29 protein-coding genes and 2 pseudogenes (1 of these 31 running past the window's edge) are annotated in these 45,385 nt (G+C 62.7%); 24 read left to right on the top strand and 7 right to left on the bottom strand.

Annotation, left to right across the window (positions count from 1 at the left end; all coding sequences use genetic code 11):
* The 14 genes and pseudogenes from AC3WLT_RS07995 to AC3WLT_RS07930 form a co-directional block, all read left to right on the top strand.
* Positions 1-4,023 (top strand): YadA family autotransporter adhesin (locus tag AC3WLT_RS07995; protein ID WP_492591347.1); only part of this gene is annotated, 4,023 nt, incomplete at its 5' end.
* Between the two features lie 156 nt (positions 4,024-4,179).
* Entirely contained in the window at positions 4,180-4,905 is a 726-nt protein-coding gene (locus tag AC3WLT_RS07990; RefSeq protein WP_492591346.1) for an OmpA family protein, read from the top strand.
* Between the two features lie 104 nt (positions 4,906-5,009).
* Positions 5,010-5,516, top strand: a pseudogene (locus AC3WLT_RS07985) (Ig-like domain-containing protein); the annotation flags it as partial.
* Between the two features lie 27 nt (positions 5,517-5,543).
* Positions 5,544-7,850, top strand: a complete 2,307-nt coding sequence (locus AC3WLT_RS07980; protein ID WP_492591361.1) for a hypothetical protein — start codon at positions 5,544-5,546, stop codon at positions 7,848-7,850.
* Positions 7,851-8,315: 465 nt separating this feature from the next.
* On the top strand, positions 8,316-10,655 hold the full coding sequence (locus AC3WLT_RS07975) for a type I secretion system permease/ATPase (RefSeq protein WP_492591359.1): 2,340 nt from the start codon (positions 8,316-8,318) through the stop codon (positions 10,653-10,655).
* 65 nt (positions 10,656-10,720) lie between these two features.
* A complete protein-coding gene (locus tag AC3WLT_RS07970; protein WP_492591358.1) occupies positions 10,721-11,899 on the top strand; it encodes an HlyD family type I secretion periplasmic adaptor subunit in 1,179 nt (392 codons plus the stop codon).
* A 1-nt stretch (position 11,900) separates the two neighbouring features.
* A complete protein-coding gene (locus tag AC3WLT_RS07965) occupies positions 11,901-13,379 on the top strand; it encodes a TolC family protein (protein ID WP_492591345.1) in 1,479 nt (492 codons plus the stop codon).
* A gap of 67 nt (positions 13,380-13,446) precedes the next feature.
* Entirely contained in the window at positions 13,447-14,292 is an 846-nt protein-coding gene (locus AC3WLT_RS07960; RefSeq protein WP_492591344.1) for a hypothetical protein, read from the top strand.
* A gap of 523 nt (positions 14,293-14,815) precedes the next feature.
* Positions 14,816-16,384: a ShlB/FhaC/HecB family hemolysin secretion/activation protein gene (locus AC3WLT_RS07955; RefSeq protein WP_492591343.1), complete on the top strand. Its 1,569-nt coding sequence runs from the start codon at positions 14,816-14,818 to the stop codon at positions 16,382-16,384.
* A gap of 66 nt (positions 16,385-16,450) precedes the next feature.
* Entirely contained in the window at positions 16,451-19,861 is a 3,411-nt protein-coding gene (locus AC3WLT_RS07950) for a two-partner secretion domain-containing protein (RefSeq protein WP_492591342.1), read from the top strand.
* 700 nt (positions 19,862-20,561) lie between these two features.
* Positions 20,562-23,576, top strand: a complete 3,015-nt coding sequence (locus AC3WLT_RS07945) for an ATP-binding protein (RefSeq protein WP_492591341.1) — start codon at positions 20,562-20,564, stop codon at positions 23,574-23,576.
* 163 nt (positions 23,577-23,739) lie between these two features.
* Positions 23,740-23,982: a hypothetical protein gene (locus AC3WLT_RS07940; protein ID WP_492591340.1), complete on the top strand. Its 243-nt coding sequence runs from the start codon at positions 23,740-23,742 to the stop codon at positions 23,980-23,982.
* A gap of 333 nt (positions 23,983-24,315) precedes the next feature.
* Entirely contained in the window at positions 24,316-25,011 is a 696-nt protein-coding gene (locus AC3WLT_RS07935) for a response regulator (protein ID WP_492591339.1), read from the top strand.
* A 166-nt stretch (positions 25,012-25,177) separates the two neighbouring features.
* Positions 25,178-28,219, top strand: a complete 3,042-nt coding sequence (locus AC3WLT_RS07930) for an ATP-binding protein (RefSeq protein WP_492591338.1) — start codon at positions 25,178-25,180, stop codon at positions 28,217-28,219.
* A 223-nt stretch (positions 28,220-28,442) separates the two neighbouring features.
* Here AC3WLT_RS07930 and AC3WLT_RS07925 read toward each other — a convergent pair.
* Positions 28,443-28,568: pseudogene (locus tag AC3WLT_RS07925) on the bottom strand (IS110 family transposase); the annotation flags it as partial.
* Positions 28,569-29,175: 607 nt separating this feature from the next.
* On the opposite strand from AC3WLT_RS07925, the gene AC3WLT_RS07920 reads away from it, so the two are divergent.
* From AC3WLT_RS07920 to AC3WLT_RS07900, 5 genes are all read left to right on the top strand, one after another.
* Positions 29,176-29,748 (top strand): fimbrial protein, encoded by a 573-nt coding sequence (locus AC3WLT_RS07920; RefSeq protein ID WP_492591337.1) that lies wholly within the window; start codon positions 29,176-29,178, stop codon positions 29,746-29,748.
* A gap of 118 nt (positions 29,749-29,866) precedes the next feature.
* Positions 29,867-30,601, top strand: a complete 735-nt coding sequence (locus tag AC3WLT_RS07915) for a fimbria/pilus periplasmic chaperone (protein ID WP_492591357.1) — start codon at positions 29,867-29,869, stop codon at positions 30,599-30,601.
* Between the two features lie 94 nt (positions 30,602-30,695).
* Positions 30,696-33,344, top strand: coding sequence for a fimbria/pilus outer membrane usher protein (locus AC3WLT_RS07910; RefSeq protein ID WP_492591336.1), 2,649 nt, complete (start codon positions 30,696-30,698; stop codon positions 33,342-33,344).
* 67 nt (positions 33,345-33,411) lie between these two features.
* Positions 33,412-34,521, top strand: coding sequence for a fimbrial protein (locus AC3WLT_RS07905; protein ID WP_492591335.1), 1,110 nt, complete (start codon positions 33,412-33,414; stop codon positions 34,519-34,521).
* 5 nt (positions 34,522-34,526) lie between these two features.
* Entirely contained in the window at positions 34,527-34,859 is a 333-nt protein-coding gene (locus tag AC3WLT_RS07900) for a fimbrial protein (RefSeq protein ID WP_492591334.1), read from the top strand.
* 321 nt (positions 34,860-35,180) lie between these two features.
* On the opposite strand, the gene AC3WLT_RS07895 is transcribed toward AC3WLT_RS07900, so the two are convergent.
* The gene (locus AC3WLT_RS07895; protein ID WP_492591333.1) at positions 35,181-35,420 is read right to left on the bottom strand and encodes a DUF2442 domain-containing protein; all 240 of its coding nucleotides are present in this window, start codon (positions 35,418-35,420) and stop codon (positions 35,181-35,183) included.
* Between the two features lie 368 nt (positions 35,421-35,788).
* Here AC3WLT_RS07895 and AC3WLT_RS07890 point away from each other — a divergent pair, with 368 nt between their 5' ends.
* Positions 35,789-36,136, top strand: coding sequence for a hypothetical protein (locus AC3WLT_RS07890; protein WP_492591332.1), 348 nt, complete (start codon positions 35,789-35,791; stop codon positions 36,134-36,136).
* The gene (locus tag AC3WLT_RS07885) at positions 36,136-36,354 is read left to right on the top strand and encodes a hypothetical protein (protein ID WP_492591331.1); all 219 of its coding nucleotides are present in this window, start codon (positions 36,136-36,138) and stop codon (positions 36,352-36,354) included. Before AC3WLT_RS07890 ends, AC3WLT_RS07885 begins: the two co-directional genes overlap by 1 nt.
* Positions 36,355-36,414: 60 nt before the next feature.
* On the opposite strand, the gene AC3WLT_RS07880 is transcribed toward AC3WLT_RS07885, so the two are convergent.
* The gene (locus AC3WLT_RS07880) at positions 36,415-36,753 is read right to left on the bottom strand and encodes a hypothetical protein (RefSeq protein WP_492591330.1); all 339 of its coding nucleotides are present in this window, start codon (positions 36,751-36,753) and stop codon (positions 36,415-36,417) included.
* A 230-nt stretch (positions 36,754-36,983) separates the two neighbouring features.
* Here AC3WLT_RS07880 and phaP point away from each other — a divergent pair, with 230 nt between their 5' ends.
* Positions 36,984-37,574 (top strand): TIGR01841 family phasin, encoded by a 591-nt coding sequence (phaP, locus tag AC3WLT_RS07875; RefSeq protein ID WP_492591329.1) that lies wholly within the window; start codon positions 36,984-36,986, stop codon positions 37,572-37,574.
* A 57-nt stretch (positions 37,575-37,631) separates the two neighbouring features.
* Here phaP and AC3WLT_RS07870 read toward each other — a convergent pair whose 3' ends face one another.
* The gene (locus tag AC3WLT_RS07870) at positions 37,632-38,876 is read right to left on the bottom strand and encodes a GGDEF domain-containing protein (RefSeq protein WP_492591328.1); all 1,245 of its coding nucleotides are present in this window, start codon (positions 38,874-38,876) and stop codon (positions 37,632-37,634) included.
* Positions 38,877-39,214: 338 nt separating this feature from the next.
* Between AC3WLT_RS07870 and AC3WLT_RS07865 the strand changes: the two genes are divergently transcribed.
* Positions 39,215-40,138 (top strand): SAM-dependent methyltransferase, encoded by a 924-nt coding sequence (locus tag AC3WLT_RS07865; protein ID WP_492591327.1) that lies wholly within the window; start codon positions 39,215-39,217, stop codon positions 40,136-40,138.
* Positions 40,139-40,609: 471 nt separating this feature from the next.
* On the top strand, positions 40,610-42,418 hold the full coding sequence (locus AC3WLT_RS07860; RefSeq protein WP_492591356.1) for a YopJ family acetyltransferase: 1,809 nt from the start codon (positions 40,610-40,612) through the stop codon (positions 42,416-42,418).
* Between the two features lie 41 nt (positions 42,419-42,459).
* Here the strand turns inward: AC3WLT_RS07860 and AC3WLT_RS07855 are convergent, their stop codons facing one another.
* The 3 genes from AC3WLT_RS07855 to AC3WLT_RS07845 all read right to left on the bottom strand — a co-directional run.
* Positions 42,460-42,648, bottom strand: coding sequence for a hypothetical protein (locus tag AC3WLT_RS07855; RefSeq protein ID WP_492591326.1), 189 nt, complete (start codon positions 42,646-42,648; stop codon positions 42,460-42,462).
* Positions 42,649-42,684: 36 nt separating this feature from the next.
* Complete coding sequence (locus tag AC3WLT_RS07850; RefSeq protein WP_492591325.1) at positions 42,685-43,518, bottom strand: winged helix-turn-helix domain-containing protein; 834 nt, start codon at positions 43,516-43,518, stop codon at positions 42,685-42,687.
* Positions 43,519-44,054: 536 nt separating this feature from the next.
* Positions 44,055-45,385, bottom strand: the final stretch of a protein-coding gene (locus AC3WLT_RS07845) for a hydantoinase B/oxoprolinase family protein (RefSeq protein ID WP_492591324.1). The gene runs 2,335 nt beyond the window's last position; the window shows 1,331 of its 3,666 coding nt (coding positions 2,336-3,666); the start codon falls outside the window, past its right edge; its stop codon occupies positions 44,055-44,057.

Here is a 45,385-nt window from a genome sequence, read left to right as displayed (position 1 = left end):
ACGCTGTCGAACGTGAAGGCCGGCAAGGCCGACATGGATGCGGTGAACGTATCGCAGCTGAAGTCGTCGGGCCTGATCGGTGAGGACGGCAAGACGCTGGCCGCAGTGACGTACGACAAGAACGCCGACGGCACGCCGAACTACACGTCGGCGACGCTGGCGGGTCCAGGCGGCACGATGCTGTCGAACGTGAAGGCCGGCAAGGCCGACATGGATGCGGTGAACGTATCGCAGCTGAAGTCGTCGGGCCTGATCGGCGACGACGGCAAGGAACTGGCTGCAGTGACGTACGACAGGAACGCTGACGGCACGCCGAACTATGGCTCGGTGACGTTGGGCGGTGGCAAGTCCGTGAAGCCCGTGACACTAGCGAACGTCGCGACGGGCGTGATCGGAACTGATGCGGTCAACGTCGACCAGTTGACCGGCGGCCTGAACGATCTGGAGGACAAGCTCGTCAACGGTGCAATCGACTTCAAGTACATCAAGGTCAAGTCGGAAGGGGTAGCGGCGCGTGCGTCGGGCGACCAGACCGTGGCAATCGGCGCGGCGTCCAACGCCACCGCCCAATATGCGATGGCATTGGGGTCGGGCGCGCGGGCGACCAGCAAGAACGCGGTGGCGATCGGCTTCAACTCGGTTGCCGACCAGGAAAACACGGTTTCGGTCGGCAGTTTGGGCGAAGAGCGTCGGATCGTTAATGTGAAGTCTGGTCAAATCGATGCGCTCAGCACCGACGCCGTGAACGGCTCGCAACTTTACGCGGCACTGGATCAGATCAATGCGTCGGTGGTCGCGCAGGAATACAGTCTCCGGACCCTTGCGCAGACGCGTGACGTGACGTCCAAGCCAGGCAGCTTCATGGCAGTCGAAGGGTTCGGCGCGGACGGCAACTTGCCGAACGTCGCGTCGCTCAATGGCCAGGATCCTACGTCCGGAACGGCCGCGGCAATTGGCATATCGAGTCAGGCGGCGGGGGTCAATGCCATCGCAGTCGGTCTGGAGGCCGTCGCCGGGTCGAACAACGCCGTTGCCATCGGCAGCTTCGCTCAGACCGGGATCGATCATCCGTATTCGGTCGCGATCGGCAGCATGGTGACGACGAATGGCCCCGGGGCCGTCGCGATCGGTGCGAAAACGAAGGCAAACGGGGAAAACTCGGTGGCCGTCGGCACTAACGGCGCAGCGGCTGTGGGCAAGAGTTCGGTCGTCGTCGGCGACAACGCGCAGGCATTGGCGGGCAGCGTCAACAGCATCGCAATCGGCGCGAACGCGAACGTGACCAGGGACATCACCAACGCAATCGCCCTCGGGGCGAACGCGAAGGTCCTGCAGGCAGGCAGCATCGCCCTCGGTGCCGGCTCGCTGGCCGATCGTGCGAACGCACTGTCGATCGGTGCGGCCGGTGCGGAACGGCAGATCGTCAACGTCGCGAAGGGTGCGCAGGACACCGACGCGGTCAACGTCAGCCAGCTGAAGGGCGTGACGGCCGCGCTCGGCGGCAAGGCGGGTGTCGCAGCGGACGGTTCGATCACGGCACCGTCCTACGCGATCGGCGGCCAGACGTACAACAACGTTGAGGATGCGCTGAAGGCTGCGGCGCAAAGCGGCGGCGGTGCCTCCGATCCGAATGGCGTGATTTACGACGGTGCCCTGAAGGACAAAGTGACGCTGGCGGGCCAGGACGGTACGACGTTGTCGAACGTGAAGGCGGGCGAGTTGTCGGCGACGAGCACAGATGCCGTGACGGGCGGCCAACTGTTCGCGACGAACGAAAGCCTGGGCGATCTGCAACAGTCGCTGAAGGATGGCGGCGTGATCGACCCGACCACGGGCAAGTCGCTGGCGGTGACGTACGACGGCGCGCAGAAGGACAAGGTGACGCTGGCGGGCCAAGGCGGTACGACGTTGTCGAACGTGAAGGCGGGTTTCGCCGACACGGATGCAGTGAACGTGTCCCAGTTGAAGGGTTCGGGCCTCATTGGCGACGACGGCAAGTCGATTGCCGCGGTGACGTACGACCGCAGCAACGACGGCGCGACGAACTTCGGTTCGGTGACGCTCGGCGGCATGGGCGCCGGGATCCCCGTCGCACTGCAGAACGTGGCGGCCGGCAAGGCGTCGATGGACGCCGTGAACGTATCGCAGCTGACGGGCGTGACGGAGGCGCTTGGCGGCGGAGCAGGTCTCGACTCGGACGGCCGCGTGACAGCACCGTCGTACACAGTGGGCGGAAAGACCTATACCAACGTCAACGATGCGCTGAAGGCCCTGGCCGAAAGCGAGAGCGGTGGCGGCGGTACGGGCACCGATCCGAATGCAGTGGCGTACGACGACACGCAGAAGGACAAGGTGACGCTCGCCGGCGCGAACGGCACGGTCATCAGCAACGTCGCGAACGGCTCGCTCGCCGAGAACAGCACCGACGCGATCAACGGCGCGCAGATGAACGCGCTTGCGCAGGACGTCGCGGCAGGATTCGGCGGTGGTGCATCGTTCGATCCGGGCACGGGCAAGCTGACGGCACCGACGTACGAACTGGCGGATGCGAACGGCGGAACTGCCGCGTATCACAACGTCGGCGATGCGATGAAGAATCTCGACGGACGTGTGTCGGACAACACGACCCGGATCGACTCGCTGCAGCAGGTTGCCGCCAACGCCGTGCAGTACGACGACGCATCGCATGGCGCGGTCACGCTCGGCGGCAAGAGCGCGACGGTTCCCGTGGCGCTGAAGAACGTCGCGGACGGCGCCGCCGATACTGACGCAGTGAACGTCCGGCAGCTTCGGTCAGCCGGGCTCGTCGGCGACGATGGCCAGTTGCAGGCGGCGGTGGTGTACGACAAGCGCAGCGACGGTACGACGGACTACGGTTCGGTGACGCTGGGTGGCGCAGGTGCATCCGTACCGGTCGCACTGCACAACGTCGCGGCCGGCAAGGCCATGACGGATGCCGTGAACGTCAGCCAGGTGAAGGGCGTGACCGATGCGCTGGGAGGCGGGGCAACGATCGATCCGAACACGGGCGATATCGTTGCACCCAATTATCAGGTCGGTGGAAACACGTTCAGCAACGCCGGCGACGCGCTGACGAATATCGACAAGCGTGTCACGACGATCCAGAACGGTATTGGCGAGAGCATGAACCTGGCCGGTGCCGTGGCATACGACAAGCTGTCGGACGGCACGCCGAATTTCGGCAAGGTGACGCTCGGCAATGGTATGACGTCTAGCCCGGTGACGCTGACGAACGTCGCCGACGGCAAGAGCCAGTATGACGCCGTGAACTATGGCCAGTTGTCCGCGTTGCAGGGACAAGTCGACGATCTCGACGGTCGCGTCGGCAATCTGACCGTGCCGGGTGGCGGTTCGGGCGGTAGTGGTACGACCGGCAGCAATTTGATCGCGGGCACCGGCGGCAGCGGTGCGACGAGCGGCGACTTCGTGGCGGCGAAGCCGGGCACCGGTAACGGCAACGTGGCCGCGGGTTCCAACGCGAAGGTCGCGGATGGTGTTAACAACGGCGCGACGTTCGGTGCGGGTTCGACGGTCAACGCGGACAGCGGCACGGCAATCGGCCATGGCGCAAGCGTCGCGGCCGACGCAACCGATTCGGTCGCGATTGGCCACAACTCGACGGCGACCGAGGCCAATACGGTGTCGGTCGGCAAGGAGGGGGCCGAGCGCCGGATCGTCAATGTCGCGGATGGCTTGAAGGCCACCGACGCCGTCAGCAAGGGGCAGTTCGACCGTGCGATGGGCGGGATGCAAGGCCAGATCAACGATGTGTCGCGCAACGCCTACTCCGGTATTGCAGCAGCCACAGCGCTGGCGATGATTCCGAGCATCGATCCCGGCAAGAACATGTCGTTCGGCATCGGCGCCGCGTCCTTCAAGGGATATCAGGCGGTGTCGCTCGGCGGCGAAGCGCGCATCACGGAGAACCTGAAGATGCGTGCCGGTGTCGGCCTCAGCAGTGGCAACAACACGTTCGGCGTGGGCGCTTCCTACCAGTGGTAACGCAGGTGGCGGGCCTTCGGGCCCGCTTTCCCACCCGGTTCGCGCCGGGCCGGCCAGGTCGCTCTTGCCGGCCCGTGCGTGGCGAACCGTTGTGAGCTGATCAATCCATACCCGATCTCATTCATTCAATCGTCCGCTGAAAGCGGGGACAGCATCATGCAAACACTTCATCACTTTTCCCGCGTCGGCTTTGCAGGCGCGCTAGTCGTCATGCTGAGCGCGTGTGCGACGCAGTCCGGGCCCACTTACAGCATCCGCGCGGTTGCCGTACCGAATCAATCGCAACCCGTATTTCGTGCAACCTGCGATGGCTTGCTGTCGAGCGGCAACGCGTGCCGGGCGGCTGCGGAGAAGCTTTGCGCCGGCAAGGGCGTAACGGTTCTGCAGTCCGTCGATCGCGTGCGCGACAATGCCGCGCTCAACGATCCTCGCGAAATCACCTTCATGTGCGGCAAGCCAGTGCCGCCGAGAGTCGAGCAACCGGCCGCACCGCGCCCGCAACCCGCGCCCCAGCCTCGACCGGAGCCCGTCGCGCAACGCCAGGTGCTGCTGCAAGGCAACGCCAACTTCGGGGTCGACAGCGCCACGTTGACGCCGGAGGCGCGACGCCAGCTCGACCGGTTTCTGAACGCGAACACGGGAACCTCGTTCCGCCGCGTGACGATTACCGGATATACGGATTCGACGGGTTCGCTGGCGCATAACCGGCGCCTGTCGGAGGCGCGCGCGCGGTCGGTCGCGACGTATCTGCGAACGAGCGGGCTGCAAACCGGGCAATTCGTGGCGGAGGGCATGGGGCCGTCCGAGCCGGTGGCATCGAATGCGACGCTTGACGGGCGTGCGAAGAATCGGCGCGTCGAGATTCAGGTCGTGCCCGAGTAACCGGTGGGCGGCACCGTCGATGCGGCCGTGCGATGAGTCGCGCGCAGGCCGCATCGCGGGAGCGGGACGACATCCGATAGAACAACGTAATTTCTGGAACAACAATGGAAACAACAAAAGCAGTGACGCGCCCGTCGCGTCCGACGATCGAAGCCGTGATGGACAACGTGCCGCCCTATACCGGCGTCGTCGCGAAGGACGGCCTGACGAACGACCCGCATCCGACGGTGACGGGCCGGGGCGATGCGGGCTCGGTCATTCACCTGCTGGTGGACGGCCGCGAAGTCGGCACGGCGGTGGTGGCGGCGAACGGGACGTGGAGCTTCACGTTGCCGCAATCGCTGGGCGACGGCGAGTATCGGCTGTCGGCGCGCGCGAGCAATGACGCGGGCATAAGCGTGCCGTCGACGTCGTACGGGATCCAGGTGGATACGACGCCGCCGTCGCAGCCGAAGATCGAGGCGGCGACGGAGGGTGCGCAACCGATGCTTTCCGGCCGTGCGGAGGCGTATTCGAAGGTGACGGTGTACGACGGTGCGACGGTGCTCGGTACGACGACAACCGGAGTCGATGGCACGTGGACGTTCCAGTTGCCGTCGGGGCTGTCGAACGGCACGCATTCGCTAACGGTGACGGCGATGGATCCGGCCGGCAATACGAGCGTCGCGTCGGACGGCATCGGCGTGATCGTGGGACCCGTGGCGCCGACGGTGCCGTCGGTGCCGACCGCGCAGGCGATCCTCGAGGAGATGGGGCGCGACAGCGGGAGCTCCAACTTCGACCGGTTGACGAACGACGGCACGGCGGGGCGTCTGTTGACGGGGCGCGTGAGCGCGGCGCTGGCGATCGGCGAGAAGGTACAGGTGTCGTCAGACGGCGGCCGTACGTGGCAGGACGCGCTCATGAAGGCCGACGGTACCTGGATGGTGATCGATTCGATTGCGCATGTGACCAACTGGACGATCCAGACGCGGGTGGTGAATGGCGAAGGCGTTGCGGGTGCGCTGAAGGCGTACGACGTGGAGCTGGACACGATGCCGCCAGATCCGCTCGCATCGGCGACGCGCTCAGGCAACGTGATCGAAGTGCTGTTTTCCGGCGTAGGCATGTCGGTGGGCGACATGGTGAGCGTGATGATCGGCGATTCCCGCATCGTGTATAACCTGACGGCGGTGGATATCGCATCGGGGCGGGCCAGGGTGCAGATCCCGGCGGATATTGCGGCGACGATGGACGAGCACACGAGCTACGGCGCGGCACTGGTGGATCGCAGCGGGAACATCTCGGATTACCTGGTCACGCGGTTTGTGGAGGCCACCACTTCCGGCTCGGGTTCGGGCGTCGGTATCGATTACAGGATTTTCGATTTCAACGGCGAGAAGCCACGGGATCTGGGTGCCAGTGGGATACCGGTCAATTTCGGTATTTTTTCGGTAGCACTCGACGCGACTATTACAGGCCAGGGTATCCGCCTGGCAGGCGGGAGCGCCGTTACGGGGAGCATCAAGCCCGAAGCAGGTGAAACGGGATTGTTGATGAGCACCAGAAAGTCGACGTTTTTCCTCAACGACGGAGCACATGCACAGGCATTGGCCATCGACATAGGCTTTGGTCTTGTGGCTCCGCGGAACTTCGCAATTGATTTTCTGGATGATGCGGGAGCCTTGGTTTATCGGTATCTTTTGAGCAAGGAAGGTTATTTCGTATACGGGGACAAAATCAATTCGTACCATATCGTATTGCCCGACAATCTCCAGTTTTCGTCTTTTGTGTTTAGTAAAAATACTGGGGGAGAAATATATCTTCCTGACAATAACCCGACCATGGTCTGGATCGACAATGTCGGCTTCTCCGGCGGGAGCTTTAGCACGCTTTTGCCTGATATTGCCGTAACGTTCAACAATGAGAAGCCACGAGATCTGGGTGCCAATGGGATACCGGTCAATTTCGGTATTTTTTCGGTAGCACTCGACGCGACTATTACAGGCCAGGGTATCCGCCTGGCAGGCGGGAGCGCCGTTACGGGGAGCATCAAGCCCGAAGCAGGTGAAACGGGATTGTTGATGAGCACCAGAAAGTCGACGTTTTTCCTCAACGACGGAGCACATGCACAGGCATTGGCCATCGACATAGGCTTTGGTCTTGTGGCTGCGCGGAGCTTCGCAATTGATTTTCTGGATGATGCGGGAGCCTTGGTTTATCGGTCTCTTTTGAGCAAAGAAGGTTATTTCGTATACGGGGACAAAATCCATTCGTACCATATCGTATTGCCCGACAATCTCCAGTTTTCGTCTTTTGTGTTTAGTATCAATACTGGGGGATTATTATATGTTCCTGACAAGAACCCGACCATGGTCTGGATCGACAATGTCGGCTTCTCCGGCGGGAGCTTCACCAAGGCGACATGGGAAACGATTACGGAACTCGTGCCGCCAGCCAATGTGCAGCATGTGTCCGACACCGCCGATGCTGCTTACTACGGTGCGGCTGGCGGCAGCGAATTTCAGGTCGACCACGTCTCCTACTTCTCCGGCGCGAACAGCGGCATTCACGGTGGCGCCGGCATCGATACGCTGAAGCTCACGGGCGCGGGCCAGGTGCTGGATCTGTCGAAGCTGCTCAACGTCGACGGTCACGACAAGCTCTCGTCCATCGAAATTGTCGACATCACCGGCACGGGCAACAACACGCTGAAGCTGTCGATGAGCGATGTGCTGACGCTCGGCCACGAAGATCTGTTCCGCACGGACGGCCATACGCAGATGATGGTGAACGGCAATGCGGGCGACCGTGTCGAACTGTCGGGCATGAGCGGTAGCGATGGCGGCCACTGGACGAATCAGGGAACGGTGGCCGTCAACGGCATGGCCTACGTCGTCTACGAGAATACGGCGCTGAACGTCGAATTGCTGGTGCAGTCTGCCGTCTCGACGCAGGTCGTCTGATCCACCCGCGTCGACTGCCCCGCATCGCGCCGAGTGCGCATTGCGGGGCATCGTCTCGCTTCAACCGTCGTGCCGCCACGTTCTTGTGGCGCCACGTTTCATTTCTTTCTCCGGCGCTTGCCGGGTATCCAATCGCGCTCGACGTGCTCAATGGGCGACAAGTCTCCCTCTGGTGACCTATTTTCAGCGATTCGACATTGTCCTAATAGTTTTGAGAATGGTTTAGGACTTTTCATATATCACGCCTTGCGCGCCTTCCGTACAGTCGTTGTCTTTCGACGGAGATACCGGTGCCGCTGTGCCGATTAACCGGCATCGTCGCGCGACCGAACGGAGCGGAGCGTCGCCGCAGGTCCGAAACCAGCACCTGACGAACCGCGAGCGTGCCCGCGCAACGCGTATTCCGGACGCTTCTTCCGCACGAACGCTAACGGCGTCTGACCGGAACCGTCGAGCAACCACATGATGATCGACCCTATGAACACCCGAACCTTCGATAGCGATATCGGGCAGGACAGCGAAACTGTCCTGCCGGAAATTATTGGACGCGACAGCCTGCTGGATGCCGCGTCATGGATCTGCGACTACTACGGATACGGCCGGACGCGTGAAGCACTGACGGCCGGGCTCGCGATGTCCGCATCGCTGACGCCGTCGCTCGCGCTCGAACTGCTCGCGCAGGCCGGTTTGTCGGTGAAGCTGGTCGAGCGGAAACTGTCGCTATTGTCCGAGCATTTGATGCCCGTGCTGTTGCTGCGTCGCAATGGCAGCGCATGCGTGCTGCTCGGACGACGCGTCGAACGATCCGGCGCGAACGATGCCCGCATCGTTTACCGGATCCTGATGCCCGAAATGGGCAGCGGCCCCGTCGAATGCGTCGAAGCCGAAATCGACGACACGTACTCGGGCTACGTGATCCTCGTCAAACCGCGCGCGAAAGCCGACGGCCGCGACGGCGAGCCGCTGCCCGAGCCGGCCGGCCACTGGCTGCTGCGTACGTTGTGGCGCTACCGCAGCTATTACGCGAGTGCGGCGCTCGGCGCTTTTCTCATCAATGTGCTCGGCCTCGCGAGCGTGTTCTTCACGATGAACGTGTACGACCGCGTCGTGCCGAACCAGGCGTACGTCACGCTGTGGTCACTCGCGATCGGCGTCGCGCTGGCGATGCTGCTGGAGGCCGTGTCGCGGCACGTGCGTGCGCACGTGCTCGACACGGCCGGCAAGAAAGCCGATCTCGTGCTCGGCAGTCTGCTGTTCCGTCAGGCGCTGGCGATCCGGATGGAGCGCCGGCCGGCGTCCGCCGGCTCGTTCGCGCACCGGCTGCGCGAGTTCGAGTCGGTGCGCGATTTCGCGACGTCGGCGACGCTTTCCGCGGTCTCGGATCTGCCGTTCGTCCTGCTGTTCGTCGCGGTGATCTTCGCGGTCGCGGGCCCGCTCGGCTGGATTCCGCTGCTGATGATTCCGCTGATCGTCGGCATCGGCCTGATCGTCCAGTGGCCGCTTGCGCGCGCGATGCGCGAGAATCTGCGCGAAGCGTCGCTGAAGCAGGGCGTGCTGATCGAATCGATCGAGGGGCTCGAGACGCTGAAGGCCGTCGGCGGAGAAGGCGCGATGCGGCATCGCTGGGACACGTTCAGTGCGAAGGCCGCCACGTCGTCGATGACGTCGCGCCGGCTCTCGAGTATCGCGACGAGCATCCTTTCCTGGCTGCAGCAGATGCAGACCGTGGTGATCGTGGTCGCAGGCGTCTATCTGATCGGCGCGGGATCGCTCACACAAGGCGCACTGATCGGCGCGGTGATGCTCGCCGGTCGCGCGACAGCGCCGCTCGGTCAGGTCATGGGGCTCGCGCTGCGCTTCCAGCAGGCGAAGGCCGCACTGCGTTCGCTCAACGAACTGATGGCGATGCCGGTCGATCACGACGCGGAGCGGGAATACCTCGCCCGTCCGCCGCTGACCGGCCATGTGAAGCTCGACGACGTTTCGTTTTCCTATCCGTCTTCGAGTCTGCAGCAGAATGCGCCCGTCCTGCAGGCCGTTTCGGTCGAAATCCGGCCCGGCGAGCGCGTCGCGATACTGGGACGGGTCGGCAGCGGCAAGTCGACGCTGCTGCGTCTGATCGCGCGCCTGTACCGGCCGACCGGCGGCAAGGTGCTCGCCGACGGCCTCGATGCCGAGCAGATCACGCCGGCAGACTGGCGGAAGACGTTCGGCTACGTGGGCCAGGACAGCCGTCTGTTCTACGGCTCGCTGCGCGACAACGTGACGATCGGCCGGCCCGACGCGACCACCGAGGAATTGCTGCAAGCGCTGAAGCTGACGGGGCTCGACGAACTCGCCGCCCGCCACCCGCTCGGCGTCGGCCTGCCGGTCGGCGAGAACGGCAGCGAGCTGTCGGGCGGACAGCGCCAGCTCGTCGCGCTCGCGCGCAGCCTGATCGTGCGTCCGAGCGCGTTGCTGCTCGACGAACCGACGAGTGCGATGGACACGCAGACGGAAACGTTGTTCATCGAACACCTGCGGCAGGCGACGGACGGTCAGACGCTCGTCGTCGTCACGCACCGGACCTCGCTGCTGGTGCTCGTCGATCGCATCGTGGTCGTCGATCAGGGCAAGGTCGTGATGGACGGGCCGAAGGCGCGCGTGTTCGCGGCGCTAACGGGACAGTCGGCGCCGGACGCGGGCGCCGCCGCGCACGGCGCGACGCGCACGCCGGTCCGGCCCATACGGGTCACCGAGCGTTCGGTCGCGGCGGCCGGCGACGCGGCCGAGTCAGGCGCGCAGGTCGCGGAGGCCGGGCGATGAGCGATCGATCGATGTTTCGGCGGCGCAGGCGTGAGCCGCGGCTGTTGACGCAGGACGCGGCGTTTATGGGCGACGTCCGCGAAGCGTTGCTGGTGCGTTCGTCGGCTGGCGCGCAAATCGTGCTGTACGTCGTGGCCGTGGTGCTGGTCGCAGGGCTGACGTGGGCGCATTTCGCGCGCGTCGAGGAAGTCACGCGCGGCGAGGCAACGGTGGTGTCGCAGAACCGCGAGCAGGTCATCCAGAGCCTCGAAGGCGGGATCGTCAGGCAGATCGCGGTGCGCGAAGGCGAATTCGTCGAGAAGGCGCAGTTGCTGGCCAAGATCGACCCGACCCGTGCGGAATCCAGCTACCGCGAATTGTGGTCGAAAGTCCTTGGCCTGAAGGCGACGATCGCACGGTTGCGCGCGGAGGCGTACGGTGTGCCGCTCGCGTTTCCAGACGATGTGACGCGCAAGCCAGCGCTCGTCCGGCAGGAGACGGCGGCCTACGAGGCCCGCCGGCGCGTGCTGGACGAAGGGGTTGCCGCGCTGGCGCGAAGCCGGACGCTGGTGTCGCGCGAGATCGCGATGTCGGAACCGCTCGCGGCAAAAGGGCTGATCTCGGAAGTCGAGATCCTGCGCATGCGACGGCAGGCGGCCGACCTCGACGCGCAGATCGTCGAGCGCCGGAATCGCTACCGCGCCGATGCAGGAGCGGAGCTGACGCGGCTGGAACCGGAGCTCGCGCAAACGAACGAATCGCTCGTCGGCCGCGCCGACGTGCTCGCGCGCACCGACGTCGTCGCGCCGATGCGCGGCGTCGTGAAGAACGTGCGGATCCACACGCCCGGCGCGGTCGTGCAGCCCGGCGAACACATCATGGAGATCGCGCCCGTCGACGACAGGCTGCTGGTCGAGGCGCGCATCAAGCCGTCGGACGTCGCGTTCCTGCGTCCCGGGTTGCCGGCGCTCGTGAAGGTCGGCGCGTACGACTACGCGATCTACGGCGGGCTCCACGGGCGCGTCGTCAGCGTCGGGCCCGATACGGTAAAGGACGAGCAGCGTGCGGCATCGGGCCGGCCGGACGCGACGTATTACCGGCTGATGGTCGAAACGGACACGAACGCGCTCGACGTCGCGGGCCGGCGCCTGCCGATCCTTCCGGGCATGCAGGCGACGGTCGACGTCCGGACCGGTGAGAAGACGGTGCTCGACTATCTGCTGAAACCGATTTTCAAGGCCCGCGAGGCCTTCCGGGAGCGCTGACATGAACCGTTATCCAAATATCGCGCACGACACCGGTTGGGCATGTCTGCGTGCGTCGTTGGCGGTCGCGATCGCGGCGGCCATGCCGATCGTCGCGTTCGCTTCGCAATCTGCTGCGGCTGCCAACTTGACGGATGGCGCATCGAAGCTGGTGCGTGCCGAGCCGGCCGGCGAGCCGATGCGCGTAATTTCTCGCGATCACGGCGCCGGGGATGCGCTTGCCGCGCGCGATGGATCGCCGCAGGCGCGGGCCGCGCAATCGCTTGCGAATGAGGCCGACGTGCGGAGATGGCTATACACCGCCGCCGAGGCGGCCGTCGACGTCAGCCCGCAGGTACGGCGCATGTATGCGGAGTATCAGGCCGCACAGTCGGACGTCGATCAGGCGAAGGGTGCGCGCTGGCCGCAACTGCAACTGAGCGCGCGGACGCGTTCGGCGCAGTTCGGCCCGAATGCGGGCAGCGGCTACGATCCCGGCAATTCGGTTAACGCCGATCTGACGACGACGCTGTACGACTGGGGGCACAACGAGAAGCTGATCGGCAGCCGCCGGGAACTCGCGAGCGCGAACCAGGAGAGTTACATCGCGCAGATGGAGGATTCCGCGTACCAGGTGTCGAGCACGCTCGTGGAAATCGCGAAACAGCGCAACGTCGCTGCATTGAGCCAGCAGTTCGTCGACCGGATGATGCGGCTCGTGAGCATGCTCGACGAGATCGTCGCGGTCGACCGAGGCCGAGGCAGCGAGCTGACGCAGGCGAAGGCGCGGCTGCTGCAGGCGCAGGCGAGCCGCGACGCCGCGTTCGCGAAGTGCCGCGACGCCGAGCTAAACCTGCGCAAGCTGGTGGGCGAGCAGCCCATGCCCATCCCGACGGCGCCGAGCTGGCCGCTGTGGCCTGGCAATCTCGAGCGCCTGATGTCTGCGCTCGACGAGAATCCGCGCCTTCAGCAGGCGCGCGCGGAGGCGGCCGCCGCGGATCTCAATCGCGATGCGGTGCGCGCGTCGTCCAGGCCGCGTCTCGACTGGGTCGTCAGCACGAATACGGGACGAGACGCGCTCGGGCGCAGGACGCCGTGGCAGACGATGCTCACGCTGAACTGGAGTGCGTTCACGGGCGGCGCCGCGACGGCGGCGACCAACGCGGCCGCTTACCGAGCGCTGGCCGGCTGGCGGCAAGTCGAGCAGGCGCGCCTCGATCTCGAATATCAGGTGCGCAGCGCCGACCAGGACGCCCGCGCGCTCGGCGAGCGCGCCGACCAGTACCACGATCTGACGGCGGAGTCGGACCGGGTACGCAGCGCGTTCTTTGATCAGTGGTATCACCTCGGGCGGCGCTCGCTGCTCGACGTACTGATCGCAGAGAGCGAGTACTACAACAATCGCGTCAGCGAAGTCGCGTATCGGTTCGACGGGTACGCGGCGACGCTGCGCGGCTACGCATCGGCAGGGATGCTCGTTCGCTGGCTGCGCGAAGGATGACGCTTTGCAGCTCGCGCTGGCCGACTGTCGCGCGGCGCTCGGCGCTGGCTGCGCGACGGAGAAAGCCATGCATGCTGAATCGATCGTGAACTGGTTTGCGCCGCCTGCGCGTCCGCCAGCTTCCTATTTGCCGCCACCGTACGGTTCCAGGCGCGGCGTCGTCGACGCATTCGCGCGTCTGCCGGCGCGCGCGGCGCATTTGCCGGGCGCGCCGGTCGCGTGGACTGCGGTCGAGAGTACCGGCGCGAAGCACAGTGCGGCGCGTGCGGCCGATTTCGGGCACGACAATCTGGCGTGGAGTCGCCCGCGCGTGCGCTACAGCCTTGGCCGGATCGCATGGACCGCGGCGGGCGGTGCCGTGTTCGGCGCGGCTTTGGCGCTGTGGCTCGGCGCGATAGTGGCCGGATCGGGCGCGCGTGCGCCGGCAGTGGCACGTGTGCCGGAACGGGCGCCTGTCGCGGCGTCAGACGGTCGGCCAGGGGCGTCGCCGACGCGCGTGCCGCGTGCGTCGGCACAGGTCGAACATGGGGGGGCGCATGGATTGACCGCCGCAGTCGGGCCAGGCAGGTCCGTCGAACAGGCCGCCCCGACCGTGCCGGCGCTGCCTGCCGTGCGTCAGGACACCTCCGACGTGGGAGCTGTCGAACGTAGCTTCGCGCGAACGGCGCAAGCGCGGCCTGCGCCGCGTGCCGCACGCGATCCGCAGCCGGTTCTCGCACCGGTGGCACCTGCGGCACCTGCGCGGCCGGAAGCCTGCGGCGACGATTGGCCGTGCGGTGAGACGCTGCACTCGATGCGGATCGAACTGGCGAACTGGGAGGCCGAACAGGCGCGGCGCGCCCAGGTATCGCCGCCGAATGCTGGACCGAACGCGTCGGTCCGATTAAGCGAGCACGTGCGGTTGACGGACTGACGAGTTGAGAGTTGGCACGACGAATGTCGTCGCCGGTTGGGGCCGCAGCGAGTTGGATAACAACGGGGATCCTAATGGAATGCTCGAACGGCTAGAGCTAGCGCAATGACGTCTGCCGATCACGCTCGAAACCCGCAATCAGTTGCGTGGAAATGCATCGGAAATCGCTTGTCCAGGCTCACGCGCCATTGGACAGCGCTGAGAAAAAATCCTCCCAATAATTCAGACAAGTTCCATATGCACTGACGAATAGGAACGGTATCCTGGCGGATCCATTCTAGGCGCACAGTCACGTGGTTAAGTTATGAGTATTTATGGTCGGGTTGTCGTGTATGCGGCTCGACTTTCCATCGAGCCTGCTCATCAATTCGCGCAGCCGTTGGTCTTGTCGAAACAGTTTGCCTCCCGCCTCTGGCGTCGCATTCGCGATGTCCGTCTTCCGCGCGGCCTGAGCCTCGGCGCAGGGATATGGCTGCTATTGCCGGGTTTCGCTTTCGCGCAAGTGCCGAACGCCGGCAAGTCAATGCGTGAAATCGAATCCTTGCGCCCGGCGTTGCCGGCTGCACCCGAACCCGAGCTCGAAATCGAGCGCCCCCAGCAGGCCACGCCCGTGCCGGACAACGCCGATGCGGGGCCGCGCGTGATGGTTCGGGGGTTCGCGATCGGCGGCAACCGATTGTTTACGTCCGAGCAGTTGCAGCCGCTCGTCCAGGACCTGACCGGGCGCGAACTGAGTTTCGCGGAGTTGCAGGCGGCAGCGGCACGCATCACGACCTATTACCGCGAGCATGGCTATGTGCTCGCGCGCGCGTATCTGCCGCGCCAGGATATCGAAGACGGCGTGGTCCGGATCGACGTGCTGGAAGGCCGCTACGACCGGATCGAGCTGAACAACCGCTCGCGCGTGCGGGACGCCGTGATACGCCAGCCGCTGTCCGCGCTGCGCCCGGGCGAGGCTGTGCGCAGCGCGGACCTCGAACGCACCTTGCTGTTCGTCGGCGATCTGCCCGGCGTCGACGCGAAGGGCACGTTGCGCCCGGGTCGCGTGCAGGGCACGACCGATCTCGTGCTCGACGCGGAACCCGGGCCGATCGCGACGGGAACGCTCGAGGCGGACAACTACGGCAACGTGTCGACCGGGCGCTACCGTCTCACGGGCGGCATTGCGGTCAACTCGCCGTTGCGCGTCGGCGACCGACTCACGTTGCGCGGCATGACGAGCGATGCACGCCAGCGCTACTACAGCGCGTCCTATCAACTGCCCGTCGGCCCGTGGGCGACGCGTATCGGGGTGGGCTATTCGAATCTGGATTCGAAGGTCGGCAAGGGGTTCGAGGCACTCGACCTGCGCAGCCGGGCGAATATCCAGAGTGTGTTCGTCGCACAGCCGCTGGTGCGCAGCCGCGCGTTCCGCCTGGCCGCGCAGGTCCAGTATGAAAACAAGAACCTGCACGACGACTATCGCGCGTTCGAGCTGCAGGACGACAAGAACGTCGGGCTATGGACCTTCACGCTGAGCGGCAATGGCAATGACGGGTTGCTGGGCGGCGGCACGACCGGCTTCTCCGTCATGTTCGGCGCCGGCCGTCTGCGCACCAACGATGCACTCGAAGCGCAACGGCTCGTCAAGTCGCGCGGCACCTTCAAGAAGCTCAGCGTCAACGTGATGCGTGTGCAGGCGCTCGGCTCGCGTTTCCAGTTCTACACGCAGTTCAGCGGCCAGTTGTCGTCCGGCAACCTTGACTCGTCCGAACAGTTCAGCCTCGGCGGGCCGTACGGCGTGCGTGCCTACACGCTCGGCTCGGGCAGCGGCGACCAGGGGTGGCAGGCCAGCGCTGAATTGCGTTATGCCGTGGCGCCGGGCTGGCAGGTCAGCACGTTTGTCGACGCCGGTCGGGTCCAGATCAACAAATACCGCGTGTTGAAGGACGTCAATTTCATTTCCATGCACGCCGCCGGGGTCGGTGCCGGCTGGTACGGCAAAGGCCGTCAGGTCACGGTGGCGGCGGCATGGCCGTTCGATTCCAGCGCAGGGTTGGCGGCTGCTGCCGGCTCTCCGCGGATTTGGGCCCAGGCGATTCAGTATTTCTGAACGTCTGCAGGCAGTCCCTGCGTAACAACGCAGGGTTGAGTAATTGGTACAACGAGGAAGCCAGAAATGAACAAGACCTACGCATTAGTCTGGAATCACACCAGCGGATGCTGGAGCGTGGCGAGCGAGCAAGCGCGCCGTCGTGGCAAGACGGGCGGCGGCCGCCGCGTGATCGCGGCGGCGGTGACGATGCTCGGCGCAGTGGCGGCGACGTCGGCGTATGCGTTGCCGACGGGGCAGCAGATCGTGTCGGGTTCGGGGTCGGTCACGACGTCGGCCGACGGGAAGGCGATGACGATCGACCAGCAGAGCAACAAGCTGATAACCAACTGGCAGGATTTCAGCGTGAGTAGCGGGGAGCGTGTGCAGTTCAACCAGCCGACGAACCAGTCGCTCGCGCTGAACCGGGTGATCGGTCAGAACGGCAGCCAGATCCACGGGCAGATCGACGCGAACGGCAAGGTGTTCCTGGTGAACCCGAACGGGGTCGTCTTCGGTTCGGGGGCGCAGGTGAACGTCGGCGGGCTGGTGGCGTCGACGCGCGACATCTCGGACAAGGATTTCCTGGCGGGCAATTACCGGTTCACGGGAACGTCGTCCGGCAAGGTGGTGAACAACGGCGCGATTACGGCGGCGGAAGGCGGCGGCGTGGCGCTGCTGGGCGCGCAGGTGTCGAATAACGGCGTGATTCAGGCGCGGATGGGCAGCGTGGCGCTCGGCGCGGGCAACGACATGACGGTGAACTTCGATGGCAGCGGCGTGCTGAGTCTGCAGGTGGACGGCGGCGCGGTCGACGCGCAGGTGCACAACGGCGGCCTGCTGAAGGCGGACGGCGGCGAGGTACTGATGACGGCGCGTGCGGCGGGCGACCTGCTCAGCGCGGTGGTCAACAACAGCGGAACGATCGAGGCGAACGGCCTGAGCGCGCGCAACGGGAAGATCACGCTGGACGGCGGGCGCGTGCAGGTCGCCGGCAAGCTGGATGCGAGCGCACAGGATGCGGACGCGGCCGGTGGCTCGATCACGACGCGCGGCGAGCGGGTGGAAGTGTCGCAGAACGTGCAGGTGGACACGCGCGCGGCTTCGGGACGCACGGGCGAGTGGACGATCGAGGCGGCGAACGCCGACGTGGGCGTGGCCGCGGCACTCGGCAATCCGACCACGCGCGGTATCGTGATCAACGGCGGGATGAATGGCAACACCGGTAACGGCGACGATAGCGTGAACGTCGGTATCGGCGGTAATGCTGGCGACGGCCAAACGGCCGGCAACGGCACGGGCATCGTGGTCGGCGGGGGCGGCAACGGCACGGGCATTGTGGTCGGCGGGAGGGGGAACGGTGCTGCGGGCGGTGCCGCGATCGACGCAGCAACGCTGTCGCGCATCCTGGGCACGACGAACGTCGAGCTGAGCAAGACGGCCGGCGATCTGACGGTCGGCGGCTCCGTGAACTGGGCCAGCGACAATGCGCTGACCTTGACGGCGCGAAACGGCGACGTCGCGCTGGACAAGTCGCTCACGGCGACGGGTGAGCACGCGGGTCTCGCGGTGAACGCAGGCCGCCAGATTCGTGCGAACGACAAAGTCATGCTCACGGGGCAGCATGCAAGCCTCGAGCTCAATTCGGGTTCGGGTCATACGCTGAATGACGACGCGTCGTTCACGCTGTCGGGCGCGAATGCGTCGTACCGCTCGAACGGCGAATCGTATCGCGTGATCCACAGCGTCGATCAGTTGCGCGGGATCGAACAGGACATGGAAGGTCGATACGTTCTGGGCGACGAAATCGACGGCAAGGGCGGATCGTTCCTGAGCATCGGCGACAGCTACTCGTTCGGTGGCCGGTTCGACGGACTGGGTAACACGATCGGCAATCTCGCGGTGTACGGCACCGGGCCGTTCATCGGACTCTTCGGTGCGAATACCGGTTTTATCGGGAACCTGAAGCTGGCATCGATTTCCGTGACAGGCGCCAGGTCGTATTCGGGCCAAGGTCCGGCATTCGTCGGGGGCCTCACGGGCGTGAATCTCGGCACTATTTCGAACGTGCAAGCGAAAGACGTGACCATCAAGGCCGGCACGACGCGGTTGCAGGAACTCGGTGGTCTCGTCGGCCTGAACCTGAGCGGCACCATTGATCGCGCGTCGGTGACGGGGCGCGTTGAAGGGAACCGCTCTACCCTGGCGATGGGCGGCCTCGTCGGCGAACACGTGACTTCTCCCGATCCGAAGTACCGCGTCGCCAGCATCACGAATAGCGCCGCCGATGTGGCAATCACAGGCACGGTCAAGGATCAACGGACGGTCAGCGGCGGTGTGGGCGGCCTTGTCGGCCGCAGCACGAATGCGGTGATCGCGCGATCGACGAGCGCGGGCAGCGTTGAACTGTCGAATGCCGACGGTGCGAAGGTCGGCGGTCTCGTCGGCGTCAACGAAGCGGGCAGCAGCATCGATGCGTCGGATGCGAACGTCACGGTATCGGTGAAAGGCCGCGACACGATGGTCGGCGGATTGGTCGGTCATAACGACGGTGGCAGGATTTCCGCGTCGAATGCCCGCGGCGACGCAACGGGCGGCGACCGCGCGCGCGTTGGTGGACTGGTGGGTCACAACACGGGCGTCATCACGGCGTCGAACGCCGACGGCAAGGCGATCGGCGGCAACGACAGCCTTGTCGGGGGATTGGTCGGCCGGAATGACGGCGGCCAGATTTCCGCGTCGAACGCCAACGGCAGCGCAACCGGCGGCAACGATAGTTATGTCGGCGGATTGGTGGGCTTGAACGACGGTGGCAGGATTTCCGCGTCGAATGCCCGCGGCGACGCAACGGGCGGCGACCGCGCGCGCGTCGGCGGACTGGTGGGTCACAACGCGGGCGTCATCACGGCGTCGAACGCCGACGGCAAGGCGACCGGCGGCAACGACAGTCATGTCGGGGGATTGGTCGGCCGGAATGACGGCGGCACGCTCTCGGCGTCGAATGCGACTGGCGAGGTCAAGGCAGGCGCCCGTTCGAACGCCGGGGGTGTCGTGGGCACCAATGCCGGAACGATCGCCAGCGTCACCGCGCACGGTAACGTGAGTGTTGGCGATGACGGGCTGGCAGGCGGTCTCGTCGGCGAAAATACGTACGGCAAGCAGGCGAGCATCACGAGCAGCTCGACGTCGAGCAACGTGAAGGGCGGAGATCGCTCGCAAGTCGGCGGCATCGTCGGCAACAACGGCGCAACCGTGGCAAGTTCGAGCGCGTCGGGCACTGTGAGCGGCGGTGCCGATGCCCGTCTCGGGGGGCTGGCCGGAATGAATTTCGGCGCGATCCGCCTGTCGTCGACGAGCAGCCGCATCGACTACGTCGCAGCGAACAATCAGCTTTATGGTGGTATGGCCGGGGTGAATTTCGGCACCATCACGCTGAGTTCGGCGACAGGTGACGCCGCGAAGGTGAAGGCGGTCGGCGCCGGGATTGCTCCGCGATAAACGCCGTCGGCGGGGGGGGGGGGGGGGGGGGGGGGGGGGGGGGGGGGGGGGCCGAGTTTTGGCCCGCCGCGCCTCACCATACAACAGCGTGTGCTCGGAATTCGGTCCCGTCCCGTGAATATGCGCCACGGGACGCGAACTTTAGATCGAATTCATCATGAAGGGTCCAGTCAAGCGACTCTCGAAAAGTGCCGGGAATCTAATGTCGAGATTCCGCTGACGGCGAACTGCATACAAGATGAGTCAGGACGTCCAGGCTGGTACCGTGGGCGCATATACGGCATTCACGATGAGTTACCCCTGATCGGGTAAGGTCAGCCGTAAAAAGCGGATGCTGGGCAGAGCGACGCCGACTGCCCTTCGGTGACGGCACAAATACAGGAGTCGACGGCTCCAGCACCGTTCACGGCTCGTTGGCGATTTTTCGCTCTGGCATATACGGCACGACACGACACGATGCGTCGCGTCATCACCGTTGTCAGCTCTTAGACGGACGCCGACGACACGTCAAAGATAGGTCATGTTCGAAATGTTGCGCCGCTATAACTTGTCAAGTCCTAAATACACCGGGCGGCGCAGATTGTTTATTCGACGTTTGGCATGATCGAGGCATATCTCTTTTTGCGGATAAATACCGCGACGGTTGCTTCTGCCAGGTTGCCGCTTCACGCCCTTGCACGAGGCCGCTCCGTCTTGATCCATGCCTCAGAGTCCTCTTCAATCCATTCGACGCTACCAGAGTATTTCCGTGTTCGGCGGCGGCGTTATCGTGACGGTCCTGATCCTGATTGCCTGCGTGCTCGGGATGACGTCGATCGTCTATGGCTATCTCGAGGGCGAGCGGCGCAATTTCCTGAGCGGCATGAAGGAAACTCTCAACGAGATCAAGGTGAGCGAGACGTCCTTTCGCAACGGCGTCGCCAATGCCCAACTGATATGGAGGGAGGACGAACGCGCGGCGGACAGCGTCGTCGACGCGTTTTTCGACGGCGATCAGCGGCTCGAAATCACGCCATATCCGTCGCTCGTGCTCGGTGATCCGGGGAAAACCGGAAACCGTGCCGAGGTCGCGCACTATCTCGCGTTGTCGTTTCTGCTGTCCCGAATTTGTGCGGCCAGTTCGATCAACCGCGGGCGGCTCTTGGAGGGATATCACTACAGCACGCGAACCGGTGTCTTCGCGTTGGTGCCGAATCGAGACAGCCACGATCCGGCGCTGGCCACGCCGGAAGGGCGTGCCCGCATGCTGGATGCATTGCGGATCGATTTCGGCGGCGCCCGGCCGGTGACGTCAAGCGGGCGTCCGCTGGTGCATTGGCTGCCGCCGTTCGTCGATCCGGTGTCCGGGCAGGCTCGCATCAGGATCGCCGCGCAGGCCAGCGCCGACGGTACGCCGTTCGCGGTGCTGGTAACCGAATACGCACCCGAATACCTGCTGTCGTGGCTTCCCGAACATCGGTCGGATGGCACATTCTTCGTGACCACGGCGGATAACCGGCCCGTCGCGATCGATCCTGAGGTGGCGGCGGATCGTGCGCTGAAAGAGCGTCTGCTGCGGCTGAACGTGTCGAAAGACGAAGCGGCTTCCGATGCGCCGGTTTTCCAGAACGGCTTCGTGATATTCCGCGGCACGCTCGATTCGACTGGATGGACGATCGCTTACGCACTGTCATGGACCGACCTTGCGGCAGGCATTGCGCTGCGGGCGGGCACGCTCACAGCGGCGACACTCCTGGCTATCGCCGTCATGTGGATATTGCTGGTGCGGTTTCATCGCCGTGTGCTCGTGCCCGTGTACGCGCGATCGCAACGCGTGTTCGACAGCGAAGCGCTGTGCCGCAGCGTGATCGAGATGGCGCCGGTCGGACTGGGATTGATTGCGCGATCGGACGGACATTTCATGCTCGTCAGTCCGGCGCTGACGGAAATGGTTTCCCGGATCGGCGGCGACTATCGCACGCTGTCGAGCGAGGTGGTAGCGAGGTACCAGGTGCTTGCCGCGAGCGGCGCGTCCCCCGGCCCGCTGCAAGACGATCTCGTCCTGGCCGGTACGGATGCGCACCTGCATCTCGAGTACATGGTCTGCGGCGCTCGCTATCAGGAACATGACGTGCTGATCGTGGCGATCGCCGACGTGACGGCAAAGCGGCAGCTGGTGCAGAAGCTGGAGGAAGCGGTGCGTGCGGCGGATTCGGCGAACGCAGCGAAATCGTCATTCCTCGCGGCAATGAGCCATGAAATCCGCACGCCGCTGAACGTCATCTTGGGCAACCTTGAGCTACTCGATCGTTCGGCGCTCGACGGGTCGCAGCGCAGCCGGGTGCATGCGATGCGCACGTCGTCGACGGGCCTGCTGGCGCTCGTCAGCGACATTCTCGATTTTTCGAAGATCGAAGCCGGGGCGATGTCGGTCGAGTCGATCGAATTCGACGTGGTCGCCATGATCGAGCATGAATTGAGCGCATTCGCACCGATCGCGAAATCGAAAGGACTGCAGTTGTTTTGCGAGATCGACGCCGCCAGCACGCAAGGGATGCGGGGCGATCCGACGCGGTTGGCCCAAGTGTTCCGGAATCTGCTGAACAATGCGCTCAAATTTACCAGCGTAGGCCGTGTCATCGCGCGACTGTCTGTCGTTGCCGCCGCGGATGCGAGACCGGAACTCTTGATCGAGGTCGAGGATACCGGTATCGGCATTGCAGCCGATCACCAGCACAAACTGTTTAAGGCGTTTTCGCAGGTCGATGCGTCAATCGCGCGGCGCTACGGCGGAACGGGCCTCGGGCTCGCGTTGTGCGACCGGCTCGTGACCGCGATGGGGGGAAGCATCGCGGTCACGAGCGCGCCGGGTGTCGGAAGTCGTTTCTCAGTCCGTTTCCCTCTTGGCACGGACGTCGTCGCGATTGGCGAACGGAAGCCGTTCGATGCATGCTCGTTGACGTTGGTCGCCGCACGGGCCGAGTGGCGGAATTTCGCGTTGCCGCATCTGCGGGCGTGGGGGTTCGAGGTCGACGTGTACGACAGTCCGGTGCGCGTGCCAGCGGATCGTTATACATGTCCTTCCGTGGTCGTCGTGTTCGGCGATTCAGATGATTGCTCCGACACGGAACTCGACGATCTGCGCCGAGGAGCGCCAGTCATTCTGGCCACGCGGGACGGGCCGCTCCAACCATACGGCGCGGACGGGATTTCTCGTGTTTCGAGTTATTCGATCAGTGGCCTGCGGGCGGCGCTGACGCAAGCCGGTGCTTTATTCGCTCGGAGAGCCGAGCGACGACGCGTCCCGACGCAACGGTCGGCGGACCCGCCGACCGCTCGTTCGTTGCGCGTGCTGGTGGCCGATGACGAATCGGTCAACCGTTTGATTTTCCGCGACCAACTCGATGCGTTGGGTTGCTCGGTGGAGGTAGTCACGCTTGGGAAGGACGCGCTCGAATCACTAGAAGAAAACCGATGGGATGTGCTCTTGATCGGTGCCGATCTGCCTGACATGGGTGCATGTGCGTTGGCCGGAGAAGTTCGCGATCGCGGGTCGCCGTGTGACGTCGTGGTCGTGACGTCATATCTCATGCCTGGCGACAGGCATGGCTACGTGACGGCAGGCGTACACAAGGTATTGACGAAGCCAGTGACGCTCGCGCACTTGCTAGGCGCCATGGCAAACGCGTCGCGGCGGAGTGGCGCGTCAATACAGGAGCGGGAGATCGAAGTATGACGACTCGGTCGCATGGCGATTCCACAAGAAGGGAGGCCGCCAGTCCTTGTGTAGAGGAATTTGGTATCCGAAATAAAGAAGGCAACGTGCGCGATGCGAGTCGTGCGCGGCTATTTGATTAGATAAAGATAAGGGGGTGGGGGCCGTGCGTTCTTCGAGGAAGGTGTTCGCGCTGTTGCTTAATTTCACGATGCTGGCTGAGAAACCGAGAAGGGAGTTTCTCACGAAGATGAACGAGTTTTTGATGATGTCGCCGATACAGAAAAAGCGAGCAATCAACGAGTGGAGGGATATCGTCGAGGTCGAGCTGCGTGATCTGACCGACGACGAGGCCCGGCGGCAACCGGACGCAAGCGAATTGCGTCTGAAGGCAAAGCGCCGGGTTGTTACGAAAGAGAAACCGTGACGTAACGTATTCGGATCGATGATCCCGATGACAATCGGGCTTTCAGCCTTGCTCACGCTCGTGGAGCGCCGCTTCGCTCCGTAATGCACAGCGTGTTCGCGTGTCGTTCGATCATGCGCGGGTAGCAGCGGGCAACGGCATTCAAGCAGGCAAGCCAGACGGCTCCGGTCGGCTCAAACGGGCATATGCGCCGTGCCCGCGTTTTATCTTAAAATTATGCCGTTTTCAGTCCGATGCAGTGAATTCGAAAATTGGTCTGCCACACGGAGGGCAAATGATCCCCGTTGAGTCGGAAATCGGATGCGCGACGGGGCACTCAAGGAAACAACAACCATGAATGAATATTTTGTAAGTGTGATCGTAGCGGACGATCATCCCTCGTCGGTACTCGGGATGTCCCAGGGGCTGGAGGGCAGCAGCACCATCAAGCTGATGGGTACCGTTACGAATTCCACAGATCTGGTGACGACGCTCAACGAGCGCCCGTGCGATGTTCTTGTGCTCGATTATGTAATGCCCGGCGGCAAGTATGGTGACGGACTTTCGTTGCTGTCGTTTCTTCAGCGCCGTTACCCAACACTGCGCATCGTGACGATTACGATGATTGACAATCCGGTCGTGCTGCGTGCGATCCGGAAGCAGGGCATCGACTGCATCCTCAGCAAGTCGGATGCAATTTCGCATCTGGTCGGTGCCGTGCATGCCGCGTTTGTGGGGGCAAGCTATTTGTCGCCGTACATCAAGGAACTGCTGCATGAGGGGCGAGAGAGCGCTCCGATCGAGCGTTCGCTTAGTCCGCGCGAGATCGAGGTAGTCCGGCTTTTTTGCGGTGGTTATACGGTCGGCGAGATCGCGACGCAGCTTAGTCGTAGCAAGCAGACCATCAGCTCGCAGAAAGCGAGTGCGATGAAGAAGCTGGGCATCACGCGCGCCGCGGATCTGATCCGCTATACCGATGAGGGAAAACTGACGCATTCTCCCGCACCTGATGAGTCGGCAGCTGACGATACGCGAGAAGGCGACGCGTAGCAGCCGCAGGATGCGCTGCATCTAAACGGGTCCGGGATGTGACGCTTCAAGGCAACTGGGTCAACGCGATCGATTGATTCCGGCATGAGCGTTGTTGGAGACATGAGCGGCGCATTGTTCCGGCGGCCTGAACGCTGCAGGCAGGTAGCAATGACAACGAGACGATATGCCAGCAAGACTGAAAAAGCTCATCGAGCGCACTGCGGCGGTCGGCCGTAAGCCCGCCGAGCCCGGCCGGGTACGCCGCCAGCAGAAGGCGATGCTGTACGGCGGCGGCGTGGCAATCACGGCGTTCATTCTGGTCTGTGCGATGTTGGTCGCAAGGCTCGAAGTACAAGATGCCCTAGCGCAAGTACGTTCAACGTTCCTGAAGCGTGAAGCCCAGCTGTACGGCGCAATGCAGGTGACGAAAGTGCTGCTGGGACGATATTCCGCCAATGTGGAGCTGGCATGGCGGTACGACGAACGTGCTTCACCGGAAATGCTCCAGCAGTGGTCTAACGATCGCGGCAGGCTGTCCTGGCGTAATACCACGGGGCAGGTGTCGATTGCCCTATTTTCCGGGACCTCGCCGGCCCAGCCGAACACCCCGTATTCTCAATATCTGGGGATGATTCTCCGGCAATTCCATATAGTGGCGAACCCGTTGAGGACCTCTGTCGCTCCGGATATCGAAGCGTATCTGATCGGTCTGAAAGGCGATTTTCTCGGGGTCTTTGGTTATCCGCTTGCTGCCCAGGCGCTTGCCGATTCGGCCGATTTCGACCTGCAAGCCCTACTTCGTCAGCTCACTCCCCCGAACGACAGCGTTGGACTACAGCAGCTCGACGAGGCCAGCAATCACGGCATCGTGATTGAGACACGCTTCGATCCGCTGACCGGAAAGCCCACGGTGCGGTTTGCGCAACGATTGTATGACGTCAGGGGCGAGCCGTTTGCGTGGCTCATATTCAACGCCGGACCCCGAATCTACAGCGCGATGGCGCCGGAAGCGATCCGCGAAGAACACGCGCTTGTCGACTCTCGCGGAAATGTACTGATCGGTCAGCAGCGCAGCGGCGCGATGATCGCACGTGCGCTCGAATATGCGCGCAATTCCCATGGCGGGCAAGTGACCGTTCAGCGCGTCGGCGCGAATTTCGTGATCAGTGAGCGCTTGCCGGAGTCCACGCTGACGTTGATGACTACCTTCCCGTGGCAAAGCCTGATGTCAGGCAGGGCCAAAAGCATGAGCGTAATGGCGGGCCTGGTGGCATTCAGCATCACGCTGCTCTGGTTTGCGATCGTGATGGTCGACCGGCGCGCGATACGGCTCTTCGAAAGTGAAGCGCTCAACCGGACGCTGATTCGCACTGCGCCAGCAGGTCTCGCGCTCCTGTCGCTAGCCGACGGCCAGACGATGGTGTGCAACGATACGATGCTCGCCTACGACGAGCAGGTGTCTGGCCTCGCGCTCGGCGAGCGGTTATGGCAGGCCTATCGCGACGTTCAACGTGGCGCGGGCGCTTCTCAGCTCGTGACGCACGAACTGGAGATCGACCATGCAGGACATGGGGCGACGTATCTGGCCGCGAACATGGTGCGTGCGAAATACCTCGGCGCCGACGTGCTGCTATGTACCGTGACCGACGTCACGGTCCGCAAGCAGACCGAACAGAAGCTGCGTGAAGCGCGTGAAGCGGCGGAGCATGCGAACAAGGCCAAATCGACTTTTCTGGCGACAATGAGTCATGAGATCCGCACACCGCTCAACGCGATCATCGGCAATCTGGAGCTGATGGAACGGGCGCGGCTGCCGGCGCTTCATCGGCGGCGCCTCGAGACGATCATGTCATCGTCGGATGCGTTGCTGCGCATCATCAATGATGTGCTGGATCTTTCGAAGGCAGAGTCCAACCAGATGGTGCTTGAATGCATCCCTTTCGATCTGCGCGACGTGCTGCGGGATGTCGCGGCGATTTTCCGGCCGCTCGCGGATACGAAGCACCTCACGCTGGCGTGCAGCGTATCGCCTGAATTGGCGGACGGTTACGTGGGGGATCCGGTTCGGTTGCGGCAACTCGTCTCGAACCTCGTCAGCAATGCGATCAAGTTCACGACGCGCGGCGGCGTGACGATCGAAGCGCGGTATGCGCCGGACGGCGCGAGCGGCCGACGCGTCGAAATTGCAGTGAGCGACACGGGCATCGGCATCCCGGAAGACAGCATGCCGACGCTGTTCGACGTCTACCTTCAGGCCGACGCATCGATCTATCGGCGGTTCGGCGGCACCGGGCTCGGTCTGCCTCTGTGCCGGCGTATTGTCGCGTTGATGCAAGGCGAGTTGACCGTCAAAAGCCGCGTCGGCGAGGGAACGAAATTCGTGGCCGCGCTACCACTACCCGATGCGCCGCCCGCCTGGCGGGCCGATCTGCCGGAACCGGAAGCCGGGCAGGACGCGGAACTTGGGTTCGAGGCAGGAGCCGAGCCGGAATCAAACACCGAAGATGAAACGCCGATTCGCGTGCTCGTCGCGGAGGATCATCCGGCAAGCCGCGCATTGCTGCGCGACCAGTTGGAGGTATTGCGGTACGACGCCACGATCGTCGCGAACGGCGTGGAGGCGATGCGATCGTTCTTCGAGGCGCCATATGACGTCATATTGACCGATCTGGGTATGCCGGGACTCGACGGCTACGCGCTCGCGAACTTTCTGCGCGAGCAAGGTGCCCGCGTGCCGGTGATCGCGATGACTGCGCATGCCACCGAGGAAGATTATCGCCGCTGCGCGAATGCGGGAGCCGTCGAGGTCGTCCTCAAGCCCCTGTCGATCGCGGCGCTCGACGCGGCACTGCGTCGGCATGTATCCCGAGGCGCCGCAACAGATAGCGGATATGCGGATCACGACAATCGGCCCGTGATGACGAGCGAAATCCGCCAGACGCTGCGCGAGGCAACGCTGCACTCGATGGCGGTGATCGGCGACGCGCTGTCGAGCGGCGAAGTCGATGCCCTCAAGATCGAGCTTCACTCGATGCGAGGCGGCTTTGCGCTGGCCGGCGATATAGAGGCGCGGGACGCATGCGCCCGCGTCGAGCGGCTCGTGCATGAGGGCGGGGTCGATGCAGTCAAACGCGTTTGGCCGACGTTTCAAGGCGAGATTGGGCAGGCGCTGGAACGGCTGTCGGAAGCCGGAACGAGCGAGGCGGGAGAGTCGGCTTGCAGTTGATGCAGTCGATTGCGGTCGCCGCGCCAGTGGGCGTGGCTGCTATTGCGCGGCACATTACTCGGCCATCAGGTTTCGGTTCGTGGCAGCAGAGCCTCGCCTTCGGGTTGTCGGCAGACACCACTCCATTTTCGCCTGCTTTCAAACGAACGGAGACCTTCTTTTAAGGCTCGACGCAATTCATGCCAGTTCCATGGCTGCTCGCTCAGGGCAGTCAGATGAATTGTTGAATGCGGACGTTGGGCAGCGCTTTGTTGTACACGCGCTTTCCGGTCCGATCGAGCGCGACGGCGTGACGCCGGCCTTTGCCTACATTGACGCCGACGGAGTCATGCCGTTGAGTGTCTTGCATCGAAGTGTGCGCGGCATACGAATTGGCCCTCGATTGCCCCTTTGCGCAACAATATGTCGAGCAGGCGGAAAAATCCGATAATTAGAACTTGTCCTAGTGATATGAGTTTCTATCTCGTACATTTCATATTTACTGATCTGTCGCCAATCGTCAAAATGACTCCTGAAATCTGCTTCGTATTTATGACGTACCGGGAAGCTGTTTGATCGCTTCCGATTGCATGGAGGCAGGTTAGTTCATCTCCGGTCATGGCGTATGCACGGGCGGGTTTCTGGTAATTCGCGGCGTCGGCACCGAGCGCGCTGAGCAAGGACGAGCAGAAAGCTCACGCGATGAAAAATCTCGGTGTAATCGGCGATATAAAGCCGGTCAAATGTGCGATCTGTCTCGACCTGATCGACAGGATAGGCGAGAGTCGCTTCGAAACTCAGTAATTTTCGAGTGAACTTCTTTGGTGCTCGGCTGGCGCGCCGGGTGGGTTGCGATTATTTGAAAATCGGAGAAATGGGAGGACTGTAAATTAATTTTGCGGTAAATGGCGAAGTATATCCGTTCTGTTTAACGAACGAATTTGATGGAAAATCTTTAATCACTGGATGAATCTGAAATGAAAAAAATCACGATGTTGATGTCGGCAGCCGGTCTGGCATTTGTGGCGATGAATGCGGCGCATGCGTCGGACGGCACGATCAACTTTACGGGCGCCGTGGTCGCGTCGACCTGCAAGATCAACGGTGGCACCAACGATCTGACGGTTGCGCTGCCGAAGGCATCGACCAACACGCTGGCACAGGCGGGTGCTACCGCCGGCCGTACGCCGTTCACGCTGTCGCTGACCGGCTGTACGACGGACATGAGCGAAGGCGGGACCGTGATTCCTGCGCCGGTGAGCAAGGTATCGGTGGCCTTCGAACCGGGGCCGAACGTGAACCTCGCGAGCGGCCGCCTGACGCTGACCGGCGCCGATGCGGCAAAGAACGTCGAAATCGGCATCCTGAACGACAAGTACGAGCCGATCAAGGTCGGTGCGGAAAGCACGAGCCAGAATTCGCAGATCGCGAATATCGACACGACGGAAGGCACGGCGACGCTGCAATACGCGGCGCAGTACGTAGCGACTGGCGAGGCGACCGGCGGTTCGGCGAATTCGTTCGTGACGTACTCGCTGATCTATCCCTAAGCACTTGATGTTTTGAGTGACGGTCCGGCCTCCCGATGGCGGTCGGACCTCAAGAAAGACTCGTGAGCGTGCGCTCGTATTTGTTTCGGACTGCAATTTAATGGAGGCGAATATGAAAATGAACAATCCATACCGAATTCTGTTTTTCCTGATGTCCGTCCTGTTCGGCATGAGTGCGCAGGCAAGCGTGACCCTGTCCGGTACGCGTGTCGTTTTTTCCGCGGCCGAGAAGGAAGTCACGGTTCAGCTGACCAACGACGGGAAGTTGCCCGCGCTTGTCCAGACATGGGTCGACAAGGGCGACGAGCAGGCTTCGCCGGACCAGATCGACGTGCCGTTCGTCATCACGCCGACGATCTTTCGCGTCGAGCCGGGCAAGGGGCAGACGTTGCGAATCATCCACACCGGCGAGCCGCTGGCGGCCGACAAGGAGTCGCTGTTCTGGCTGAACGTGCTGGACGTGCCGCCGAAGGCGACGGCCGATGACGACCGGAATCGCTTGCAGATCGCATTTCGCACGCGCGTCAAATTGATGTATCGGCCGGAGGGTTTGCCGGGCAGCGCGTCGGAAGCACCGCGTCAGCTCACGTGGGCGATTGCGGCCGGTGCCGACCGCCGTGCGGTGCTGAAGGCGACGAACCCGACACCCTATGTCGTCAATCTCGGCGGCATCGCGCTGCGAGCGAATGGCTCGACGTTCGACGCGGGCGTGGGTTACGTCCGCCCAGGAGAAACGGCTTCGTTTCCGATCAAGGGTTTGACCGATGCGAACGTGACAGACGGGACGGTTGTGTACAGCAGCTTTGACGATTGGGGCGGAAGCCAGGCCAATCAGGCAACCATCCGCAGATGAAGAAGTAGCGGCCGGAGGGTATGCCGCCATTGCGGCCGACTTCGGTCAACCCGAATCACAAGGTCAAATCGAATTACTTACGGGGAGCGAGTGAATGGTGGGGAAGCAACATACGAGCGTGCAGGTGGAGATCGAGCCCAGGCTGAAGCCGGTCGGCGCGTTGCTTCTCACGATCATTGCAGGATGGCAGGCACAGACGCATGCCGCCGAGGCTGAATCCGGGGTGCCGTTGCAAATCGCGCAGACGGAGTTCGCACAGGTCGAGTTCGAAGGCGGCTTTCTGAATAGCGGTGGCGGCGCGATCGACGTGTCGCGCTACGGGCGCGGCAACGTGGTCCGATCCGGCAGGTACAGTCCGGACATCTACGTCGACGGTCGATGGGTCGGGCGCACCGAAGTGGAATTCAACGCTGCGCCGAACACGGCCGACGCGCAGCCGTGCTTCGACGAAAAGCTGCTACAGCAGATCGGTGTCGATCTCACGAAACTGCCTGTCGAAATCGTCAAGCAGATCGTCACGGATCGCGCATGTCTGCGCCTTGGGCAGGTGATTCCGGAGGCGTCGGTCAGCTTCGACTTCAACGAGCAGCGGCTGGACCTGAGCATCCCGCAGATCTCGATGTTGCGACATGCGCGCGGCTATGTGAGCCCTGATCAGTGGACCGAAGGCGAGACCGTCGGCATGCTTGGGTACAACGTCAACGCGTACCACTCGCGCGTCAGCGGCGGGGCGGCCAGCACGCAGGGCTATGTCGGTGTGGACGGCGGTTTCAACTACCGGCGCTGGCACTTCCGGCACAACGGCTCGTTCAGTTGGGACGACCGCGGGCGCAGGCAATACGACAACGTCGCGACCTATGGGCAGCGCGATCTGGCCAACTTGTCATCCCAGCTTGTCATCGGCGATACGTACACCTCCGGCGACCTGTTCGACTCGACGTCGTTCCGTGGCGTGCGGGTGTTCACCGACGATCGGATGCTGCCGGAGTCGCAGCGCGGCTACGCGCCTGTCGTGCGCGGCATCGCGAACACCAACGCAAAGGTGACGATCTCGCAGAACGGCGTGAAGCTGTACGAGACGACCGTCGCGCCGGGCGCATTCGTGATCGACGACCTGTATCCGACCGGTTACGGCGGTGACCTGAACGTGTCCGTGATGGAAGCGGACGGTTCCGTGCATTCCTTTTCCGTGCCGTATGCAGCAGTGCCGCTGTCGCTGCGCCCCGGCCAGAACCGCTACAGTTTCACCGCCGGCGTGGTGCGCAACCTGAGCAACACGACACCGTACTTCGCACAGGTGACCTGGCAGCGAGGCTTCACGAACCAGGTCACGGGCTACGGCGGTTTGACGATCGCGGAGGGCTACCTGTCGGCGATGGTCGGCGGCGTGCTCAACACGCCGTTGGGCGCGTTCGGCGCAGACGTCACGCATGCGACCACGTCGATCCCGCGGGAGCAGCGATATTCCGGGCAGAGCTTCCGTATCAGCTATGCGAAGAGTATTGCCGCGACGGGCACCAACGTCGCGATCGCCGCATATCGTTACTCGACGAACGGCTTTTTCGCGCTGAACGATGCGATGTACGCACGCGATCAGGCGAAGATCGACGTCGGCTCGACCGGGCTCTACCGGCAGCGCAATCGCGCATCGCTGACGCTGAGCCAGCAGCTCGGCCCGCGAGGCGGCGGTCTCAACATGACCGCGTCGGCGGCGACGTACTGGAACCGTAGCGGATCGGACGTCAACTATACGTTCGGGTACAGCAACACGTTTCGCAACGTCGCGTACAACGTGTCGGCGACACGGCAGCGCGATGCACGGGGTACGTCGAGCACGCTTTACTACGCGGGCCTGTCGATTCCGCTCGGCACGACCCGGCCGGCGACGCTGTCGACGAACTTCAACCGCGACACGCGCGGCTCGACGCAGATGCAAACGAGCCTGTCGGGTTCCGTGGGCGTCGACAACAACCTGTCGTATGGCCTGAACGTGAACCACAGCAATACGTCGGGCACCTCGCAAACGAACGGCGGCGCCAACGTGATGTATCGCGGCTCGTCAGCCGAGCTGACCAGCAGCGTCGGCGCGAGCGCGGACTATCAGCAGTACTCGGTCGGCGCACGGGGCGCGGTCGTCGCGCATGGCGGCGGCGTCACGCTGTCGCAACCGCTGTCGGAGACGTTCGCGATCGTCAAGGCGCCGAATGCAGAAGGCGCGCGGATCACGAATGCGTCGGGCGTGCGCATCGACGGCCGTGGCTACGCGATCGTGCCGTATCTGACGCCGTTCGCGATGAACGACATCGGGCTGGATCCGAAGGGCCTGTCGACAGACGTCGAATTGAAGGAAACGGCACAGCGCGTCGCGCCGCTGGCGGGCGCGGTGCCGATGGTGACTTTCAAGACGGTCTACGGGCGTTCCGCGGTGATCCGCGCGCGACAGGCGGACGGCTCGCCGATTCCGTTCGGTGCTGCCGTCACCGATGGGGACGGCAAGGAAATCGGCGTGGTCGGTCAAGGCGGCAAGGTGCTTGCGCGCGGGCTCCAGGAACGGGGCGAGCTGAAGGTGCAGTGGGAGAAGGAGGACGGCAAGGCCGTCTGCAATCTGTCGTATTCGCTGCCGGTGCGCAAGCGTGCGGCCGGATATCAGCCGCTGCAAAGCCTCGAATTGCCGTGCGTGGCGGGCGGTGCCGCCAGTTATGCGCCGGCCGTAGCGAGTCGGGGCGTGATGCCGGCGGAGTGACGCATTCGGGGCATACGAAATCGGGGCGGCCTGCGGGCCGGCGTCGCGGTGAGGGCGGTCAGCGACAGTGAAATTCGTCGCCGCGGTCGGACGAGAACGGTTGATTGCCCTTTGCGAGTGCGCGATTCTATTTTTAATCGACGATTGCCGTGGAATCGGCTTTGATGGTGAACCGGAGAGATTGGTGAAATTGTTAACTATCGCGACTTGTTTTTTCTCGATTTTTCCGATTGCGGCTTGGTCAGCCTGTACGGCGGATACTAGTGATGGGTTGAATTACTATGTCGCGAGCGTGTCTGGATTCAATCCGCCGCAGTTCGATCCGGGTGCGGTTCCGATCGGCGGTGTAATTTATTCTGCGGACGGATCTCCGACATTCATTAATAAGTCTGGCTCTCAGGCGACCACGAGATGCACTGGCACCACGACTACCTATGTCACGGGAGTCGGCACGCCAGATGCCAGTAAAATTTATCCCACCTCCGTTCCAAATATTGGCTTGCGCTTGTCGTCAGGGACCAACAACAAAGTTCCATATCAAGCGGGTTCGTTTGTAACCGGAACCTGGTCCGAATCATGGTCGTTGAAGATTGAACTGATCAAAACCGGAAACATCACGGCTGGCGGGGTGCTGAGCGGCGGGTACGCGCAATACCGCGCAGATAGCGAGAGCGGACAGGTCCTCGTCGAGTATCGATTCGCGTCGCCCGTCGTGGTCCAGCCCCGGGTTCCGACCTGCAAGGTTGCGACGCCGTTGGTGACGGTGCCGATGGGCACGGTCACCACGTATTCTTTCAATGGCGTCGGCACGACGACAGGTCAGCGCACGTTTGCCATCTCGCTGGCTTGCTCGGGCGGGAATGCGGGGACGTCGACCAATGCTCACGTGACGCTGACCGATGCGACCACATCGGGCAATACGTCGACGACGCTATCCTTGACGAAGGACTCGACAGCATCCGGGATCGGCCTCCAGATTCTGAAGAACGACACGCTGCTGGGCTTCGGGCCGGATTCCGCCACCGTCGGCAACACCAATCAGTGGCATGCTGGCACGATCGCGCAGGGGCAAGCGGCTTTGACAATTCCGCTGAGCGCACGCTACGTGCAAACCGCGGCAAAGATTTCGCCGGGTAGTGCGAACGCGCGGGCGACGTTTACGCTGAGCTATCAGTAGCTTCGATGGGGCTCAAATGCGATGCGAGCATCAGTGTCTATGCCACGCTGACGGATGCGACCAATCCCGCAAACACCGGCAATGTCCTTAGTCTGGCGGGGAATTCGTCGGCGTCCGGCGTAGGCATTCAAATATTGAAGCAAGGCGCGACCAGTCCGTTGAATTTCGGGCCGGACTCAGCCGCCAAGGGCAATACCAACCAGTGGCTGGTCGGTAAATCCGGGGCATCCGGCAGTGTCATCTCCGTGCCTTTCGAAGCGCGCTATATCAAGACGGCGGAAACGATCAAGCCGGGTACCGTGAATGCACTCAGCACGATCATGTTCTCCTATCAGTGATCGTGCGAATGGGATCCAGATGGGCTTGATCGACCGCGAAGGGTAGGGCGGTGCCGCAGCAAGTGTGCCAGCGCCTTCTTGCTGCGGCACCGAATGAGCGACATGTGCAACTCGCACTAACGGGATAGGAACGCAGTCGTGAACAATTCGTTCGGCCGTGCGTCGGGCTCGAATCCCATGTCCACAACGGCCTGTATCACCTTCAGACGGTCGGTCGAGATCTCGCATGTTCAGTGCCACCACAGTGCGCCTGGATAAGTGGCCGGCTCCATGGTCCTGCAATGCACCGGCAAGTATGCCAAGGTGAAAACATGCCATTTCTCAATGAAGCTTCGCGTCATCGAGAGGTAGCAGCAATGCCGTCACGTCGACATCTTCGCCGAGTTCGGGCCAGTACAGTTGCTGCCGGTCAATCGAAATGGCGAAATGCCTACGTTCCATCGGCGACGCGGACTCAAGGGCCGGGAACAACTTCAGAGGAAAATAAGCGGCCCGGCCGTCTGCCAGGTCCAGCACCAAAAACTTTGCGTCGAAATGCACGTTCACTGCAGCGCCTTTCATGACCAGCTCCTGAAGAGGAACAGCACTCCGAGCATAGAGTGCCGCAGCCCCGCATTCAAGCAGGAAAACCTGGCGCGAGCACGGTTATGCAGGGCGCCATCTGGAACCAGAAACGCCGTCTCTACTCACGTGAACATCGTCTCGATGCGAGGGCCGTGGATTATTGCTTCCGGGGCGGGTGACAGGACAGTCATTGAATTGCGCAAATACCTGTATGGATGTACAGTTCTCTGCGCGGGATTTCGTGGCGCCGAACAGGCACTTTCTGTGCGCGACCGCCACAACTGTGACGGTTGCGACGGGCCGTGCGCCTGAGGGGATGTATCGTGCAGCGACAGATTGAAGCGCATCACCAAGGAGAAACGATAGTGAAACTGATTGGATGCGGGTTGCTTTTCCTGGTATGCACGTCGTCCGCGTTCGCAGGCGAGCGCTACATAGAAATCTGGAATCCGCCCGAAGCTCGGGGTGGGTTGCATAAAGGAACAGGCGTGCCGAACTCGCTGAAACATAGTCGGCGCGCGCCTCATCTGGTAAAGACACGGGCACATCGCGCTCCCGCTGCAGTCGCGAAGACGGCTGAAAAGCAATCGCCGTCCGGCCAGGCAACGAGAACTTTCGCTCCTGATGTATTTGATATCCCGCGGCAGATAACGCCAGAGGGGAATATCCTTCGCGTCGATGCCCGTCATGCCCATGCCGAGGTCTCACGCTGATGGAAGCTGAGAGCTACAAGGGGTATTCGATATGGGGCCACGCTATCCTCCAGCAGGAAGATATCCTGCAGCCTGAGAGGTACGCGGCGAGCGGCACTATCACCCGAAACAACAACTTTATTGAGGCGTCGGGAATCCTTGGACATTTCGATACCGAAGAGGAAGCGCAACATGCCGGGCTGGATTGGGCGCGAGCGTGGGTAGATAGCCACGTTTAAATTGTTGTGCGCTGGAGTCTCTCCACGTCTCGCGAGCAGGATGACCGGTTGCTCGCAGTCCTACGCCGGAGCAAATATCACTGCTCCAACACCAGCGATGTGCGTGAAGCTTCGAACAAACCGGTAGGTCTGCTCGCCGACCGTTATCCGGTTTATGCCGGCGTGCGTCAGCTCGAGTATCTCGTCAGCCACGCCCGCAGCAATGGTCCCGTGACCAGTCAACTCGTTGTCCTCATCCGCTGGGTCGCCGATGTAGACAGCACAGACGTCTGTACCGTGGCGCATCATGACGACGCACTCCCCCTCATCCAGCGAGAGTTCGAGATATTCGACCAGCGTCAGCAATGAACCTGGCATCTGTCCGTGCGGGTCGTAAGCCAAACCAGAATCAGCAGCCATATTGCCGTCCCCCGTCAAATACGTCGGTTCTGAACAGGAAGCTCGCCCTCGGGCGTCGCTGGCTCCACTATAAGCGCACATGTTCGAATGCGGGACATATTAGAACGTCCAACGAAAAGCAGGTTCGCACATGTGCGCCGACAGCGTAGCTTTTCCTGCCCCGAGCGTCATCAGATGGTCATTGTTGGCGAGCAAGCTGAATGTCGGACATACGTTCTCAGGAGGCGAACATGAGCGATTTCACGGGGCAAGCTGCTGCAGCCCAACACGCAAATCTTGACTTCTGCTTTGGGGTAGCCGGCAAGATGCTTGAGGGCGGGGAAAATCTAACCAGGATGAATCTGGACGCGGCAAAAGAGATGTTCGCCGATTGGTACCAACGCACGCAGGATGGGCTGACGAAAACGGATGGTGATAACGCTGCTGGCTTACAGGCTGCGCTGGCGCTGCCGTCGACAGAACGGGTCCTGACGTACCAGCGTCAGCTTGTGGAAATCGCGTCCACTATGCAAACGCAGCTGGGAGAGGTTATCGATGCCCAGTACCAGGACGCTAGTCGTCAGTTTCAACGGTTCATCGAGAATGTCGGGCAAAACGCCCCCGTCAGTTCCGAGGCAGCAATTGCATTCTTGAAGCAGATTATTACGTTCGCCAATACCGCCCACGACAGCGTGCGCAAAGCCGCGAAGCAGACAATTGATTTTGCGCAAAGTAGCGTGAGCGCTGCAACGGAAACGACTTTGGAGACGGCTCAACCGGCTCAATCGGCTGAACCGGCTGAACCGGCGGTGGAGAGCGCCGCGAAAGCAGCGAAACATTGAATTTAGCAAGCGACGGGGGAAGAACGAGAATTGAACCTCAGCGATTCTCAGCGATTGTCACGCAGGTCCGTTAGTTTGCTCAGTCGTGCTCTCGCCTTGCGCGTCTTCGACCCGCTGGCTGCCGGACAACTGCGTACCGACAACGCAATTCCGGCCCATGGCTTTCGCGGCGTATAGCGCGGCATCTGCTCTTCCCATCATGTTCGCCAACGTGTCGCCTTCATGGTACTCATCGACGCCGGCACTGAAGGTGTACGCGACTTCGCCTGATGGAATAGCCAGACGCGATGCCGCGACACGGACGCGAAGCTGGTCCATCAGACGAACGGTGTCGACCTGCCCGGTGGACAGGGACAGGACAGCGAATTCCTCGCCGCCAAGGCGGCCGAAGATATCTCCGCGTCGCAAGCCGCTCGATATTGTAAAGGCGAAATGCGCAAGCGCCTGGTCGCCGCCCGCATGCCCATGTTCGTCATTGATTGCCTTGAACTTGTCGAGGTCCAGAATTGCAATGGACAGCCGCAACTTCGAGTTCCTGGCCTCATGCAGCAATGACTCTGCCCGGACAAGGAAAGCACGGCGCACAAGCGCACCGGTCAGCCCGTCGACGTTTGCCAGCCGTTCCATACGCTCGGCCATCCGGTCGTGAGCAAGCATGACCACGCCAATCGAGAGACATGGCAGCGCCAATATGCCGAGACCGAGGAAGGCGATGTTTAGCGGCGTCGGCTCCAGAAAGGCGGCCTGATGCTCCCAGCCCACTGCACAGGCGATACTGCGTGATGCGTGGACAGCCGCTCCGAGGAATGCCGCGCCCGACATAAACCGGTAGCAATATTTCGGTCTGCCCGGCGGCCGCAACCTGAACGCAATCCAGCCGATGACCAGACGGACATACGCAAGAAACGCCGATAGCAGAGCAATTCTGGCATTAACGTTTGGCGATATGTATCCCCAATAGACAATCCCAAGCAGCAAGGCGCCGTACGCGACGTACTCCAACGAACGCGAAGGCCGCAGACCAAAGAACTCCCGACAGCCCTGCAGCATCATGAGCGCGGCGGCCCCGAGCAATGCGCTCGCGACAACGATAGCCACTTGTGCAGGCGCGGGCGCTTGCAGCGCGAGAAGGACGAGCGCTACGGCTATCAAGGCGTTTGCGCCAATCCAGCGAGGCAACCCTGGTATCTCGGCGTGCAGCAGCGAACCAAACACCGCCATGCTCACCACGCTGGACATGATTGCGACAACGAGGAGGGCAACGGGGCTGAACATACCTATTGGCGCGAAGTCGAAACTCACAGGGATATGGATTAGACGGCATCAGAGAGCGCGGCCATGTTGAAGCGCTCCTGCGGGCTGTTCGCCTTGAGTCGGAGAGCGCGGGCTCTCGTATGCGTTTACGGCAGACGGCTGGCGTTCTTGAATCATCGACGCCAGGCTCGGGACGACTCCGAGCTCGACATGGTACCAGTGTGGCCCGAGAAGGCTCATGTGCCACCACCACGGCACCGATCATCATCGGCCACCCCCCACACCATCGGTCACTAACGAAATTAATTGTTGGCCTGGTCAGGTTGCCGACCTCGATAAGCGAGCTATTATCGTGCCTTCATCTCACCAACTAATCGACATTCCTGATGAATGACCCTGATCGACTGATTTCCCACGATAACCGTTCTGATCGCTCGCACGAACAAACTATTGAGGCAACCAAAGCACGACTACGCGCCGGGGGAGATATGCCTGGCGCGACGCTCGGGCAGCAACTCGCCCTCGTCGATCAGTTATCCACGTTCGAACTCGGCCGCTTCCTGCTCACCAATCGGGGGCTCGATGCGTACTGGACGCACCGCCTCGTGACCTACGAGCCAGGAACCCTGCAGCGTGGCGCGGTGCCCGAGCTCGAATATCGAATCTTCGAAGAGCTGCCGGCCGTACTTGCCACGCGCGAGCGCTTCGGCATATTTCGTCGTGAAGTGCAGGCGATGCTCAGGCCGGGCCTCGTGCTTGCGTCGGTGCCGTGCGGGTTGATGGGGGACTTGCTTCTGCTCGATTACACCGGCTATTCCGACATCACACTGCTTGGCGTCGATCTCGATCAAAGAGCGCTGGACAGTGCACTTGCACTGGCTACCGATCGTGATCTCGCGCAGCGGCTGTCGTTGCGCCATGCTGACGCATGGGCGATGGATCTGAATGCCGAGGCGGATGTACTGACGAGCAACGGCCTCAATATCTATGAGCCCGACGACGAACGCGTGATCACGCTATATCGTAAGTTCTTCGATGCGCTCAAACCCGGCGGCCAGCTTGTCACGAGCTTCCTGACACCGCCACCCGTGCTGTTGGCCGAATCGCCTTGGGACATGAGCGCGGTGTCTCCGGCCTCGCTCGCGCTTCAGCATGTGCTGTTCGTGCGGGTGATCGAAGCGAAGTGGAGTGCGTTCCGTACGCATACGCAAACTCGCGAACAACTCGCACTCGCTGGCTTCGCGGACATCACGTTCGTTGACGACCGCGCCCGCATGTTTCCGACTGTCGTGGCTCGCAAACCGTCCTGAAAGGTGTCAAGGAGCCAGTGAGCAAAGCATGACGGCCAGCGAATTGCTTAGGACAAGACCGTTGAATTCTCCGTCATGCAGGACAAACGTATATTCCAGGTGGATCGGAAAGCACGTTCGCCGGCGCACTGACTCGCGGGTTTCGATATCCTGACAACTCGATCGACGGCACCAGGCCCGGAGGCAATTTTCCCGTTGGCGCGCCGTGCGAATGAACGCGGGCGTTGCGCCGTGATCTGAAGAATTTCGCTGCGCGACCCGCTGTTTCGCTTCGTCGAAAGAAGGTCGGACCGTGAATAGGGCTAACTCTCGGGTTACAGAAACACCAGCCGGAGGACAACCCCCGTGGTCCAAATACGCGCGTTATCGCCCGTGCCCAACGCCGATTCGAACACCGACGCCGAGAACAGGACGGCCGCGGCGGCTCATAACGAATCTTCGAGCAGCGCAATCAGGCCGGCGCCGCTGGGCATGCCCGGCCTCTCCAGCGGGCGATCGACAAGCCGGACGTCCCGGCGCCGGACGGCGCGCGTACCTACGCGAGCAACCAGCGCAGCACTGGACGCTGTGGTAAGCCGGTCCGATATCGGCCACCGCATTATCGCAATGAAAGGCTACCTGACGGAACTGTACACCGAGCATTTCGCGATGCGCGAATTGCAGAACTCGCGCGACGCGCCATATCTCGACTTGCTCGTCGCGATGGAAAACGAGCGCGATCCCAAGCTGGACCTGAGCGTGCATAGCATCGACTACAACGGCCTCCTCGCAGGACGTCCCGCCGCGCTCGGCGATCTTGCCACCCGCGCGGTGGCCGGCATGGAGACGGGCCATAGCTGGCGCGCCATCATCAGCATGGACGGACACGAAGTCGCAGCTTCGGTGCGTCATGATCCACAACGGCCGATGCATCTATCGATGGTCGTCGTGGACAGCACGGGCAAGCACTTTCGTTCACGCGACTGGCGGCTGCTCGCTTCTTCGCTCGCTGCTCGACTGAACGATGCGCTGGCGCGCGCCGGCAGGCCACGTGAAGATACGCCCCGTCACGCGCAGGTCGCGATCCACTGCCTGAATACCGGAACGCAGAGGACGAACGAAGGCGGAGCCATTTTCGCCATCGCCGCCGCGCGGGAAATGCCGGGCGAACCCGACATCGCGAGCTTGCACGAACACGTGCTCGCGCGAGCGGCGTCGCAGCAGGAGCCGATCACCCCGCTGGTGATTTACGATAACAGCCTGCTCGGACCGCGCTTCTTCAAACACATGACGCTGAAGTCCAGCATGCAGGATCTGTTGACAGTGCGTCCGGAGTTTGCCGCGCAGCCTGTGAACAAAAGAGGCGAGACCCTGCCCGCACGGCAAAAGGATCGTCTCGGGGAACACAGGCCGCTGTATGGGCTTAAGTACGAGTACAGCGACTCGTATGAAACGAAGCGTATCCGGATGTATGAGCGTGCCATCGCTCGCCTCGAAACCGTGGCTGCCCCTCAATTGCGCGCTGCGCGGATAGACGGCATGTCTGCCCACCTGGATGGCCTGCGCAAGGCTTACGATGCAGGAACGGCGCCGCCGGCACCACGGGATGCCGAATTCGTTGACCTGCTCGTTGACGGCCTCAATGCGCTCGATCCGCAACTGCGGCTGACCGTACACAAGATCGACCTTCGGCGGCTCGCTGCAGGTGACAGCGCAGCCTTAGACGGTCTATGGGGCTCGCTTTCCCACGGCGTACGAAGCGGTGGCGCGTGGCACGCGACGCTCGATCTGGATGGTCACTACGCCGCGCTTTCTGCGCGTCACGATCCGAAAAATTTCGCGCACGTCTCCCTCGTGATACTCGATGGTGCCGGGTCACCTCTGTCGATCGGAAACGTGCAGAGTCTGTCCATCCTGCTCGGCCAGCGTCTACTCCAGATGCTGGCCGGCACGGACCCCGCGCGTTCCGGCAAGGTCTGGCTGACGCATCTGGACATCTCGGCCCGTCAGCCAGCCGCCCATTCCGCGACATTCGCGCTTCGGGCAATCAGAGAAATGAACGACGTTCCGGGCATCGTTTCCATGCATCGTGAAGCGCTTGCCGAGGCGGGCAGTCGGCCAGACCCGATTGAGGCGAGATTTCGCGACGGTGTCGCACTGCTCGATCCGGACTATCGCGCAACGTCGGACGCGGATAATACGATGGCCGACGCCGATATGCTCATCGACGACATTGAGATGTACCGCGCTGCCGTGGACCATCATAAGCGCTCGCCTGATTCGACGCGCCCGGCCGATTGAGTCTGCGCGCCGACGATGCCATGCCGCGCAGGTGCGGGCCGCTACTTTGTATGTTCTTCGGCGTCGGGCTGTACCGTCGACTGCACAGTGGCCGCACATACGGCATCTGCGAAGCGCTGTAACGACGACAGCGAGCCGCACACGCTGTGGTAAGTCTCGCGGCCGATTTGTGCGTCGAGCAGGACCTGCATACCGGCTCTCTTCGCGATTTCGATAATATCCATCGTCATCCCCTTCTCGTTTGCCAGGTTGGGCTGGAGTGGCGTTCAGGCATTGGCGGCTTCCGCGGCCTCTTCCCCGGCGTCTGACTGGATTCCCCGCGAAGATCGCGCCGTGCGAGGTGCCGACGCGCCTGCCTGTTTATCGTCTGGCTGGCTGATGGACGTGGCGGGGTCCAGTTTGTAGCCGAGCGCGTAAACGGTCTTCAGATTCAGACCGGATGCAGGCGACAGGCGAAGCTTCTTGCGCAGCTTGTAGATGTGCTGCTCAATGGAGCGCGAGGCTACGTTCTCGCATGAACCCCACACGCTGCTGGCGATCTGCGCCCGGCTCAGAAACCTGCCTGGATTCGAAAAGAACAGCCAGGCCATCGTAAATTCGCGCGGCGTCAGGGGCATCTCGACGCCATCAAGAGCAAGCAGGCCGACATCTCTTCTCAACACGTAGCTGCCTAATTCGATGGTGTCGGACCCGGTCCGATGAGTTCCGCGCTGAAGCGCGACATGTGCGCGCAGACGCACCTGTTCCAGGTCATGGCGGTAGGCGACATCCGTGGCGCCGGCGTTGATCCACCCGAGCATCGCTGCCCAGTTCGCGAACGGCGTAAGGACGATGACCGGCGTGCACACATCCGCGTTGCAGCTGCGCCATGACAGCAACGAATCGAGCAGCAACGAACTGTTCTTTGCATCGATCAACACGAGGTCGTACACGGTGGTGCGCATTGCGCGCATGAGCGGCAGGTCACCGTTGAACGGTTCGACCACAATCGGGTCGCCGGCAAAACACCCGGCCAGATCACGGGTCAATACAGGGTCTTCGGTCACGAGGGCGAATCGCACGTTTTCTCCTGGTCGGCCGGGTCTCGACGAATCGTTCACGCAGGCCGGTTCAATTGTTCCCGGGGACGGCACAGTTAGTGCCGCTCCAGAATCCCCCTTCAGCAGGGGCGCTCATTGATGTTCCCTGGACTTTTCCGTGCGACCAGCCGTTGCCGGCTGCCCCGTCGATCGCGCTTGCCGCGCGATCCTTCACCGCATCGCATCGAGTCTCTGCCTCCGTAAGTGCCACCCGGAGCGATGCCGGATGCATCCCAGCGCAAATTGTCGGACCGCTTGCTGGCGCCCCTCGCCGTATGACATGAACGCGGATATCGCTGATTCCCCGCAGCCACGGTGCATAGCGGCGGCCGTATCGGCATGTCCTGACTGGACGTTCAGTATGTGCTGACAAAAGAAACCGCCCTTCCTGACATCGGATTTTTCTCCCCCGGAGACGCATGTGATGGCCCTCGCATCCCTCGTCGGTCGGCTCGCGTGACGGCCGCGCATCATCTCGAAAAAAGCCTCGACCGATGCGAATTCACAACGCTCACCGGGATGTCCAGCCCCGCGAGGCGCGAGGCTGGATCCAGGGCCTATTGCACCTCAGGCACCTCAGGCACCTCGGGCGCAGTTCCGTATCCACCACCGCCAGGCGTCTGAATCACGAACACATCGCCGGCATTCATCTGGACCTGATGACGCGCACCGAAGGTTTCACGCGACGGCGAAGCGGCTCGCTCGACCCAGTTGACGCCGACCTTGCCGGGCGATCCGCCCGCCATCCCGAACGGCGCAACCCGCCGGCGATTCGAGAGAATGACGGCTGTCATCGGCTCGAGGAAACGGACGCGTCGCTCGGTGCCGTCGCCGCCTTGCCATCGACCGCCCCCGCCGCTGCCCTGGCGCACCCGGAAGTCATCAAGGCGAACCGGGAAACGCCACTCGAGCACTTCCGGGTCGGTCAGCCGTGAGTTCGTCATATGTGTCTGCACCGCGCTGCAGCCTGCGGACGACGCACTCGCTCCGGCGCCCCCGCAGATGGTCTCGTAGTACTGGTATCGCTCGTTGCCGAACGTGAAGTTGTTCATCGTGCCCTGAGCGCCCGCCATGACGCCGAGCGCGCCGTAGAGCGCATCGGTCACGACTTGCGACGTCTCGACGTTACCGGCGACCACCGCCGCCGGATAGCGCGGGTTGAGCATCGAGCCCGCGGGAATACGGATGTCCAAGGGCTTCAGGCAACCGGCGTTCAGCGGAATGTCATCGTCGACCAGCGTGCGGAACACGTACAGCACGGCCGCCTTGCAGATCGCGGACGGCGCGTTGTAATTATTCGGCTGCTGCTCGCTCGTGCCTTCGAAATCGATGACGGCTGAACGCGTCTCGCGGTCGATCGACACGGCGACGACGATCTTCGCGCCGTCGTCGAGTTCGTATTCGAAGCGTCCGTCCTTGAGTACCGACAGCGTTCGTCGCACGACTTCCTCGGCGTTGTCCTGCACGTGCTGCATGTACGCGCGCACCACGTCGAGTCCGAACTGCGCGCACATTCTGTCAAGCTCCTGCGCGCCCTTGGTGCACGCCGCGACCTGCGCCCGCAGGTCAGCCATATTCTGTTCGACGTTGCGAACCGGATAACGGCCCGAGGTGAGCAGCTCGCGCATTTCGCCTTCGAGGAAGCAGCCTTGTGCGACCAGCTGGACGTTATCGAGCAGCACGCCTTCCTGATCGACGTGCGTTGAGTCCGGTGGCATCGAGCCCGGCGAAATCCCGCCTATGTCCGCATGGTGGCCGCGCGCTGCGACGTAAAACGTCGCAGCGGTGTGCTCTTCAACGAAGACCGGCATCACCACCGTCACGTCCGGCAAATGTGTGCCGCCTCCATACGGCGCGTTGAGCAAATAGACGTCGCCTGGCTGCATGG

The sequence above is a fragment of the Paraburkholderia sp. FW306-2-2C-D06C genome (genome assembly GCF_058781505.1).
This window is presented reverse-complemented; position numbering and strand designations above follow the sequence as displayed.

Bases quoted from the DNA above. Each gene is read 5' to 3' on its own strand.
- AC3WLT_RS07975 (WP_492591359.1), top strand. From the start codon at position 8,316: ATGATCGACCCTATGAACACCCGAACCTTCGATAGCGATATCGGGCAG.
- AC3WLT_RS07865 (WP_492591327.1), top strand. From the start codon at position 39,215: ATGAATGACCCTGATCGACTGATTTCCCACGATAACCGTTCTGATCGC.
- AC3WLT_RS07880 (WP_492591330.1), bottom strand. From the start codon at position 36,753: ATGGCTGCTGATTCTGGTTTGGCTTACGACCCGCACGGACAGATGCCA.
- AC3WLT_RS07910 (WP_492591336.1), top strand. From the start codon at position 30,696: ATGGTGGGGAAGCAACATACGAGCGTGCAGGTGGAGATCGAGCCCAGG.
- AC3WLT_RS07920 (WP_492591337.1), top strand. From the start codon at position 29,176: ATGAAAAAAATCACGATGTTGATGTCGGCAGCCGGTCTGGCATTTGTG.
- AC3WLT_RS07895 (WP_492591333.1), bottom strand. From the start codon at position 35,420: ATGAAAGGCGCTGCAGTGAACGTGCATTTCGACGCAAAGTTTTTGGTG.
- phaP (WP_492591329.1), top strand. From the start codon at position 36,984: ATGAGCGATTTCACGGGGCAAGCTGCTGCAGCCCAACACGCAAATCTT.
- AC3WLT_RS07885 (WP_492591331.1), top strand. From the start codon at position 36,136: ATGGAAGCTGAGAGCTACAAGGGGTATTCGATATGGGGCCACGCTATC.
- AC3WLT_RS07945 (WP_492591341.1), top strand. From the start codon at position 20,562: ATGCCTCAGAGTCCTCTTCAATCCATTCGACGCTACCAGAGTATTTCC.
- AC3WLT_RS07960 (WP_492591344.1), top strand. From the start codon at position 13,447: ATGCATGCTGAATCGATCGTGAACTGGTTTGCGCCGCCTGCGCGTCCG.
- AC3WLT_RS07935 (WP_492591339.1), top strand. From the start codon at position 24,316: ATGAATGAATATTTTGTAAGTGTGATCGTAGCGGACGATCATCCCTCG.
- AC3WLT_RS07860 (WP_492591356.1), top strand. From the start codon at position 40,610: ATGCCCGGCCTCTCCAGCGGGCGATCGACAAGCCGGACGTCCCGGCGC.
- AC3WLT_RS07950 (WP_492591342.1), top strand. From the start codon at position 16,451: ATGAACAAGACCTACGCATTAGTCTGGAATCACACCAGCGGATGCTGG.
- AC3WLT_RS07915 (WP_492591357.1), top strand. From the start codon at position 29,867: ATGAACAATCCATACCGAATTCTGTTTTTCCTGATGTCCGTCCTGTTC.
- AC3WLT_RS07970 (WP_492591358.1), top strand. From the start codon at position 10,721: ATGGGCGACGTCCGCGAAGCGTTGCTGGTGCGTTCGTCGGCTGGCGCG.
- AC3WLT_RS07855 (WP_492591326.1), bottom strand. From the start codon at position 42,648: ATGACGATGGATATTATCGAAATCGCGAAGAGAGCCGGTATGCAGGTC.
- AC3WLT_RS07930 (WP_492591338.1), top strand. From the start codon at position 25,178: ATGCCAGCAAGACTGAAAAAGCTCATCGAGCGCACTGCGGCGGTCGGC.
- AC3WLT_RS07990 (WP_492591346.1), top strand. From the start codon at position 4,180: ATGCAAACACTTCATCACTTTTCCCGCGTCGGCTTTGCAGGCGCGCTA.
- AC3WLT_RS07955 (WP_492591343.1), top strand. From the start codon at position 14,816: ATGCGTGAAATCGAATCCTTGCGCCCGGCGTTGCCGGCTGCACCCGAA.
- AC3WLT_RS07965 (WP_492591345.1), top strand. From the start codon at position 11,901: ATGAACCGTTATCCAAATATCGCGCACGACACCGGTTGGGCATGTCTG.
- AC3WLT_RS07900 (WP_492591334.1), top strand. From the start codon at position 34,527: ATGGGGCTCAAATGCGATGCGAGCATCAGTGTCTATGCCACGCTGACG.
- AC3WLT_RS07980 (WP_492591361.1), top strand. From the start codon at position 5,544: ATGGATCCGGCCGGCAATACGAGCGTCGCGTCGGACGGCATCGGCGTG.